This is a genomic window from Streptomyces sp. NPDC026246 (assembly GCF_055567995.1).
Genome location: NZ_JBVHPJ010000011.1, coordinates 57,672 through 113,682 on the forward strand (window position 1 = coordinate 57,672; position 56,011 = coordinate 113,682).

Here is a 56,011-nt window from a genome sequence, read left to right on the forward strand (position 1 = left end):
TGATCGCCGTGAGGAAGGCGGTGAGGCCCAGCACCAGGGTCACGGCGAGGAGGGCGTCCTGGAGGGGGTGGGGCTTTCCGTCCGTGGCGAGAAGGCCGCCGCCGGTGTTGGGTCGCAATGCCTGTGCCATAGGGCACCTCCTGCGAAAGTCGGCGCATCGTAGCGCCATACACACCCGATGTGTACAGATTGGCTGCCCCGGCGGCCGGATTTCAACCGGAAGCCACCGGGCGGGTAGTGTGTACCGTCTGCACCGGTGTCTGCCCATGCCATGGCGAGGGGTTCTCCACAGGACCCCTGATTGTCAGTGGTGGCCGATACCGTTGCCTACGCATCACAACCCTCCTGCCACGGAACGACCGTGGCCGCTGAGTCCAAAGGAGGTGGGTTCCACATGCGTCACTACGAGGTGATGGTCATCCTCGACCCCGACGTCGAGGAGCGCGCTGTCTCCCCGCTGATCGAGAACTTCCTCTCTGTCGTCCGTGACGGCGGCGGAAAGGTCGAGAAGGTCGACACCTGGGGTCGTCGTCGTCTCGCGTACGAGATCAAGAAGAAGCCCGAGGGCATCTACTCGGTCATCGACCTGCAGGCCGAGCCTGCGGTCGTCAAGGAGCTCGACCGCCAGATGAACCTGAACGAGTCGGTCCTCCGGACCAAGGTCCTCCGTCCCGAGACCCACTGAGCTTCCCCGCTCAGCTGATCCCGGGATTCGAGTAGCAAGCAGCCAGAGCAAACCCGCCGAGAGGTTCCCCCATGGCAGGCGAGACCGTCATCACGGTGGTCGGCAATCTTGTCGACGACCCCGAGCTGCGCTTCACCCCCTCCGGTGCGGCCGTCGCGAAGTTCCGTGTCGCGTCCACTCCCCGCACCTTCGACCGCCAGACGAACGAGTGGAAGGACGGCGAGAGCCTGTTCCTGACCTGCTCGGTCTGGCGTCAGGCGGCGGAGAACGTCGCCGAGTCGCTCCAGCGAGGCATGCGCGTCATCGTGCAGGGCCGGCTGAAGCAGCGGTCCTACGAGGACCGTGAGGGCGTCAAGCGCACGGTCTACGAGCTGGATGTCGAGGAAGTCGGCGCCAGCCTGCGCAACGCCACGGCCAAGGTCACCAAGACCACCGGCCGGGGCGGCCAGGGCGGCTACGGCGGTGGCAGTGGCAGTGGCGGCGGCCAGGGTGGCGGCGGCTGGGGCGGCGGCCCCGGCGGCGGTCAGCAGGGCGGCGGCGCTCCCGCCGACGACCCGTGGGCGACCGGCGCTCCCGCCGGTGGCAACCAGGGCGGTGGCGGCGGCTGGGGTGGAAACTCCGGCGGCGGTGGCGGCGGCTACTCGGACGAGCCCCCCTTCTAGGGGTCGGCTCGCACCCACACTTCTTGATCACACAGGAGATACACCATGGCGAAGCCGCCTGTGCGCAAGCCGAAGAAGAAGGTCTGCGCTTTCTGCAAGGACAAGGTCACGTACGTGGACTACAAGGACACGAACATGCTGCGGAAGTTCATTTCCGACCGCGGCAAGATCCGTGCCCGCCGCGTGACCGGCAACTGCACGCAGCACCAGCGTGACGTCGCCACGGCCGTGAAGAACAGCCGTGAGATGGCGCTGCTGCCCTACACGTCCACCGCGCGATAAGGGAAGGGTGACCGACACATGAAGATCATCCTCACCCACGAGGTCTCTGGCCTCGGTGCCGCCGGCGACGTCGTCGACGTCAAGGACGGTTACGCTCGCAACTACCTGATCCCGCGGAAGTTCGCTATCCGCTGGACCAAGGGTGGCGAGAAGGACGTCGAGCAGATCCGTCGTGCTCGCAAGATCCACGAGATCCAGACCATCGAGCAGGCCAACGCTGTGAAGGCCCAGCTCGAGGGTGTCAAGGTCCGTCTGGCCGTCCGCTCCGGCGACGCCGGTCGTCTCTTCGGTTCCGTCACCCCGGCCGACATCGCCTCGGCGATCAAGGCTTCCGGTGGCCCCGAGGTCGACAAGCGCCGCATCGAGCTCGGCTCGCCGATCAAGACGCTGGGCGCCCACCAGACGTCCGTGCGTCTGCACCCCGAGGTTGACGCCAAGGTCAGCATCGAGGTCGTCGCGGCCTGAGTGCCGCCCTCACTGACGAAGTGAGCGAGGGGGCCGCATCCTTCGGGATGCGGCCCCCTCGTCGTGTCGGCTGCGGGCTGGTTTCACGTGAAACAGGGCCATCAGCGGGTCGATGCTTGTTTCACGTGAAACGCGTCCTCGGCTTTCCCTGCACCGTCAGCGCGTCGCGCCAGTCACGATCCAGCGCCCCGACCGGCTCCGCAGCCACAAGGTGAGCATCCTGACGATCATCATCAACGTCATCGTGGCCCACAGGGCGGTGAGTCCACCGCCGAGCACGGGGACCAGCAGGGCGGCAGGTGTGAAGACCGCCAGCGTGATCAGCATGGCCCACGCCAGATAGGGGCCGTCACCGGCGCCCATGAGGACCCCGTCCAGGACGAAGACGATCCCGGAGATCGGCTGGGAGAGGGCGACGATGATGAGGGCGGGCAGTGCCACGTCCTTGACCGCCGGATCACTGGTGAACAGAGGCAGGAAGGCCGGCCGTGCGACGACCACCAGGACACCGAGAACGACCCCGACGGCGATCCCCCACTCCACCATGCGGCGGCACACGGCACGGGCACCCTGGGCGTCACCGGCTCCGAGGTAGCGCCCGATGATGGCCTGTCCGGCGATGGCGATGGCATCCAGGGCGAAGGCCAGCAGACTCCAAAGGGAGAGGATGATCTGGTGGGCGGCAATGTCGGCGTCTCCGAGCCGTGCGGCAACCGCCGTTGCGATCATCAGGATCGCGCGCAAGGAGAGGGTGCGCACCAGCAGGGGCGCACCGGCCTGGGCCGAGGCCCGAATCCCGGCCGCGTCCGGTCGCAGGGAGGCACCGTGCTTGCGTGCTCCCCGCAGTACGACCACGAGGTAGACGCCGGCCATGCCGCACTGGGCGATGACCGTGCCCCACGCGGAACCGGCGATGCCCAGGCCGGCGCCGTAGACCAGCCCCACGTTGAGAGCTCCGTTGGCGACGAAACCGGCGACGGCGACGTAGAGCGGCGTCTTGGTGTCCTGCAGACCGCGCAGGACACCGGTCGCGGCCAGGACGACGAGCATGGCGGGGACGCCGAGGAGGGAGATGCGCAGGTAGGTCGTCGCGTACGGGGCGGCCGCGTCGGACGCGCCGAAGAGGTCCACGAGGTGCGGTGCCGTCGGCAGAGCAACGGCGACCACGGCAGCCCCGAGCAGCAGGGCCAGCCAGATACCGTCCATGCCCTGTCGGATGGCGGCTGGGAGGTCATCGGCGCCCACGCGTCGGGCGACCGCCGCGGTGGTGGCATAGGCGAGGAAGACGAAGACACTGACCGCGGTCACGAGCAAGGCCGAGGCGACGCCGAGTCCGGCGAGTTGTGCGGTGCCCAGATGGCCCACGATGGCGGTGTCGGCCATCAGGAACAGGGGCTCGGCGACCAGCGCGCCGAAGGCCGGCACGGCCAGCGCGACGATCTCTCGGTCGTGCTGTCTACGGTCGGTGGGGCGGCGCTCGGGGGCCTGTGTCATGTGCACCAATCTAATCGTCCACAGGTAAGAGATGCAAAGCTTCAATGACCCTTACTTTTGATCCTGGAGCGCGTGCCGCTGTGCACCATTCGAAGCGATCTTGCTCCGCTGGGAAAAGTTTTTCTCCTGCACAACCGGTGGACGGCAAAGATGCAGGTCAGATGGCTGAGGTGAGAACGGGTCGGAGCTTGTTCACAGGACTGTCCACCGGGTCGTGCACAGGTTTCGTCGAGTTCTCCACAGCATCTGGGCCGTCGTCCACATGGCCTGTGGATAACCAGATTGGCTGACGGTGCCGACGGGCCTACGGTGGTCCGGCGCCCGCTCCGTCCGCCGGTTTTCAAAACGCCACAAAACCGGCCTCCGTCAACCGGAGTTGGGCCTCTCATTTGTCAGTGCCGTGCCGTAGAAAGAAGGGGCATGGCGAGGTCTGCTGCGGCGGACGGGAGGAGGTGGCTCGGTGAGCATTTCCGAGCCCTTGGACGACCCGTGGGCCGACAGCGGTCCCAGTGATCGTCTGCCCGCCTCCCGCCGACGCGGCGACGGAGCGCGGGGCCGCGACGAACAGCACGAGCGCGGCAGGGACAACGGATGGGACGGCGGTTCGGCCCCGTCGTTCGAGCGGGTGCCGCCCCAGGACATCGAGGCGGAGCAGTCCGTCCTCGGCGGCATGCTCCTCTCCAAGGACGCCATCGCCGACGTCGTCGAGATCCTCAAGGGACACGACTTCTACAAGCCGGCCCACGAAACGATCTACCAGGCCGTCCTGGACGTCTACGCCAAGGGCGAGCCGGCCGACCCCATCACCATCGCCGCCGAGCTGACCAAGCGCGGCGAGATCAACAAGGTCGGCGGGGCCTCGTACCTGCACACCCTCGTCCAGACGGTGCCCACAGCGGCGAACGCGGCGTACTACGCGGAGATCGTCCACGAGCGGGCGGTGCTGCGCCGTCTCGTCGAGGCGGGCACGCGCATCACGCAGATGGGATACGCGGCGGACGACGACGTCGACGAGATCGTCAACCGCGCCCAGGCGGAGGTCTACGCGGTCACCGAGCAGCGCACCAGCGAGGACTACCTCCCGCTGGGCGACATCATGGAGGGCGCGCTCGACGAGATCGAGGCGATCGGCTCACGCAGCGGCGAGATGACGGGCGTACCGACGGGCTTCACCGACTTCGACTCGCTGACCAACGGTCTGCACCCCGGTCAGATGATCGTCATCGCCGCGCGTCCCGCCATGGGCAAGTCGACGCTCGCACTCGACTTCGCCCGGGCGGCGTCGATCAAGAACAACCTGCCGAGCGTGATCTTCTCCCTCGAGATGGGACGCAACGAGATCGCGATGCGCCTGCTGTCCGCCGAGGCCCGGGTCGCCCTGCACCACATGCGGTCCGGCACGATGACGGACGAGGACTGGACGCGTCTGGCCCGGCGGATGCCGGACGTCTCGGCCGCGCCCCTCTACATCGACGACTCCCCGAACCTGTCGATGATGGAGATCCGCGCCAAGTGCCGGCGCCTCAAGCAGCGCAACGACCTGAGACTGGTCGTCATCGACTACCTGCAGCTGATGCAGTCCGGCGGTTCCAAGCGGGCCGAGAGCCGCCAGCAGGAGGTCTCGGACATGTCCCGTAACCTCAAGCTGCTCGCCAAGGAGCTGGAGATCCCGGTCATCGCGCTCTCTCAGCTGAACCGTGGCCCCGAGCAGCGTACGGACAAGAAGCCGATGGTCTCCGACCTGCGTGAGTCCGGCTCCATCGAGCAGGACGCCGACATGGTCATCCTGCTGCACCGCGAGGACGCGTACGAGAAGGAGTCCCCACGCGCGGGTGAGGCCGACCTGATCGTGGCCAAGCACCGTAACGGCCCGACGGCAACGATCACGGTGGCCTTCCAGGGTCACTACTCCCGCTTCGTGGACATGGCGCAGACCTGATCGCCCGGATCACCGGGCGTCGCGGCGATCCGCGTGCTGGACGAGGTGCCACCCCGGTGGAGCACACCAGGTGCATGAATCGAGAGAACCCGCTCCGCCGGCGGTGAAATGTGTCGACTCCGGGGTCATCGGCGGGTGGACTGAGGGCATGACGACACCTCAGGAAGAGCTGCTCCCCGCCACGCGACGGGCGTTGCTGCACCGGGTCGCGGTGGCCCAGGCCGAGGGACGGGCACCCTCGCTCGTCGCGGCCGTCGTGCGTGACGGGCGGGCGGTGTGGCACGGGAGCCGGTCCTCGGTGGAGGGGCACGTGCCCGACGAGAACACGCAGTACCGCGTCGGCTCGATCACCAAGACCTTCACCGCCGTTCTCGTGATGCGCCTGCGTGACGAAGGGCTGGTCGGGCTCGACGATCCCCTGGAGAAGCACCTGCTGGGCACCGGCGCCGGGGAGGTCACGATCGCCCAACTGCTGGCGCACACCGGCGGGCTGGCGGCCGAGACCCCCGGGCCGTGGTGGGAGCGCACTCCGGGTTCCCTCCGGCCGGAACTGTCCGACGTCCTCGGCGAGCAGCCCCTGGTCCACCCCGTCGGTCGGCGGCACCACTACTCGAACCCTGGTTACACGCTCCTGGGCGCGCTCGTCGAAGAGGTGCGGGGGACGTCCTGGGAAGAGGCACTACGGCGGGAAGTGCTCGAACCGCTGGGATTGGACCGAACCGGCGTCCGACCGGAAGCCCCCCACGCGGGTGGCTGGGCCGTGCACCCCTGGGCGGACGTCCTGTTGCCCGAACCGGTCGAGGATCTCGGGCGGATGGCCCCGGCCGGCCAGCTCTGGTCCACGACGGGGGATCTGGCCCGGTTCGCCTCCTTCCTGGTGCGGGGCGACGAACGGGTTCTGAGCGCCGACTCCTTGCGGGAGATGCGGACCCCGGCGGCACCCGCAGAAGCGGCGGACGTGATGTCCGGTGACGCCTACGGTCTCGGCATGCAGGTCCAGCGACGGCACGGCCGGCTCCTCGTCGGGCACACCGGCTCCCTGCCGGGGTTCCTGGCCACTGTGGCCATCAGCGTGGAGGACGATGTGGCGGCGGTCGTTCTGGCCAACTGCACCTCCGGCCCCGCGGTGGCCACGGTCGCCGCCGATCTGGTCCGGATCGTGGCCGAAGCCGAGCCGCGCATCCCCGCCCCGTGGACGCCGCTGCGCCAGGCCGATCCGGCGGTGCTGGAGCTGGCGGGTCAGTGGTACTGGGGGACGTACGCCTTTGCCCTGCGCTTCCTGTCCGACGGGCTGGCCTCACTGGAGCCGCTGTCCGGCAACGGACGCCGTTCACGGTTCCGGCCGAACGGTGACGGCTCCTGGACCGGTCTGGAGGGTTACTACGCCGGCGAGCTGCTGAAGGTCATGCGAGGGGGTGACGGGCGCGTCGATCATCTCGATGTGGGGTCGTTCGTGTTCACACGTCAGCCCTATGAGCAGGGAGCTGACGTGCCGGGCGGAGTCGACGCCGACGGGTGGCGCGGGATCGACCGGAAGGCGTGAGGGCGGGGGCCGCTGTTTCACGTGAAACAGCGGCCCCTCGCGAGTTCGGTCAGAGCTGGAGCTTGAAGCCGGTGTGCGAGGCCTCGAAGCCGAGTCGCTCGTAGAAACGGTGAGCGTCGACACGGGTCTTGTCGGAGGTCAGCTGCACCAACTGACAGCCCTGCTCGCGGGATGCGTCGATGGCCCATTCGATGAGCTGAGTGCCGAGGCCGCTGCCCCGTTCGTCGGCGTGGATGCGCACACCTTCGATGATCGACCTGGTGGACCCCCGCCGGGACAGCCCGGGGATGATCGTCAGCTGGAGCGTGCCGACGACCCTGTTCTCCCGGACCGCCACCACCACATGCTGGTTCGGATCGGCGCTGAGCCGCTCGAGCGCCGCCAAGTACGGCGTCAGGTCGTCCGGTGATTCCCGACGGGCACCCAAGGGGTCGTCCGCGAGCATGACGACGATCGCCGGGACGTCGTCGGCGACGACAGGACGTATTTCAAGATCTCCCATAGCGGCACCCTACGCAGGTGGCCCGCCGTCCGGCCCCCTTTTCAGGCCGGTACCGGGGCTTTCAGCGTCTCGACGACCCGGACCAGGGGAGCCAGCTCGGGGTTCTTCGCCGCCTCGTCGAGGGCCTCGCGCAGAGCGGCGTCGTTGGTGGGCCGTGCTGCCTCGAGCAATGCCAGGCCCGCCTCGGTGACGTTCGTGTAGATGCCCCGGCGGTCGGTGGGGCAGAGGTAGCGCTCCAGGAGTCCGCGGTCCTCAAGCCGGGTGACCAGGCGCGTGGTGGCGCTCTGGCTGAGGACGACCGCGTCCGCCACCTGCTTCATCTGCAGATGACCCCCCTCGCCGTCGTGTTGTCGGCTGAGTACGTCCAGCAGGGAGTATTCGCGCGCACTCAGGTCGTGCTGGGCCTGTAGGGCGCGCTCGATGTGGGCCTCGATCCTCCCGTGAAGCAGGGAGAGGGCGCACCACCCCTGGGCGAGGGCGGTGAGCGCGGGGTCCGTCGCTGTCATTGGCGTTTCCTCCGTCCCGAGCGGCTGTCTTCCAGGATAGGGTAACGCCGCAATAGACGGCGGTTGCGTATAGCCCGCGTGTGCAACTATTGTGGACGCACGCAAAGCGCTCCTGCAATCGTCTGGGAAGGTAACCCCTCCATGCCTCTCGCGCTTCTGGCCCTCGCGATCGGGGCCTTCGGGATCGGAACGACAGAGTTCGTGATCATGGGCTTGCTGCCCGAGGTCGCCGCCGACTACGGGGTCTCCATCCCCACCGCCGGCTACCTGGTGACCGGATACGCGCTCGGTGTGATGTTCGGCGCCCCGCTGATGACCGTGCTCGGCACCAAGGTCTCCCGCAAGCGGATGCTGATGCTCCTGATGGGCCTGTTCATCGCCGGCAATCTGCTCTCGGCCATCGCCCCGACCTTCTCCGTCATGCTGATCGGGCGAATCGTCGCCTCGCTCGCCCACGGCGCCTTCTTCGGTATCGGCTCGGTGGTCGCGGCCGACCTCGTCGCCCCGCACAAGCGGGCCGGAGCCATCGCGATGATGTTCACCGGCCTGACCGTCGCCAACGTCGTCGGAGTCCCGCTGGGCACGCTCGTCGGCCAGTCCATCGGCTGGCGGGTCACCTTCGCCATCGTGGCCGCCCTCGGCGTGATCGGCCTGGCAGGCATCGCCCGGCTCGTCCCCGACATGCCCAAGGCGCAAGGCGTGCACCTGCGGCACGAACTGGCCGCCCTCAAGAACGTGCAGGTGCTGCTCGCGATGGCGATGACCGTCCTCGGCTTCGGCGGAGTCTTCGCGGCCATCACCTACATCGCGCCGATGATGACCCACGTCGCCGGCTTCGCCGACGGCTCGGTCACCTGGCTGCTCGTCCTCTTCGGCCTCGGCATGGTCGGTGGCAACCTGGTCGGCGGCAAGTTCGCGGACCGCGCCCTGATGCCCATGCTGTACGTCTCCCTGGGCGCTCTGGCCGTCGTGCTGGCGCTGTTCACACTCACCGCCCATGACAAGGCGCTCTCCGCCGTCACCATCGCCCTGATCGGTGCCCTCGGATTCGCCACCGTGCCGCCGCTGCAGAAGCGGGTCCTGGACCAGGCACACGGAGCCCCCACCCTGGCCTCGGCGCTGAACATCGGCGCATTCAACCTCGGCAACGCCCTGTCCGCCTGGCTCGGCGGCATCGTGATCGCCGCGGGCCTCGGCTACACCGCCCCCAACTGGGTGGGCGCCGCTCTCGCCGCGGCCGCCCTGGTCCTGGCCGTCCTCTCGGCCGCCCTGGAACGCCGTGGCAGCGCTACCACCTCTGTCGTCGAGGGTCCCACTGCCGCCGAGCAGCGGGTCAGCGTCCACCAGTGAGCATCCGGCCCGCCCAGACCCACCTCGTCCCCCGCCTCACTCGCTCGACCACTCTTCAGGAGAAGCACCTCATGAGCACCACCACCGCCGTCGCCCCGCTGACCACGCAGGACGCCGACGCCCTCGTCACCGCCGCCGGCCGTGCCGCCGAGGCCGCAGGCGTCACCGTCAGCATCACCGTCCTCGACGCGGGAGGGCACCTGCTCGCCTTCCGACGCGACGACCGTGCCGTGCTGATCTCCGGTGAGACCAGCACCCGCAAGGCCTACACCGCCCTCCAGCTGAACGCGCCCACCTCCGACCTCGTGGACGCCGTGCAGCCCGGCGGCCTCTTCCACACGCTGCCGACCGCGCTCGACCGGCCGCTGCTGTTCATCGCCGGCGGAGTACCCGTGCGCCGCGACGGCCGCCTGATCGGCGCGATCGGCGTGGGCGGCGGCGCTCCGGAGCAGGACCACGCCTTCGCCACGGCGGCCGTGGAATCCCTCGCCTAACCGGCTCCCGCAGCGTGAACGCCGGCTCCCCCAACCCGGGGGAGCCGGCGTTCGTCGTCTCGGAACGTCAGCCCGCCGCGACCGTGACCGGAGCGAACCGCCGACTCCAGTCCCCGGGGAGCTCGGTGATGCCGTACGTCATCACCGCGTTGAAGGCGATGGACTCCAGGCCGCGTTCCTTCACCCAGGCCAGTAGGTCTTGGTGCCGCACGTCGATGTCGGTGCGCAGGGGGCGATCGGTGTGGGCGGCGAGAGAGGCGATGAGGGCCTGGGCCACCGCCGTGTCCCGGGCGATGAGAGGGCCGACCACATGGGTGGCCATGTTCGGCCATGCGGCCGCGTAGCCGATGATCCGCCCATTCTCCTCGGCGACGCGCAACTGGTCGGCGAAGGCGGGCAGTCGCGTGACGATATGTGTGCGGTCCGCCCCGAAGACCTGCTCGTCGAGCCGGAGGATCGCCGACAGATCCTCGGCGGTGGCCGCACGGGTGGCGACCCCGGATTCGGATCCGCCGGGAACGAAGTGCCCGCTCACCATCTCGGCTCGTCCGGTGACCTTGAAGCCGAGCTCCTCGTAGAGAGGCCGGCCGTACGGCGTGGCATGCAGAGTGAGAGGCGTGGTGCCCATCTCCGCCACGACGTACTGCATCAGACGGCGGCCCACACCTTGCCGAGCGTGCCGTCCCGCCACGAGCACCATGCCGATGGCGGCCAGGGCGGGACGGTCCTGGGGGCCGTACTCGGTGACGACACAGGCGCTCACGAGTCCGCCCTCGGGATCATTGATGCCGTAGGCCTTGCCTGCTGTGAGGAGGAACTGCCACTTGTGCTCCTCCCGTGGCCACCCCCGGTCTTCGGACAGATCGGCGCAGGCGGTGAGGTCGCGAAGCGTCAGACGGCGAACGGGCAGAGAGGCAAGGGAAGGAGTCGGCACGCAGGTCAGGCTGTCCGACGATGACCCCCTGCGTCCACCTGTTTCGGTGGAGAGGTGCGAGCTTTTGGCCAGTTGTAGCCGCTCGCACAGCCAGCGGTCAGGTGCTGGTCGTTTCACGTGAAACACGGCGGAAGAGCACCATGACGTCTTCCTGCCGATGAGCCGGCCATGGCCGGGTACTGGCCACCGGTTCAGCCCAGGTCGGGCGCGTGCATGGCACGGACACCCTCGATGTTGCCGTCCAGGTAGTGCCGCAGTGACAGGGGAACGAGATGCACCGAGGCGATGCCGACACGGGTGAACGGCACGCGCACGATCTCGTACTCCCCGATGGGCTCGTCCACCTCGGGACCGTGGCGGAGCGAGGCGTCCATGGACTCCAGGTGGCAGACGAAGAAGTGCTGCACCTTCACACCCGTGGCGCCACCGTCGTCGCCGATGTGCTCCACGGTGTCGACGAAGCACGGCACCACGTCGCTGATCTTCGCGCCGAGCTCCTCGTACACCTCGCGGTGCAGGGCGTCGACGACGGTCGGGTCGTCGGGTTCCACCCCGCCGCCGGGCGTGACCCAGTACGGGTCCACACCCGGTTTCGTGCGCTTGATCAGGATCAGATCGTCACCGTCCAGCAGAACGGCGCGGGCGGTGCGCTTGACCACGGGTCGGACGGTCATGGGGAAAATGTGGCCCGGCTGGTTCCACGTGAAACATCGCCTCACAGGTCCGCAAGGGTTCCCAGGCTGAGGCGCTGCCCGTGCGGCCTCAGCACCGCCCGCACCTGCCTGCCTTCCGGCCGCCCCGCAGTCAACAGGGAACTGTCGCTGCCCCCGGGGGCATCAGGGCGTCGACGCGTCCAGAGCGTGCAGCAGGTCCGCCACCAGGTCCTCCGGGTCCTCGGCGCCGACCGAGAGGCGGATGAAGCCTTCCGGCACCGCGTCCCCGCCCCAGCGCCCGCGCCGCTCCGCTGTGGAGCGCACTCCGCCGAAGCTCGTAGCGTCGTCCACGATCCGCAGTGCCTCGAGGAAGCGATCGGCCTGCTCACGCGAGGGCAGGGTGAAGGACACCACGCAGCCGTAGCGCCGCATCTGCTGCGCGGCGATCTTGTGCGAGGGGTCCTCGGGCAGCCCCGGGTAGCGCAGTCCCGTCACCTCAGGGCGGTCGCGGAGCGTCTCCGCGACCGTCAGCGCCGTCGCGCACTGCCGGTCGACCCGCATCTGCAGGGTCGCGATCGACCGATGGGCGAGCCAGGCCTCCATCGGGCCGGGGATCGCGCCGACGATCTTGCGCCAGCGGCGCACCGCGGCCATGGCCTCGGAGTCGCGGCCGGCGACGTAGCCCAGCAGGACGTCGCCGTGCCCGGTGAGCTGCTTGGTACCGCTGGCCACCGCGAAATCGGCACCCAGCTCCAGCGGACGCTGGCCCAGCGGGGTCGCCAGGGTGTTGTCCACGGCGACGAGGGCGCCCCGCGCGTGTGCCGCCTCGGCGAGCCGCCTGACGTCGCACACATCGAGCCCGGGGTTCGACGGGGTCTCGATCCACAGCAGCTTCGCGCCGTCGAGGACGCCGAGCTGAGCGTCACCGCCGGTCGGGGCGGTGCGCACCTCGACGCCGTACGCCTCCAGCTGGGCGCGCACGAGGGGGAGCGCCTGGTAGCCGTCGTCGGGCAGGACGCACACGTCGCCGGTGCGCAACTGGGAGAAGAGCACCGCGGAGATCGCGGCCATGCCCGAAGCGAAGACGAGCGTCTCGGCGTCATCGTGCCCGGGGGCCTCCAGCTCACCGATGGCGCGTTCCAGCAGCGTCCAGGTGGGGTTCTCGTCACGGCCGTAGGTGTAGGGGCCGGCGGGGTCGCCCGGCAGGTGGAAGTGGGCGGCGAAGACGGGGCCGGGCAGGGTGGGCTCGTGCTTCACCGGTTCGGGCAGCCCGGCCCGCACCGCACGTGTGCCGTCCCCGGCAAGCGTGTGACCCGCAGCGGATTCGCTCATGCCGCTCTTCCTTCCATGTCCTCGCGCACTGCGGCGAGCAGACCGTCGCTCGCCGCCTCCACCATCTCAAGACACGCGTCGAAGCCTTCGGCGCCCCCGTAGTAGGGGTCCGGAACGTCGAGGTCGTCGCCGGCGGCGGGGTCGTACGAGCGCAGGAGCCGTACCTTTCGTGCGTCCTGTTCCGTCGGGGCCAGGCGGCGCAGGTCCGCGAGGTGGCCGGAGTCGAGCGCGATCACCAGGTCGAGGCCCTGGAACCACGACGGCTGGAACTGCCGGGCCGTGTGACCGGTGGCGTAGCCGTTCTCCGCCAGGACGGCCGCGGTGCGCGGGTCGGCGGCGTCGCCCTCGTGCCAGCCGCCCGTTCCGGCACTGTCGACCACCACCTCGCCCTCCAGCCCGGCCTCCGCGACTCGCGTGCGGAACACGATCTCGGCCATGGGGGAGCGGCAGATGTTGCCCGTGCAGACGAAGCAGACGCGGTACGTCATGCCGCTCAGTCCCCGTCCGGCAGGACGACGTTCAGCGCCCAGGAGACGACCGAGATGATCAGGCCGCCCAGGACGGCGGTCCAGAAGCCCTCCACGTGGAAGCTGAGGTCGAACAGGCCGGCCAGCCATGAGGTCAGCAGCAGCATCAGCGCGTTGACGATCAGCGTGAACAGGCCCAGCGTCAGGATGAGCAGCGGTAGGCTCAGCAGCTTGACGACCGGCTTGACCAGGAAGTTCACCAGGCCGAAGAGCAGCGCCACGACGATCAGCGTGCCGATCTCCTTGGCCGTGCTGTCACCGGTCAGGGTGATCTTGTCGAGCAGCCACACCGCGACGGCCAGGGCGCCCGCGTTGGCGATCGTCTTGACTAGGAAATTCTTCATGTGTCTGATCGTGGCAGACGTGATCGGACGCGGGCACAAGAGGCAGGGGCGGACAAGGCATGAAGGCATTCCGGCTGGACGAACTGGAGGCGGAGCGCGCCGCCAACGAGGGCGCCTACCTGCAGTTTCTTCGCGAGCAGAACATGTCGGTCGGCCTGTACGCACTCGACGCCGGCGAGCAGGATCCACAGAAGCCGCACCACCAGGACGAGGTCTACCTCGTGGTGAGCGGCCGCGCCTCGATCACCGTCGGCCTGGAGACGACCCAGGTGGCGCGCGGCAGCGTGGTCTACGTACCGGCGGGCGTGGCCCACAAGTTCCACCACATCACCGAGGACCTGAGGGTCGTGGTGGTCTTCTCTCCGCCCGAGAGCTGACGCGGCGCCTCGGGGTTCCCTAGGGGTTCGGTCAGGGGGAGACGGGGGGTGCGAGGCCCCCGCCGGGCCCCTTCGCGGACCTAGCATCGAGTGCAGGACACCAGAGATCCGCACAACCGACAGGACCCGGCGCGAACGGGCGGAGAGGCAAGGACGAGGGCGATGCGAGAGATCTTCGCGGGACTGCCGTGGTGGGTGAAGTGGGTCGCGGTGCCGGTCATCGCCCTGGTCGTGTTCGGCGGACTCATCGCCAGCGTGGTGGGGTTCGTCATCGGGCTGCTCTTCAAGCTACTGGTCTTCGTGGCCCTGGTCGGCGGACTGATCTACGTCGTACGGAAGTTCACCTCGAGTTCTTCGTCCCGCAGCGACTGGTGAGACCCGTGGGACACCGGTGGGGGTAAAGGGAAACGGGTGGGATCACCGGTTCCCTCGGGCGGGGGAAGTTTCCCGCTCGGGCCGTCTGGGCGCGGCGGCGGGCGAATAGAGTCCAGAACCGACGCGGGGACAACCCCGCGAGCGGCCCCCACCCGTGTATCCCGCACGGTCTCCCCCTCGCGCTCCGGGAGTGACCCTTGGTCCCCGCCGACACCGCCACCGTCCACCTGCACGCGGTCCCCGCGCAGCCCCGCTCGGCGGCGTGCGTCCCACCCCTGCCGCCCGCCGCAGCGCCGGCGACGCTCATCGGGTCCGTGCAGCGCGCGATGCGCCTGCTGGAGACCGTCGCCCGGCACGAGTACGGTGCCCCGGCCAAGCAACTGGCCCGCGAGACGGGGCTGGCCCTGCCCACGACCTACCACCTGCTGCGCACGCTGGTGCACGAGGGATATCTGCGCCGGGACAAGGGGCTGTTCTTCCTCGGCGAGGCCGCCGAGCGGCTGAGCAGCAGCGGAGCACGGCAGAAACGTCGCAGCACGGTGGTGGACGCCCTCGCGCACTGGCGTGACACCCTCGGCGTGCCCGTGTACTACGCGGTGTACCGCGAGGGCGAGATCGAGATCATGTGCGTCTCCGACAGCCCCGGTACCCCGGCGGTGGAGGAGTGGGCCGACTTCCGCGAGACGGGGCACGCGCATGCGATCGGGCAGTGTCTGCTGTCCCAGCTCGACGAGGAGGCCCGCCGGGACCACCTCGACCGCTATCCCGTGCAGGCGCTCACGCCGTACACGGTGCGGGACAGCCACAACTTGCTGAGGCGGCTGGAGCGGATCCGGCGGATGGAGCCGGTGACCGAACGTCAGGAGTACGCCTTGGGCGCGGTCTGCGCGGCGATCCCTCTCACACTGGGCGCCACGGCCGCGACCATCGCCATCTCACTGCCGGCCCACCAGGAGCACCGTCTGCTGCCTGCGGCCCGGCAGTTGCAGTCCGAGATCGGCCGGATGCTCGGCTCGCTGGCACTCTCTATCAGTATGTGAAAACTCACTCCTTGTGATCTGCTGTGTACGTTCAGCAAGATTCCTCCCAGTGTCAGAGGTTCGTACCCGGCCAGTCGACGGCGAATGACGGGGTTATCGATGCGCGAGTCCGTACAGGCAGAAGTCATGATGAGCTTTCTCGTGTCCGAGGAGCTCTCGTTCCGCATTCCGGTGGAATTGCGCTATGAGACCAGTGACCCCTATGCCGTCCGGCTGACGTTCCACTTGCCGGGCGACGCCCCGGTCACCTGGGCTTTCGGGCGGGAGTTGCTGATCGACGGGGTCGGCCGGCCGTGCGGGGAGGGCGACGTGCGGGTCACGCCCGTCGAACCCGACGCCCTGGGCGAGGTGCTGATCCGCCTTCAGGTGGGTAGCGACCAGGCGCTGTTCCGCTCGTCGACGGCCCCGCTGGTGGCCTTCCTCGACCGCACCGACAAGCTGGTGCCACTGGGACAGGAAGGTTCCCTCGCCGACTTCGACGCCCATCTCGACGAGGCGCTGGACCGCATTCTCGCCGAACAGGGCGCGGGCTGACCGGCCGTCCGCGCGGCACGGTGGAGGAACGCTTCACCGAAAGCCGCCGGACGGTTGCGGGAACGTTCTTGCGAGGTGCCGTCGTGACAGAGGGCGGGGTGCTGCCGCCGGGGAGGAGGGTGTCACCCGGGGCGCGTCAGCGCTTGCGGCGCCGGCCTCTGCCTCCACGCGCGGGCGCGGCGGCCTCCGCGGCCGGCTGCGATCCCGGGCGGTCGGCGGAGACCACGAGCGCCGCCAGGGCCGTGGTGACCGGCACCGAGGCGACCAGGCCGATCGAGCCGACCAGCGTGCGCACGATCTCCTCGGCGACCAGCTCGCTGTTGGCGACCGTCCCCACACTGCTCTGCGCGATCGAGAACAGCAGCAGCAGCGGCAACGCGGCACCCGCGTAGGCCAGGACGAGCGTGTTGACGACCGAGGCGATGTGGTCGCGGCCGATCCGGATGCCCGCGCGGTACAGCCCCCGCCAGCCCATCGCCGGATTCGCCTCGTGCAGTTCCCACACCGCCGAGGTCTGGGTGACCGTCACGTCGTCGAGCACGCCGAGCGACCCGATGATGACGCCGGCGAGCAGCAGACCGCTCATGTCGATCGTCGGGTAGAGGCCGTGGATGAGGCCGGTGTTGTCGTCGGTGTTGCCGGTGAGGGCGGCCCAGTCGATGAACACCGAGCCCAGGACGCCGATCAGCAGGAGCGAGATGAGGGTGCCCAGCACCGCCACGGAGGTCCGTGCGGACAGGCCGTGACACATGTACAGCGCGATGAGCATGATCGCGCTCGCGCCGACCACCGCCACCAGCAGCGGATTCGAGCCCTGCAGGATCGCGGGCAGGATGAAGAAGTTCAGCACCATGAAGCTGATGGCCAGCGAGATGAGCGCCATGAGGCCCCGCAGCCGCCCGACGACCACCACGGCGACCGCGAAGATGCCGGCGAGCAGGCTGAGGGGCAGCCGCCGGTCGACGTCCGTGACCGAGTACTGCAGGTCCTTCGGCGCGGAGGGCTCGTAGGCGACCACCACGCCCTGGCCCTCGCTCAACTGGCGGGACTGGTCGGGCTGGATGATCTCCGTGAACGTGCGGCCCTTGTCCGGGCCGGTGTCGACCCGGATCGTCGCCCGCTTGCAGGTGCCCTCCTCCTGCTGCACTGCGGACGAGCCCTCGGCGGTGGAGGTGTCGCCGGTGGGCGGGACGCCCTGCGCCCCGGCCTCCTTGCAGCTCACCTCCACGACCTTGGTGACCGTGGCCTGCTGCGTCTGCCGGTCGAATCCGACGCCCGTGCGCTCATGGGCCGGCGCACCTCCCGGCCACAGCACGGCCAGGCCGATCAGTACGGCCGCGGCGAACGGGATCAGGACAGCGGCGATGACCTTGCGCAGATGCTGGGAGACGGGTGCGGCGGGGCCGTGGCTGTGCGAGTGCCCGTGCCCGCCCCCGGGAAAGGGGCCGGAGCCGTGGCCGTTCCCCCGGCCCCCTCCGGGGCCGCTCCCGTGGCCGGGGCCCCTGCCGTGCCCGCCGCCGCCGACGCCGCTGTGCTCACCGCCATGGCCGTGACCGGTTTCGTGACCGTCTCCGTCGCCGGGGCGGAAACCCGCGTCCGGCTCGTATCCCGGCCCCGGGCCTGATCCCCGCTCAGCTCCCGGACCCTGCCCGAAGGCACCCGACGGACCGTGCCCCGGCCCTTCACCCTGGAGTGGCCCCAGCGGCCGTACCCCCGCAGGGCCGCGCCCGTGCCCGGCGACCGGCCCGTGGCCGGAACCGGCGGCCAAGTCGTGGTCGCCTCCCCGGCCGTTGCCGTTGCCGTTGCCGTTGCCGTTGCCGGCGCCGGGTCCGCGGGGCGGCTCGGGCGGTGGGTAGGGGGAGCGATGCGTGGTGGTCACCGACCGATCATCGCAAGAACGAGGGGGGCCCTCTGGTCACCGCGCCAAGATTGCCGCTAGCGTGGAGTCACCTTTTGTACACGCGGGAGCTCGGAGCACCGGGCTGAGAGGGCGCTGACCTTCGTCCCAGCGATGTTTCACATGAAACATCACCGAAGTCGAGTGATGTTTCCCACGGAACGTCGGAGGACGGAAGCCGCTGCGTCGACCGCCGAACCTGTTACCGGGTAATGCCGGCGTAGGGAGTAGGTCTCATGACCAACAAGGACGCACGCACGCCTGCCTCCGTTCAGGACGCACAGTCCGAGGAGGCCGGGAAGTCCATCGGCTGGCACAAGGCGTACCTCGAGGGCAGTCGCCCCGACCTGCGCGTGCCGGTCCGGCAGGTGCACCTCACCAACGGGCGGTCGGTGACGCTGTACGACACGTCCGGCCCGTACACCGATCCCCTCGTCGAGACCGACGTCCGCAGGGGCCTGGCTCCCCTGCGGGAGAACTGGATCGTCGCCCGCGGCGACACCGAGGAGTACGCGGGCCGCCCCGTCCGTCCCGAGGACGACGGCATCAAGCACACCTCACCCCGCGGTGGCCTCCGCAACCTCGACGCCGTCTTCCCGGGACGCCCGCGCCAGCCGCGCCGCAGCCGGGACGGCAAGGCGGTCACGCAGCTCGCATACGCGCAACGGGGTGAGATCACCCCGGAGATGGAGTACGTGGCTGTCCGGGAGAATGTGTCACCCGAGGTGGTGCGGGACGAGATCGCGGCGGGCCGGGCCGTGTTGCCGGCCAACGTCAACCACCCGGAGATCGAGCCGATGATCATCGGCAAGAGGTTCCTGGTGAAGGTCAACGCCAACATCGGCAACTCGGCCGTGACGTCCTCCATCGAGGAGGAGGTCGAGAAGATGACCTGGGCGACCCGCTGGGGTGCCGACACGGTCATGGACCTGTCCACCGGCCGCAACATCCACACCACGCGCGAGTGGGTGCTGCGCAACTCCCCCGTCCCCATCGGCACGGTGCCGCTCTACCAGGCCTTGGAGAAGGTCGACGGCCGGGCCGAGGAGCTGACCTGGGAGATCTACAAGGACACGGTCATCGAACAGGCCGAGCAGGGTGTGGACTACATGACCGTCCACGCCGGTGTGCGCCTCGCCTACGTGCCGCTCACCGCCAACCGGAAGACCGGCATCGTCTCCCGCGGCGGCTCGATCATGGCGGCGTGGTGCCTCGCGCATCACAAGGAGTCGTTCCTGTACGAGAACTTCGAGGAACTCTGCGAGATCCTCGCGGCGTACGACGTCACGTATTCGCTCGGCGACGGCCTCAGGCCCGGTTCGATCGCGGACGCCAACGACGAAGCACAGTTCGCGGAGTTGAGGACGCTCGGGGAACTCAACCGGATCGCGAAGCGTTTCCACGTACAGACCATGATCGAGGGCCCCGGGCACGTCCCGATGCACAAGATCAAGGAGAACATCGACCTTCAGCAGGAGATCTGCGATGAAGCCCCGTTCTATACGCTCGGCCCGCTGACCACCGACGTCGCGCCCGCGTATGACCACATCACCTCCGGCATCGGTGCCGCGATGATCGCCTGGTGGGGCACGGCGATGCTGTGTTACGTCACGCCCAAGGAGCACCTGGGCCTGCCGAACCGCGACGACGTGAAGACCGGCGTCATCACCTACAAGATCGCCGCGCATGCGGCCGACCTCGCCAAGGGGCACCCCGGTGCCCAGGAGTGGGACGACGCCCTGTCCGACGCCCGCTTCGAGTTCCGGTGGGAGGACCAGTTCAACCTGGCCCTCGACCCGGACACGGCCCGGGAGTTCCACGACGAGACACTCCCCGCGGAACCGGCCAAGACGGCCCACTTCTGCTCGATGTGCGGTCCGAAGTTCTGCAGCATGAAGATCTCGCAGGACATCCGCAGGGAGCACGGCGGCACCCGGAGCGAGATCGAGGAGGGCATGGCGCAGAAGTCGAAGGAGTTCGCGGCGAGCGGGAACAGGGTGTACCTGCCGATCGCGGAATGACCTGCCGCTCCACCTAGCGCCCGGGCGGCGGGTGTTCGCCCGGGCGGGTGCCCGGTCCACGCCTGCCCGCGGGCTCGTCCGCCGGGGAGCGTCGGGGCGCCGGGCGCTCGTCGGGGGGCGAGCGCCCGGCGCTAGTCCGGCTGGTGCTCCGGGCCTCCGAAGTCCGGGCTCGTGTAGTCCGGGCTGCTGAAGCTCGGCCGCGAGCCGCGCCCCCCGTCGTCCGGGCTGGAGAAACCCGGGCGGTCGTACCCGAGGTGCGGCATGCGGCTGACCGGTGCCGAGGGCGCGGGGTGGTGCAGCGCGGCGGCCGATCCGGGATCGGCGAGCGCCTCCCGCAGGAACGGCAGGATGCCCCGCTCCAGCAGGGCCTCGCGCCATTCCTCCCGGGCCCGGTCGACCTCTCTGCGCAACTCGCCGTACGGGCCCGTCTCGGCCGTCGGCTTGTTGCGCAGGGCGGTGAGCAGCAACCCGACCGCGGCGACCAGGATGGCGGCCGCGGTCACCGCGCCGAACACCCAGCCGGTGGTGAGCATGGTCCGGGCGAACCCCTGCTCGGGGTCGATCATCCGCAGGATGTAGCCGACGAGCAGGAAGATCGCCGCGGCGGTGCCGGCCAGGACGGGTGCGAGTACAGCGACGACGGCGACGGCGCCCGCGCCGGCGGTCTCGGCGGCGACCTCGCCCACGGTGGCGGCCAGCCCTGCCGCGCCCGTGCCGCCTTCGGCCGAACCCGTGTCGCGCACGGACGTGGAGGTGGACGGCGCGGGCTGACGGAGTTCGTCGCGCACCTTGACGTAGTGCTGGTACTCGGCCGACGCGGCGGCCGTGATGAGCGCGGTGGCGTTCAGCGCCATGGTGCGCAGCTGCTCGGAGTTGAGCCGCTGTCCGACGGCGGACAGTTCCGGACGGTGTGGGGCGGAGCGCAGCGCCTCATCGAGGACCCGCTCGTACTCCTGGCGGTCCTCGCTCAGCAGGTGCTGCGGAACGCTGTTCATGTGCATCCCCCGATGCTCCGTAGGGCTTGGGGCTCGGCATGCTGACGAGCCGTCGGGCAGAAACGGAGGGGAGCCTGCTACGGATAAGCCGATGGTAGAGCGGTGACGGTGTGCGGTGACAGGGGGTTTACCGAAATTGGCCCCTCGGCGGAAGGGCCCCGGGACGGCCGCTGCCGTCCCCGTGAACGGTCAGGTGGCCAGGGGCAGTTGCTGGACCAGCAGTTTCCCGGCCATCGTCACGCCGCCGTCCATCGCGATGGCCAGCCCGTCGGCGTAGACGTGCGGCCCCTCGACGACGGGGTCGGTGGCCTCCTCGTCCTCCTCGGAGCCCGCCTCGCCCAGCAGGTAAGGAATCGGGCTGTGACCGTGGACGATGCGGGTGCCGCCGTAGGTGTCGAGCAGCGAGCGCACGGCGTCGGCGCCGCCCTCGTCGCGGAAGGAGAACCGCTTGGTGAACTTGCGGAACAGGTCCCAGACCTCGTCGGCGTCGTTGCGCGTGAGCGTCTCGCGGACGGTGTCGTTGACCTCCTCGATGGAGCGGCCGTAGTCGAGGTAGGCGGTGGTGTCGGAGTGCACGAGCAGGTGCCCGTCCACCTCCTCGACGGCGTCCAGGCGGGCCATCCACTGCAGGTGGTGGTCCTGGAGGCGGTCCATGTCGGTCTTCTGGCCGCCGTTGAGCAGCCAGGCCGCCTGGAAGGTGGCGGTCCCGGCCCCGGAGTTGACGGGGGTGTCGCCGAAGCGCTTCGCGCCGAGCAGCAGCAGCTCGTGGTTGCCCATCAGCGCCTTGCAGTAGCCGCCGGCGGCGGCGGCCTCGGCGGACAGCCGCATGACCAGGTCGATCACGCCGATGCCGTCCGGGCCGCGGTCGGTGAAGTCGCCCAGGAACCACAGCCGGGCGGTGCCCGCGCACCAGTTGCCGGCGGCGTCGAGCAGCCCCTTCTCCTGCAGGGCGGCCACCAGCTGGTCGAGGTAGCCGTGGACGTCGCCCACGACGTACAGGGGGCCCTGCCCGGTGGCGGCGGACTGCGGGGCGGCGGCGGCTTCGGGTTCGACGGTCACCTGGACAGTGTCACCCCGGTTCACGACGGGAAGGTCGCGCTGGGTCGGCGTGTAGCCCTCGGGATACGTCTCGGCGGGCGGCGGAGCGACCTCGTCGGGGTGGACGCCGTGGACGTACGGACCGGTCTCGTGGACGTACGCGGGCACCCGGAAGTCGCGCAACGTCGCCGTCCGCTCCACCGCGGGTCCCTGACCGGCCCCCTGAGTCATCGACCCCTCCACCATCGCGCCGCATCTGCACCGCATCGGACTGCCTGGTCGTAGCGGCCCGCCGGTGTCGTGGGCCCATCATAGGAATGCGGATCGCGCCATGTGATGACCCAGGGGTGGTGAATCAGAGCAAGACTCCGGTTCGCCGCGGCTTTCGCCCCGATTACGCCGGGCTTCTACCACCGTGGGACCGTCCTCGTGCTTGTTCTCTTCGCGAGAACGATCCCCTCTCTCCGGGGGACCGGCCCCGTTTCCCCCGGAAGTACGACCTTCCGTCACCCGGGGGTGACCACCTGGAAGCGGGACCTCATGTCTCCTCGGGTGACCGCGGCGGGCTGACCGTCGTGCGCGGCGGCCGGCGCTGGGACGACGTGCGCACGATCAGCTCCGTCGGTATCACCTGCTCCACCGGTTGCTCCGACTCGACGCCCTCGATGGCGTCGATGAGGAGCTGGACGACGGCCGTGCCGATGCGCCGCGGCTTCAGGGAGAGCGTGGTGATCGGCGGTTCGGTGTTCGCGTAGACGGTGGACTCGCTGCAGCAGACGAGCAGCAGGTCCTCGGGGACGCGCAGGCCGTAGCGCCGGGCGGCGGCGAGCAGGTCGGTGCCGTTCGGGTCGAACAGCCCGTAGACGGCGTCGGGCCGGTCGGGCCGGGCGAGCAGCCGGTCGGCCGCCACGGCACCGGCGCACGGGTCGTGCGCCGGATAGGCCTCGTAGACCGGGTCCTGGCCGACGCGCTCGCACCAGCGCAGGTACGCGGTGGTGGACAGGTGGGTGTACGTGTCCGTGCTCGTGCCGGTCAGCAGGCCGATGCGGCGGGCGCCGGCGTCGGCCAGGTGGTCGAGGATGCCGAGCACGGCGGCCTCGTGGTCGTTGTCGACCCAGGCCGTGACGGGCAGCGCGCCGGCCGGACGGCCGTCGGAGACGACGGGCAGACCCTGCCGGACGAGTTCGCCGACCACCGGGTCCTGATCGGAGGGGTCGATGACGACCGTGCCGTCCAGGGCGACGTTCGACCACACGTCGTGCCGGGAGGTCGCGGGCAGGATGACGAGGGCGTAGCCGCGGGCCAGGGCGGCGGAGGTGGCGGCCCGTGCCATCTCGGCGAAGTACGCGAACTCGGTGAAGGTGAAAGGTTCATCCCCGTACGTCGTCACGGTCAGGCCGATGAGGCCCGACTTGCCGGTGCGGAGGGTCCGGGCGGCGGCCGAGGGCCGGTAGCCCAGCCGGTCGGCGACCTCCCGGACATGCCGCCGGGTGGCGTCCGGGAGCCGGCCCTTGCCGTTGAGGGCGTCGGAGACGGTCGTGATGGAGACTCCGGCGGCGGCGGCCACGTCTCTGATACCCGCCCGACCCGGCCGGCTGCCTCGCCGTGAGGTTTCCGCGCGGCTCACCTGGTGCTTCCCTGCTGCTGTCATGGCGAGCCGATAGTAGGGCTCATGCGGTGGGGTAGGGCGGACGCATATGCACGCGTTGACAGACACGTTTCTGCATGATCATTTGGCATCAATTGCCTGCGAAGGCAAGGGTGTTGAGCGCTCTCATGGCAGTACGTGACGTGGTGGCGCGTGCGTACCTGCCCCGTGGCGGATGTTGCGAAGAGGTCTCAACTCACCTGCACGGGTGATGCGCGCCAGGGCGTGCACCACCGGCGCGTAGATATATGTGCGGCGCGCCCCCGGATTCGTACGCCTTCATACGCCGATGCCCTTGTTGCCGGTGGGCTGCCGGCCCCCTCCCGCGGTCGCTTCGCCGTGGCTATACGCAGCGGCGCCGAATCCTCATAAGGTGAGGAGTATTGGATGTCGGCGGCGGTCATGGGCCGCCGGTCTTCACGAGGAGGACTGCGGTGAGCGAGACGAGCCCCAAGCTGCGCGCCGAGCTGGAGGGGATCCCCACCTACAAGCCGGGCAAGCCCGCTGCGGCCGGGGGACCGGTGGCCTACAAGCTGTCCTCCAACGAGAACCCCTACCCGCCGCTGCCGGGCGTCATGGAGACCGTGACCGCGGCGGCCTGCAACTTCAACCGCTACCCGGACATGGCCTGCACGGCGCTGATGAACGAGCTGTCCGAGCGGTTCGGCGTGCCCCTGTCCCACCTGGCCACCGGCACCGGGTCGGTCGGCGTCGCCCAGCAGCTGATCCAGGCCACCTCCGGCCCGGGCGACGAGGTGATCTACGCCTGGCGCTCCTTCGAGGCGTACCCGATCATCACGCAGATCAGCGGTGCGACCTCGGTGCAGGTGCCGCTGACCTCGGGAGATGTGCACGACCTCGACGCGATGGCGGACGCCATCACGGACCGGACCCGGCTGATCTTCGTCTGCAACCCCAACAACCCGACCGGCACGGTCGTGCGGCGGGCGGAGCTGGAGCGCTTCCTCGACCGGGTCCCCGGCGACGTGCTGGTGGTGCTGGACGAGGCCTATCGCGAGTTCATCCGCGACCCGGAGGTGCCGGACGGCATCGAGCTGTACCGGAACCGGCCCAACGTCTGCGTCCTGCGGACCTTCTCCAAGGCGTACGGTCTGGCCGGCCTGCGGGTCGGGTTCGCCGTCGCTCACGAGCCGGTGGCAGCCGCGCTGCGCAAGACCGCGGTGCCGTTCGGGGTCAGTCAGCTCGCGCAGGAGGCGGCGATCGCCTCGCTGCGGGCCGAGGACGAACTGTTCGGGCGGGTCGGTTCGCTGGTGTGTGAGCGCACGCGCGTGGTCGACGGGCTGCGCGCCCAAGGCTGGACGGTGCCGGAGACGCAGGCCAACTTCGTGTGGCTGCGGCTGGGGGAGCGCACGGTCGGCTTCGCGGAGGCCTGTGAGCAGGCGGGCGTGGTGGTGCGACCGTTCCCGGGCGAGGGTGTGCGGGTGACGGTCGGCGAGGCCGAGGCGAACGACATCTTCCTGAAGGTGACGGAAGGGTTCCGCAGGGAGCTCTGAACGAGCGGGACAACCGTTGCGGAGCCGGTCGGCGTCAGTCGTCGACCGGCTCCACGCGTATCGGGTCACCGTCAGTGACCGTGGCCAGCACTCGGGGATCGCCGTCGGCGCGGCCCATGACATTGCACGGGCTGGCGAGACGGCACTCGTCGCCCTGGGAGATCGGCGTAGGCCCATAGGGGAGCGCCAGTGCGTCGCCGTCCATCCAGAAGACGACCGTGCCCGGCTCGACGATCTGCCGAGCGTCCGTTTCACGTGAAACCGACACTCCCGTGTCGAAATACACCTCTTCACCCCAGGTCCGGGCGGTGGATACCAGAGGCAGTGTCTTGATGAGGGCTTTCGCGGTCGGGGTGTCGTCGAGGGTCGCGGTGAGGTGCCCGGAGGGCCAGGAGATCCGGATCCGGGTAGGCGTCTGAGGCTGCATGCGACAGATTCAACATTATGTTGAAGTTCCCGCCAAGGGTTGACGAGCGTCACACAGGGCCCCCTCCTGACCTCGAAAGTGCGTGCTGCATAATGGCTTGTGAATGTGAACGCTTTCACAAGCGTAAGTAAGGAGCGGCGACGTGGACCTGGCTCTGGCGCCGGAGACCCTGGCGCGATGGCAGTTCGGCATCACCACCGTCTACCACTTCCTGTTCGTGCCCCTGACGATCTCGCTGGCCGCGCTGACGGCCGGTCTGCAGACCGCCTGGGTGCGGACGGAGAAGGAGAAGTACCTCCGGGCGACCAAGTTCTGGGGGAAGCTCTTCCTGATCAACATCGCGATGGGCGTGGTGACGGGCATCGTGCAGGAGTTCCAGTTCGGCATGAACTGGTCCGACTACTCGCGCTTCGTCGGTGACGTCTTCGGTGCTCCGCTGGCCTTCGAGGCCCTCATCGCGTTCTTCTTCGAGTCCACCTTCATCGGCCTGTGGATCTTCGGCTGGGACAAGTTGCCGAAGAAGATCCACCTGGCGTGCATATGGATGGTCTCGATCGGCACGCTGCTGTCGGCGTACTTCATCCTGGCCGCGAACTCCTGGATGCAGCACCCGGTGGGCTACCGGATCAACGAGTCCAAGGGCCGTGCCGAGCTCACCGACTTCTGGCTGGTCCTCACCCAGAACACCGCGCTCAACCAGGTCTTCCACAGCTTCTCCGCCGCCTTCCTGACCGGTGGCGCCTTCATGGTGGGCATCGCCGCCTTCCACCTGCTGCGCAAGAAGCACATCCCCGTCATGCGGACCTCCCTCCGCCTCGGCCTCGTCACCGTCGCCGTCGGCGGCCTGCTCACCGCGGTCAGCGGCGACACCCTGGGCAAGGTCATGTACGAGCAGCAGCCGATGAAGATGGCCGCCGCCGAGGCGCTGTGGGACGGCGAGAAGCCGGCGCCCTTCTCGGTCTTCGCGTACGGGGACGTCGACGAGGGCCACAACAAGGTCGCCCTGGAGATCCCCGGCCTGCTCTCCTTCCTGGCCCACAGCGACTTCGAGTCGTACGTGCCGGGCATCAACGACACCAACAAGGCGCTCCAGGAGAAGTTCGGCCCCGGCGACTACAAGCCCATCGTCCCCGTCGCCTACTGGGGCTTCCGCTGGATGATCGGGTTCGGCATGGCGTCGTTCTCGATCGGCCTGCTCGGACTGTGGCTCACCCGCAAGAAGTTCCTGCTGCCGGCCGCCTGGCGCACCGGCGACGACGAGGTGCCGCATCTGGTACTGCTGCGCAAGCCGCTGCAGCCGCGTCTCACCCGCCTGTACTGGCTGACGGCGGTCTGGACGATGGCCTTCCCGCTGATCGCGAACGCGTGGGGCTGGATCTTCACCGAGATGGGCCGTCAGCCCTGGGTCGTCTACGGCCTGTTCCAGACGCGTGACGCGGTCTCCCCCGGCGTCTCCCAGGCCGAGGTCCTCACTTCGATGATCGTCCTCACCACGCTGTACGCCATCCTCGCCGTGATCGAGGTCAAGCTGCTCGTGAAGTACGTGAAGGCCGGGCCGCCCGAGCTCACCGAGGCCGACCTCAACCCGCCCACGAAGATCGGCGGCGACTCCCGGGACGCCGACAAGCCGATGGCCTTCTCGTACTAGGCCGAGGGAGCTGCACAGTCATGGAACTGCACGACGTCTGGTTCGTCCTGATCGCCGTCCTGTGGACCGGCTACTTCTTCCTGGAGGGCTTCGACTTCGGGGTCGGGGTGCTCACGAAGCTGCTGGCCCGCAACCGGCCCGAGAAGCGGGTCCTGATCAACACCATCGGACCCGTCTGGGACGGGAACGAGGTGTGGCTGCTCTCGGCCGGCGGCGCGACCTTCGCGGCCTTCCCCGAGTGGTACGCCACGCTCTTCTCCGGCTTCTACCTGCCGCTGCTGCTGATCCTGGTCTGCCTGATCGTTAGGGGCGTGGCCTTCGAGTACCGCGTGAAGCGTCCCGAGGAGCAGTGGCAGCGCAACTGGGAGACGGCGATCTTCTGGACCTCGCTCCTTCCGGCCTTCCTGTGGGGTGTGGCCTTCGGCAACATCGTGCGGGGCGTGAAGCTCGACCGGGACTTCAACTACGCCGGTGGCGTCCTGGACCTGCTCAACCCGTACGCGCTGCTGGGCGGTCTGGTGACGCTGACGCTGTTCACGTTCCACGGGACGGTGTTCGTCGGCCTCAAGACCGTCGGGGAGATCCGCGAGCGGGCGCGGACGCTGGCGCTGCGGGTCGGTGCGGTCACCGCCGTGCTGGCGCTCGCCTTCCTGCTGTGGACGCAGGCCGACCGCGGTGACGGCACGTCACTGGTCGCGCTGGTCGTGGCCGTGGCGGCGCTGGTCGTGGCCCTGGGTGCCGCACGGGCCGGACGTGAGGGCTGGGCGTTCGCCCTGTCGGGCATCACGATCGTCGCCACCGTGGCGATGCTGTTCCTGACGCTGTTCCCGAACGTCATGCCGTCGACGCTGAACGCGGACTGGAGCCTGACGGTCACCAACGCCTCGTCCAGCCCGTACACGCTGAAGATCATGACCTGGTGTGCCGGGATCGCCACCCCGGTGGTCCTGCTCTACCAGGGCTGGACGTACTGGGTCTTCCGCAAGCGGATCGGCACGCAGCACATCGCCGATCCCGTGCACTGAGGTGTGTTTCACGTGAAACCGATCGATCCGCGTCTGCTCCGGTACGCCCGTGCCACCCGGGTGTTCCTGGTGGCCGTCATCGCCCTCGGCGCACTCGGGGCGGGGCTGGTCATCGCGCAGGCCATGCTCATCGCCGATGTGGTGGTCGGGGCGTTCCAGCAGCGCATGACGGTGTCGGGCCTCACCACTCCCCTGGTGCTGCTGGCCGCCGTGGCGGCCGGGCGGGCGCTGGTCGGCTGGCTGACGGAACTCGCCGCCCACCGGGCGAGTGCGGCGGTGAAGTCGGAGCTGCGGGGGCGGTTGCTGGAGCGGGCGGCCTCCCTGGGGCCGGGGTGGCTGGGCGGGCAGCGCACCGGTTCGCTGGTCGCCCTGGCCACCCGGGGGGTCGACGCACTGGACGACTACTTCTCGCGGTACCTGCCGCAGCTGGGTCTCGCGGTGGTCGTGCCGGTGGCGGTGCTGGCGCGGATCGTCACCGAGGACTGGGTCTCCGCGGCGATCATCGTCGGCACTCTTCCGCTCATCCCCGTTTTCATGGTGCTGATCGGCTGGGCCACCCAGTCCCGGATGGACCGTCAGTGGCGTCTGCTGTCGCGGCTGTCCGGGCACTTCCTGGACGTGGTCGCCGGGCTGCCGACGTTGAAGGTCTTCGGCCGGGCCAAGGCGCAGGCGGAGTCGATCCGGCGGATCACCGGCGCGTACCGGCGGGCGACCATGCGGACGCTGCGGATCGCCTTCCTGTCCTCCTTCGCGCTCGAACTGCTCGCGACGATCTCGGTGGCACTGGTCGCCGTGACCATCGGCATGCGGCTCGTGCACGGCGAGATGGACCTCTCCGTCGGCCTGGTCATCCTGATCCTGGCACCCGAGGCGTATCTGCCGCTGCGGCAGGTGGGCGCGCAGTACCACGCGGCGGCGGAGGGGCTGGCGGCGGCGGAGGAGATCTTCGAGGTCCTGGAGACTCCCCTGCCGGTGTCCGGCTCCGCGACCGTGCCGGAGGGCGCGCTGTCCTTCGAGGACGTCACCGTCCGGTACCCGGGCCGCTCCACGGACGCCGTCTCGGGGATCTCCTTCTCCGTCGAGCCCGGGGAGACGGTCGCGCTCGTCGGCCCCAGCGGCGCGGGCAAATCGACACTGCTGGACGTGCTCCTCGGGTTCGTCCGGCCTGCCGGGGGACGGGTCCGGGCCGGCGGAACCGACCTGGCGGACGCCGACCTGGAGCAGTGGCGGTCCCGCATCGCCTGGGTTCCGCAGCGACCGCACCTGTACGCCGGGACGATCGCCGAGAACGTACGGCTGGCACGGCCCGACGCGGACGACGGCGCCGTACGGCGGGCGTTGCGGGACGCCGGGGCACTGGAGTTCGTGGACACGCTGCCCGAGGGCGCCGCCACAGTGCTCGGCGAGGGCGGGACCGGGCTGTCGGCCGGGCAGAGGCAACGGCTGGCGCTGGCCCGGGCGTTCCTCGCCGACCGGCCCGTGCTGCTGCTCGACGAGCCGACCGCTGCTCTGGACGGGGCCACCGAGGCGGAGGTCGTGGCAGCGGTGCGGCGCTTGGCGGCCGGCCGGACGGTGCTGCTCGTCGTGCACCGGCCGGCGCTGCTGGAGGTGGCGGACCGGGTGGTGCGCCTGGGGGAGTCCGAGACGCCCGCCGTACCGGTGGTACGACCTGCCGTCCGGGAAGGCGGGGCGCGTCCGGCCGGTGTCGCGCAGCCGGCCGTTCCCCCGGACGTCCTGGACCGGCCCGCGCCGGGCGGGATCCTCGGCCGGGTACGGGCCATGTCCGGTGCCCGGCGCGGCCGGCTGGGGCTCGCGCTGCTGCTCGGTTCGCTCGCCCTGGGCAGCGCGGTCGGGCTCATGGCCACGTCGGGATGGCTCATCTCGCGGGCCTCGCAGCAACCGCCCGTGCTCTATCTGATGATGGCCGTGACGGCGACACGGGCGTTCGGCATCGGACGGGCCGTGTTCCGCTACGCCGAGCGACTGGTGTCGCACGACGCCGTGCTGCGGATGCTGGCCGACACCAGGGTCGCGGTGTTCCGCAGGCTGGAGCGGCTGGCCCCGGCCGGGCTGCACCGCACCCGTCGGGGCGACCTCCTCTCCCGCCTGGTCGCCGACGTGGACGCGCTGCAGGACTACTGGCTGCGCTGGCTGCTGCCGGCCGGGTCCGCGCTCGTCGTGTCGGCCGTCTCCGTCGGCTTCACGGCGTGGCTGCTGCCCGAGGCCGGGGCCGTGCTCGCGGCCGGGCTGCTCGCCGCGGGAGTGGGCGTACCCCTGGTGACCGGGGCGGTCGCCCGGCGGGCCGAGCACCGGCTCGCCCCCGCCCGCGGGACGCTCGCCACGCGGGTGACCGACCTGCTCACCGGCACCGCGGAGCTCGCCGTCGCGGGCGCACTCCCGGCGCGGATCGGTCAGACGCGCGAGGCCGACAGGACGCTCACCCGGATCGCCTCACGCGCCGCCACCGCCGCGGCCCTCGGAGACGGGCTCACCGCGCTGGTGTCGGGCCTGACCGTCACGGCGGCCGCCCTGGCCGGTGTGCAGGCGGTCGCGGCCGGACGGCTGGACGGCGTGGCCCTGGCCGTCGTCGTCCTCACCCCGCTGGCCGCGTTCGAGGCCGTGCTCGGGCTGCCGCTCGCCGTGCAGTACCGGCAGCGGGTCCACCGCAGCGCCGGACGGGTGTTGGAGGTCCTGGACGCCCCGGAACCGGTCCGGGAGCCGGAGCGGCCCCTGCGGGCACCCGCGTCGCCCTTCCCGGTCGTCGTCAAGGGCCTGACGGCCCGGCACGCGGGACAGGACCGGGACGCCCTCGGCGGACTGGACCTGACCCTGGAGGAGGGCCGCCGGATCGCCGTGGTCGGGCCCTCCGGGTCCGGCAAGACGACCCTGGCGCAGGTGCTGCTGAGGTTCCTCGACGCACGGGCCGGGGCGTACACCCTCGCGGGCGTCGACGCGTACGGGCTGGCCGGGGACGACGTGCGGGCGATGGTCGGGCTGTGCGCGCAGGACGCGCACCTCTTCGACAGCTCTCTGCGCGAGAACCTGCTGCTCGCCAGGAAGGACGCCGACGAGGACGATCTGCGGGCGGTGCTCGACCGGGTGAGGCTGCTGGACTGGGCCCGCACCCTGCCGGACGGGCTCGACACGCTGGTCGGTGAGCACGGCGCGCGGCTGTCGGGCGGGCAGCGGCAACGGCTGGCCCTGGCGCGGGCCCTGCTCGCCGACTTCCCCGTCCTGGTGCTGGACGAGCCCGCCGAGCACCTCGACCTGGCGACCGCCGACGCCCTCACCGCCGACCTGCTGGCCGCCACCGAGGGCCGCACCACGCTGCTCATCACGCACCGGCTGGCCGGACTGGACGCCGTGGACGAGGTGGTCGTGCTCGACGCGGGACACGTCGTGCAGCGCGGCCGGTACGCCGAACTGGCCGAGACGGAAGGGCCGTTGCGACGCATGGCGGAGCGGGAGGCGGCGGCGGAGTCGCTCGTGGGCGCCGTGTAGTCCGTTCCGTCGCCTGGGCCGCCCCGGCCGGTCCGCCTGGGCCGTTCGGGGCAGCCGGTCCCCCGGCCGTACGACGAGAACAGGACCGGGCGGCCGGGGCGGGTGACGATCGCTGACATGCGCTCATATCGCCGTCGTCGTCTGCTGGTTCCGGTGCTGCTGTGCGGGCTGGCCGTCCTCGCCGCCCGGCCGGGTTCGGCCGACGAGGAGTACGGCACCGGTTCCGGAACCGGCGGCACGGAAGCGGCCTCGGGCGGGCTCAGCGCCGAGGTGGTCCGGCTGTACGAGGAGGCCGCCGTCGCGACCCGGCAGTACGAGGCGGGCCGCGCGGAGGCCGAGGAGCAGCGGGCCAGAGCCCGGCGGGCGGAGGACCTGCTGGACGCGCAGCGGGAGCACATCGCGGCACTGCACGAGGACCTGGGCCGGATCGCCCGGGCACAGTACCGGGGCAGCGGGGGACTGCCCGTGGCCGCGCAGATGATCCTCGCCGACGGCCCCGACGCCCTGATGCGGGGTCAGCACGCCTTCGCGCAGGCGGATCTGGCACTGAACAACGCGATCAGCAGGAGCAGCCGCGCCGAGGCGCGGCTCGCCGCGGACGAGGCCAGGGCGGCGGCGCTGTGGGAGAGGCTGGAGAAGCGGAACGCCCAGCTCGCCGCGCTGAAGGCGGGAATCGAGGAGAAGCTCGCCTCGGCCCGTGAGCAGCTCCAGGGACAGGCGGACGCGGCCGTCGCCGCGGGCTCCTGTCCGGGAGCCGTCCGGCTCGACCAGCCGGCGACGGGCTTCACCAGCGCCTGGGTCGCACCCGTCGAGACGTACGAGCTGTCCGCGTCCTACGGCAGCGGTGGTGCACGGTGGTCGAACCGGCACACCGGGCAGGACTTCGCGGTGCCGATCGGCACGCCCGTGCGGGCCGTGGGCGCGGGCCGTGTGGTGAGCGTGTCCTGCGGCGGGGCGTTCGGCATCCAGATCGTGCTGAAGCACGCGGGCGGCTACTACACGCAGTACGCCCATCTCTCGTCCGTCGCGGTCGACCAGGGGGAACTCGTCGAACCGGGCCAGTGGATCGGCCAGTCCGGCACCACCGGGAACTCCACGGGACCGCACCTGCACTTCGAGGCCCGGGTCACGCCCGAGACGGGTTCGGCGGTGAACCCGGTCTCCTGGCTGGACGCCCGCGGCGTGGCACTGTGACCGGACGAGCCGCTCACCGGATCTCGCCCGGGGCCGGCGGGCCGCGCGCTACCGCCGTTCGGTCAGCAGCCGCTCGATCACGACCGCCACGCCGTCCTCGTTGTTCGCGACCGTCCGGCCGGAGGCGGCGGCGATCACGTCCGGGTGGGCGTTGCCCATCGCGTACGACCGGCCGGCCCAGGTCAGCATCTCCACGTCGTTCGGCATGTCGCCGAACGCGACGACCTCCTCGTGGGAGATGCCGCGCTCGGCGCAGCACAGGGCGAGCGTGCTCGCCTTGGACACCTCGGGGCCGCTGATCTCCAGCAGGGCGCTGGGGCTGGAGCGGGTGACGTTGGCGCGGTCGCCGATGGCGAGCCGGGCCAGGGTCAGGAAGGCGTCCGGGTCGATCTCGGGGTGGTAGGCGAGGATCTTCAGTACCGGCTCGCCGGCGGCCCGGTGGTGGGCCGACAGCAGCTCCTCGGCCGGGGCGAGACTGTCCGGTATCTCCATGTGCAGCTTCGGGTACGCCGGCTCCTGGTAGAAGCCGTAGGTCTGCTCGACCGCGTACACCGTGCCGGGCGCGGCTTCACGCAGCAACCGGACGGCGTCCAGGGCGTTCTCCCGGGCCAGCTCGCGGACCTTCACGAACCGGTGGGCACCGGGGCCGCCGTGCAGGTCGACGACGGCGGCGCCGTTCCCGCAGATTGCCAGGCCGTGGCCGTGGACGTGGGCGCTGACGACGTCCATCCAGCGGGCCGGGCGGCCGGTGACGAAGAAGACCTCGATGCCCGCCTCCTCCGCGGCGGCCAGGGCCGCGACCGTGCGCGGGGAGACCGACTTGTCGTCACGCAGCAGGGTGCCGTCGAGGTCGGTGGCGATCAGGCGCGGCGGGAGGGTTTCGGCCGCGGTCTCGGGCTGTCGGGTCGCTGAAGTCACCCGGCCATTGTCCCGCATATGCCTGCACGGACGGGCGGGTCCGCGCACAGGTGAGTGAATACCGCTTCCCACCAGGAGGCCCTCCGGCTCACCGCAGCTGTGCCGGCGCCTCCATCGCGATCTGCTCGAAGACCTTCTGCTCCGCAGCGAACTGCGAGTCGGGGATCGGCCAGTGGATCACGAGCTCGGTGAATCCCAGCTCCACGTGCCGGCCGGCGAAGTCGACGAAGGCGTCCAGGGACTGCAGCGGCCCCTGGCGGTCCGGGGTGAAGCCGGTGAGCAGGATCTTGTCGAGGCCGTTCATGTCCCGGCCGGTCTCGGCGCAGATGTCGGTCAGCTTCTCCACCTGGCGGCGAATGGCCTGAACCGACTGCTCCGGAGTGCCGTTCTCGAACAGCTTGGGGTCGCCCGTGGTGACCCAGGCCTGCCCGTGCCGGGCGGCGAGCCGCAGCCCGCGCGGCCCGGTGGCGGCCACAGCGAGGGGCAGCCGGGGCCGCTGCACACAGCCGGGGATGTTCCGTGCCTCGTGGGCCGAGTAGAAGTCGCCCTCGTACGACACGGCGTCCTCGCTGAGCAACCGGTCGAGCAGGGGGACGAACTCGGCGAAGCGGTCGGCGCGCTCGCGCGGGGTCCAGGGCTCCTGGCCGAGTGCGGTGGCGTCGAAGCCGGAGCCGCCCGCGCCGATGCCCAGGGTGATCCGCCCTCCGGAGATGTCGTCGAGGGAGATCAGCTCCTTGGCGAGGGTCACCGGGTGCCGGAAGTTCGGCGAGGTCACGAGGGTGCCCAGCCGCATCCGCTCGGTGACGGCCGCGGCGGCGGTGAGGGTCGGAACGGCGCCGAACCACGGTCCGTCCCGGAAGGTGCGCCAGGACAGGTGGTCGTAGGTGTACGCGGCGTGGAAGCCGAGCTGCTCCGCCCGCGTCCAGGCCGCACGGCCGCCTTCGTGCCAGCGGCGGTAGGGGAGGATCACGGTGCTCAGGTGCAGACTCATGCCATCGAGCCTAAAGGAGGCCGGCGGACCGGCCGTGTTTCACGTGAAACAGTCACGACGCGTGGCGGTCTCCGTGCAGCCCGTCAGTGGGGTCCGGGACATCGCAGATACCCCGGTGGCACCGCTGCGGTCAGCCACACGCCGTTCTCGCTCACCTGGAAGACATGGCCGTCGCGGTGCATGGCGGCCGCGTCCACGCCGAGCACGACCGGCCGTCCACGGCGGGCGCCCACGCGGGTGGCCGTCTCGCGGTCGGATGAGAGGTGTACGGCGTGCCGGTTCATCGGCCGGAGACCCTCGGCCCGGATCGCCTCCAGGTGACGGGCGACGGTGCCGTGGTAGAGATGGGCCGGCGGAGTCGCCGGTGACAACCCGAGGTCGACCTCGACGCTGTGACCCTGGCTGGCACGGATCCGGCTGCCCGCCACGGCGAACCGGCGCTTGTCGTTGGTGGCCACGACCTGGTCCAGCTCGTCCCGGGTGAACCGGAAGCCGTGTGCGGCGGCCGCGGCGATCAGGGTGTCGATCTCCACCCAGCCGGCCTCGTCCAGCGTCAGGCCGATCCGCTCAGGTTGGTGGCGCAGGTGCTTGGAGAGGTATTTCGACACCTTCACGGTGCGTCTTTGGTCCATCCCACCAGGGTGCTGGAGAGACGTGAATCACGCGATCGAGTTTTGTACGCCAGGTTTGATCCACAACCAAGTGATGTTATCCACAGGGAAAGTAGGCTCCACTGTGGACAACTGACGCTTTGGCGCCGGGTGTTGGCGTCCTCTCACACGGGGGGACTGATCCGGGCGATCCGGCGCAGCAGCCCCGGAGCGACCCGGGCCAGCAGTCGGGCGCCCCGCGCCTCCGGTGTCACCGGCACCACCGCGGCATCGTCTGCCACCGCCCGCAGGATCGCCCGGGCGACCTTCTCCGGCGGGTAGTTGCGCAACCCGTACAGACGGGCGGTGCGTTGCTGGAGCCGCTTCTCCTCCTGGGCGTCGACCCCGGCGAACCGTGCCGTGGACGTGATGGCCGTGTTGACGAAACCGGGGCACACCGCCGTCACCCCGATCCCCTGACCGGCGAGTTCCGCCCGCAGGCACTCGCTGAGCATCAGCACGGCCGCTTTCGAGGTGCTGTACGCCGGAAGGGCACGGGAGGGCTGGTAGGCAGCGGCGGAGGCCACGTTCACGATGTGGCCGCCCTGCCCGCGCTCGGCCATCCGCCGGCCGAAGACCCGGCAGCCGTGGATGACACCCCACAGGTTGACGTCGAGGACCTTCTTCCAGTCCTCCGGCGTGGTGTCGAAGAAGGAGCCCGACAGCCCGATACCGGCGTTGTTCACGAGCACGTCGACCACACCGTGGTCGGCGGCGACCTTCTCGGCGAGCTTTTCCATGCCCTGCTCGTCGGACACGTCGGCCGTCTCCGCCCACGCTCCGGCCGCGCCCGCCAGGCGGGCCGACTCGGCCGTGCGGACGGCCGCCTCCGCGTCCCGGTCGACCGCCACCACGCGTGCTCCCGCAGCGGCGAACGCCAGCGCCGTCGCCCGTCCGATGCCGCTGCCCGCCCCGGTGACCAGTACGAGCTGTCCTGCGAAGCGCTCGGCGTGCTCCCCGCTCGCCGGCACCGGTGAGCGCCCGGCCTCGACGGACGTCACGAACGCGCCGATCCACGAGGCGAGCTGGTCCGGACGGGTCCGCGGGATCCAGTGCCCCGCCTGTACGGTCCTGCGTGTCAGCTGTGGAACCCACTGCTCCAGGTCGTCGGTGAGCCGCTCCGAGAGGAACCGGTCCTCCAGCGGTGTCACGAGCTGCACGGGCGCGTGGGCACGGGCGTCGGTGCGGGGAACCCGCAGCCGGGACCGGACGTTGTCCCGGTACAGCCAGGCGCCGTGCGCCGCGTCCGAGGGCAGGGAGGGGAGCGGGTAGTCGCCCGCGGGCACCTTCTCGACGCGCTCCAGGACCCTGGGCCAGCGCTTGCCGAGCGGGCCGCGCCAGGCCAGCTCGGGCAGCAGGGGCGTCTGCAGGAGGTAGACGTACCAGGACCGGGCGCCCTGCCCGAGCAGCTGGCCGATGCGGCGCGGGGTGGGCCGTTTCAGCCGCCGGGTGATCCAGTGGCCGAAGTGATCGAGGGAGGGACCGGAGATCGACGTGAACGAGGCGATGCGCCCCTCCGTGCGCCGCACGGTGGTGAACTCCCAGGCCTGCACCGATCCCCAGTCGTGGCCGACCAGATGCACCGGCCGGCCGGGGCTCACCGCGTCCGCGACGGCGAGGAAGTCGTCCGTCAGCTTCTCCAGCGTGAACCCGCCGCGCAGCGGCCGCGGCGCCGTCGACCGGCCGTGGCCGCGGACGTCGTACGCCACCACGTGGAAGTCACCGGCGAGTCGCGCGGCGACCTCGGACCACACCTCCTTGGTGTCGGGGTAGCCGTGCACCAGGACGACCGTGGGCCGTCCCGGGTCCCCCAGCTCGGCCACGCACAACTCGACCCCGCCGGTCCGGACCCTGCGTTCGCGCGCGCCCCTGAGCAACGTCATCCGGCGAATCTGGCAGTTGTTAGAGAGTTCGTCAATAGGGTGCCCCGAGCCCCGATACCCCTGGAGAAGCAGGTCCCCTAAGGGCGCCTAATACTCCAGGCTGACCCCAAGACAGCTCTGCGGAGTGACGACCGCCACGCGTGCACCCCCTACGGTCGAACCGTGACTGTGATCGCGACCGAAAGCCTGAGCAAGCGGTTCCCCCGGGTGACCGCGCTTGACCGGCTCTCCGTGGACGTCGGGCCCGGTGTGACCGGACTCGTCGGAGCCAACGGGGCCGGCAAGTCCACACTGATCAAGATCCTGCTGGGTCTGTCCCCCGCCACGGAGGGCCGCGCCGCAGTGCTCGGCCTCGACGTCGCCACCCAGGGCGCCGCCATCCGCGAACGCGTCGGGTACATGCCGGAGCACGACTGCCTGCCGCCGGACGTCTCGGCCACCGAGTTCGTCGTCCACATGGCGCGGATGTCCGGCCTGCCCGCCACGGCCGCGCGTGAGCGCACCGCCGACACCCTGCGCCACGTCGGCCTGTACGAGGAGCGCTACCGCCCCATCGGCGGCTACTCCACCGGCATGAAACAGCGGGTGAAGCTGGCGCAGGCCCTGGTGCACGACCCGCAACTCGTCTTCCTGGACGAGCCGACCAACGGCCTGGACCCGGTCGGCCGGGACGAGATGCTCGGCCTGATCCGCCGCATCCACACCGACTTCGGCATCTCGGTCCTGGTCACCTCGCACCTGCTGGGCGAACTGGAGCGCACCTGCGACCACGTGGTCGTGGTGGACGGCGGCAAGCTCCTGCGGTCCAGCTCCACCACGGACTTCACCCAGACCACGACCACCCTGGCCATCGAGGTCACCGACTCCGACGAGCACCCGGACGGCACCCGTGCGGTCCGTGAGGCGCTGCACGCGCGGGGGGTGAGTGTCGAGGACGGCAGCGGCCTGCCGGGCGCCGGCCACATCCTCCTGCTCACCGCGCAGGGCGAGGAGACGTACGACCTGGTCAGAGACGTGATCGCCGACCTCGGGCTGGGTCTGGTGCGCATGGAGCAGCGCCGGCACCACATCTCCGAGGTCTTCACCACCGGCGACCGGAACGAGCAGCGGAAGGAGGCGGTCGGCCATGGCGGTTGAGCACTCCACGGGGGCACCCGCCCCGGCACCGGGTGACCAGACCCGCATCCACAACATCGGCTACCGCAGCTACGACGGACCGCGCCTCGGCCGCGCCTACGCCCGCCGCTCGCTGTACTCGCAGTCCCTGCGCGGCTCCTACGGCCTCGGCCGCTCGGTGAAGTCCAAGGTGCTGCCGATGCTGCTGTTCGTGGTGATGTGCGTGCCCGCGGCCATCATGGTCGCCGTCGCGGTCGCCACGAAGGCCAACGAACTGCCCCTGGACTACACGCGCTACGCGATCGTCATGCAGGCCGTCATCAGCCTGTACGTGGCCTCGCAGGCGCCCCAGTCGGTCTCGCGCGACCTGCGCTTCCGGACCGTACCGCTGTACTTCTCGCGGCCCATCGAGACCGCCGACTACGTCCGCGCCAAGTTCGCGGCCCTGGCCTCTGCGCTGTTCATCCTGACGGCCGCCCCGCTGCTCGTGCTCTACGTGGGCGCTCTCCTGGCCAAGCTCGACTTCGCCGACCAGACCAAGGGATTCGGACAGGGACTGGTGTCCGTGGCACTGCTCTCACTGCTCTTCGCCGGCATCGGCCTGGTCATCGCGTCCTTCACCCCGCGCCGCGGCTTCGGCATCGCGGCCGTGATCGCCGTGCTGACCATCACCTACGGTGCCGTCTCCACCCTCCAGGCCATCGCCGACGCCCAGGGCAGCGGCGACGCCGTGCCGTGGATCGGACTGTTCTCGCCGATCACGATCGTCGACGGGGTGCAGTCCGCGTTCCTGGGCGCGACCTCCGCCTCCCCCAGCGGGGTGGGCCCGAGCACCGCCGAGGGCGTCGTCTACGTCCTCGTCGCCCTGGGCCTGATCGCGGCGAGCTACGGCCTCCTGATGCGCCGCTACAAGAAGGTGGGACTGTGACCACGCTCAGCATCGACCACGTCTCCCGCTGGTTCGGCAACGTGGTCGCCGTCAACGACATCACCATGACCATCGGTCCCGGCGTCACGGGCCTGCTGGGGCCGAACGGCGCCGGGAAGTCCACCCTCATCAACATGATGGGCGGCTTCCTCGCCCCCTCCACGGGCACGGTCACCCTCGACGGCAGGCCCGTCTGGCGCAACGAGGAGATCTACCGGCACATCGGCGTCGTCCCCGAGCGGGAGGCGATGTACGACTTCCTCACCGGCAAGGAGTTCGTCCTCGCCAACGCCGAACTGCACGGGCTGGGCGCCAAGGCGGCGCAGAAGGCCCTGGCCACGGTCGAGATGGAGTACGCGCAGGACCGCAAGATCCAGACGTACTCCAAGGGCATGCGCCAGCGCGTGAAGATGGCGAGCGCCCTGGTGCACGACCCCTCGCTGCTGCTGCTCGACGAGCCCTTCAACGGCATGGACCCGCGTCAGCGCATGCAGCTGATGGACCTGCTGCGCCGCATGGGCGACGAGGGCCGCACGGTGCTGTTCTCGTCCCACATCCTCGAAGAGGTCGAGCAGCTCGCCTGGCACATCGAGGTCGTCGTCGCCGGGCGGCACGCCGCCAGCGGTGACTTCCGCAAGATCCGCCGCCTGATGACCGACCGGCCGCACCGCTACCTGGTGCGCTCCAGCGACGACCGCGCCCTCGCGGCCGCGCTGATCGCCGATCCGTCGACGTCCGGCATCGAGGTCGACCACGCCGAGGGCGCGCTGCGCATCCAGGCCGTCGACTTCGGCCGCTTCACCGCGCTGCTGCCCAAGGTCGCCAGGGACCACGGCATCCGGCTGCTCACGGTCTCGCCGTCCGACGAGTCCCTCGAGTCCGTCTTCTCGTATCTCGTCGCGGCGTAGGAGGCCCTGATGTACGACCCCACAGTCGCCCGGCTCACCTACCGGGCCCTGCTCGGCCGGCGCCGGGCCCTCATCCTGGGCGCCCTGCCGCTGCTGCTGATCGTGATCGCCGTGGCGGTGCGCGGCCTGGCCGGAGCGGACGACCAGACCGCGGCGGACCTGCTGGGCGGGCTCGCCCTGGCGACGATGGTGCCGATCATCGGCGTCATCGCCGGCACCGGCGCGATCGGCCCGGAGATCGACGACGGCTCGGTGGTGTACCTGCTGTCCAAGCCGATCAAGCGACCCACGATCATCTTCACCAAGCTGATCGTGGCCGTCGCCGTGACCATGGTGTTCTCGGCGGTGCCGACGCTCGTCGCCGGGTTCATCCTGAACGGCAACGGCCAGCAGGTCGCGGTCGCCTACACGGTGGCAGCCCTGGTCGCGTCCATCGCCTACGCGGCCCTGTTCCTGCTGCTCGGCACGGTCTCGCGGCACGCGGTGGTGTTCGGCCTGGTGTACGCCCTGGTCTGGGAGGCGCTGTTCGGCTCCCTGGTGCCCGGGGCGCGCACGCTGAGCGTCCAGCAGTGGGCGCTGGCCGTCGCCCAGAAGGTCTCCGGCGGGGACCTGGTCTCCTCCGACGTCGGCCTGACCACGGCGACGGTCCTGCTGGTGGCCGTCACCGTGCTCGCCACCTGGTACGCGGGCCAGAAGCTGCGCTCCCTCACCCTCGCCGGCGAGGAGTGACGTAGGGCCGTGCCCCGTCGGGGGCCTCACCCCCGTCGGGGCACACCGACGAGCGCGGCGCTAATTCGGTGGCGCCCGATGCGCCCGGCGGGCACAGTGGTCGTGTCCCCGCCGGGCGAGAGGCCCGGCGTCACGTTCTGGGAGAGGAGCGGGACGATGCCCCTGCACGGCAGTACGTCCAGCTCCCTTCAGGGCAGCCCGCGGCCGGTTCCGGAGTAGTCACCACTCCTCCGTGGAGCCCGCACCGCACGGGGAGCTGCCCGGGGCGGCCGCTTCGAGCACGCGAACCGCACATCGCGTGGGCCGCCCACCCGGAGGATTGGCCGAGTGGTAAGGCACTGGCTTGCTAAGCCATGGTCGGGCTGGAAGGCCCGCGCACGTTCGATCCGTGCATCCTCCGCCGAACACCCGAACACCCGAACACCCGAACACCCGAACACCCGGACCCGAACACCCGAGACCACCGAGATTCCAGGCGCCGACCTCGGCCGGCCGGCCGGAACGCCGGGCGCGCGGCCCGGCGTTCAGCCCAGCATCCGCTCCAGCACCACGGCGATGCCGTCCTCGTCGTTCGACGACGTCACCTCGTCGGCGACCGCCTTGAGGTCCTCGTGGGCGTCCGCCATCGCGACGCCGTAGGCGGCCCACCCGAACATCGGTATGTCGTTGGGCATGTCACCGAAGGCGATGGTGTCGGCCGCCTTCATCCCGAGCCGGCGGGCCGCCAGCGACAGCCCGGTCGCCTTGGACAGGCCGAGCGGGAGCAGTTCGACGATCCCCGCGCCCGCCATGACGACGGTGACGAAACCGCCCGCGATCCGCGAGGCGACCTCGCACAGCTCGTCGTCCGAGAGGGTCGGGTGCTGGATGTACAGCTTGTTCAGGGGCGCGCTCCACAGGTCGGAGGCGTCCGTGAAGGGCGTGGCGGGCAGGGTGCCCTGCACGGCGTAGCCCGGGCCGACCAGCACCTCGCCGTCCAGGCCGTCACGGCTCGCCGCCATGTACAGCGGACCGACCTCCGCCTCGATCTTGGCCAGCGCCACCCCCGCCAGCTGCCGGTCCAGCGTCACCGACGTCAGCAGGCGGTGCGCGCCTGCGTCGTAGACCTGGGCGCCCTGGCCGCAGACGGCCAGCCCCTGGTAGCCCAGGTCGTCCAGGATGTGCCGGGTCCAGGGGACCGCGCGGCCGGTGACGACGATGTGGGCCGCGCCCGCCGCGGTGGCGGCGGCGAGCGCGTCACGGGTGCGCCGGGAGACCGTGTCGTCGGAGCGCAGCAGCGTCCCGTCGAGGTCGGTCGCGACCAGCTTGTACGGAAGGGCGGCGGTCACTTCGCCACCGGCTCCAGGACCTCGCGGCCGCCGAGGTAGGGCCGCAGCACCTCGGGCACGCGCACCGAGCCGTCGGCCAGCTGGTGGTTCTCCAGGATCGCCACGATCGTGCGCGGGACGGCGCAGAGCGTGCCGTTGAGCGTGGCCAGCGGCTTGACCTGCTTGCCGTCACGGACGCGGATGGACAGCCGGCGGGACTGGAACTCGGTGCAGTCCGAGGTCGAGGTCAGCTCGCGGTACTTGCCCTGGGTCGGGATCCACGCCTCGCAGTCGTACTTGCGGGCGGCCGAGGCGCCGAGGTCGGCGCTCGCCACGTCGATCACCCGGAACGGCAGCTCCAGCGAGGTCAGCCACTGCTTCTCCCACTCCAGCAGGCGCTGGTGCTCGGCCTGGGAGTCCTCGGGGGAGACGTAGGAGAACATCTCGACCTTGTCGAACTGGTGCACGCGGAAGATGCCCCGGGTGTCCTTGCCGTGCGAGCCGGCCTCGCGGCGGAAGCAGGGCGAGAAGCCCGCGTAGCGCAGCGGCAGGCGGTCGGCGTCGAGGATCTCGTCCATGTGGTACGCCGCCAGCGGCACCTCGGACGTGCCGACCAGGTAGAGGTCGTCGTCGGCGAGGTGGTAGACGTCCTGGGCGGCCTGGCCGAGGAAGCCCGTGCCCGCCATGGACTGGGGCCGGACCAGGGCCGGGGTCAGCATCGGTGTGAAGCCGGCCGCGGCGGCCTGGGCCATCGCCGCGTTGACCAGGGCGAGCTCGAGCAGGGCGCCCACGCCGGTCAGGAAGTAGAAGCGCGAGCCGGAGACCTTCGCGCCGCGCTCGACGTCGATCGCGCCGAGGATCTGCCCGAGCTGCAGGTGGTCCTTGGGCTCGAAGCCCTCGCCGGCGAAGTCGCGGATCGTGCCGTGCGTCTCCAGGGTGACGAAGTCCTCCTCGCCACCCACCGGCACGTCCGGGTGGACGAGGTTGCCGAGGCGGAGGAGGAGTTCCTGGGTCTCGGCTGCCGCAGCGTCGCGGTCGGCGTCGGCGGCCTTGACGTCGGCGGCCAGCTGACCTGCCTTCTTCAGCAGCTCGGCCTTCTCGTCCCCGCTCGCCTTGGGGATGAGCTTGCCGAGCGCCTTCTGCTCGGCGCGCAGCTCGTCGAAGCGGACGCCGGACGACCTGCGCCGCTCGTCGGCAGACAGGAGGGAGTCGACGAGCGCGACGTCCTCTCCACGGGCGCGCTGCGACGCGCGCACACGGTCGGGGTCCTCACGGAGCAGGCGAAGGTCAATCACGCGCCCAAGGCTACCGGTGTGGGGTGACCACCTACGACTCACTATTCCGCGCGTCCTTTACGGGGTGTTATGGACGAAATGCGCAGCGTGTCAATATGGGTCGCCCAACTCCCCGGAACGGGGCATCCGGCGAGCGTCGCCTTGACTCGAATTCCTTGCGGCGGGCGGGACTTGGGCCGCGGTTGTCCACAGCGGTCCCCCTGGTCGGAAAAGTTATCCACAGGCTGTGTGGAAGATCTGTGGACTTCGGAATGGATCACTCCGGAAACGCCGAACACGCTCGGGAATTCGCAGGACAAACCCTCCCTACCCTCACCTTCGAGTGGAAAGGGGTCACCTCGAAGGGTGACGCAAGGGGAAACAGTGGACGAAGGGTGACCTGGCCGCCGATGGCCGCATCGAGCCCCAGAAGGGCGATTTGTCGACTGACGTACGGTTCGTTGTCGACTTGTCCCCAGGTCGAGAAGCGGACCTGTGGATAACTTCTGTGGACAACGACTGTCCGCAGGTATGACCGGGTCCCGACCGGGTCTAGAAGCGGCCGTCCTGGCAGCGCGCGACCCAGTCGGCCGCCGCCACGAACTCGTCGTCCGAGGTGCCCGGCCGCGGAGGCTGCAGTTCTCCCGGCCGCACGTCCGCACGCGGATAGCTGCCGAGGTAGCGCACCTGGAGGCAGATGCGCTTCAGGCCCATCAGCGCCTCGGCGACCCGTCGGTCGGAGATGTGGCCCTCGGCGTCGATGCAGAAGCAGTAGTTGCCGATGCCCGCGCCGGTGGGCCGGGACTGCAGGAGCATCAGGTTGATGCCGCGGGTGGCGAACTCACCCAGCAGGTCGCGCAGGCCGCCGGGGTGGTCGTCGCGCTGCCACAGCACGACGGACGTCTTGTCCGCGCCGGTCGGCGCCGCAGGCCGGGCGGGGCGGCCGACCAGCACGAACCGGGTCTGGGCGTTCTCGGCGTCGTGGATGCCGGTCTCCAGGGCCTCCAGACCGTAGCGGGCGGCCGCGAACTCCCCCGCGAAGGCGGCGTCGTAGCGACCCTCCTGGACCAGCCGGGCGGCGTCGGCGTTCGAGGCGGCCGACTCCCAGTGGGTCTCCGGCAGGTGCCTCCTCATCCAGTTGCGCACCTGGGGCTGGGCGGCCGGGTGCGCGGAGACGGTCTTGATGTCGGACAGCTTCGTGCCCGGGCGCACCAGCAGTGCGAAGGTGATGGACAGCAGCACCTCGCGGTAGATCATCAGCGGGGCGCCGGCGACCAGTTCGTCGAGGGTGGTGGTGATGCCGCCCTCGACCGAGTTCTCGATCGGCACGAACGCGGCCTCGGCCTCGCCTGCGCGGACCGCGTCGAGCGCGGACTGGACGGACACGTACGGGATGAGCTCCCGGGTGGCGGCCTCGGGAAGCGTGCGCAGGGCGACTTCGGTGAAGGTGCCCTCGGGGCCGAGATACGCATAGCTCGCTGGCATGACCTCACCCTAATGGGCCCGCGGAAGCCCTGTTTCCCGCGCGCGCACTCCGTCCCGCGCTCAGCCCTCCAGCAGCCGCTGCCCCACGTATTCGCCCTCCGCGGCCCCGCCCGGCACCGCGAACAGCCCGCTCGACTCGTGCCGGATGAACGGCGACAGGGCGTCGCCCCGGTCGAGCTTGCGCTGCACCGGCACGAAGCCGCGCAACGGATCGGCCTGCCAGCAGATGAAGAGCAGACCCGCGTCGGGCGTCCCGTCGGGGTCGATGCCGTCGTGGAAGGAGAACGGGCGGCGCAGCATCGCGGCACCGCCGTTCTGGTCGGGGCGGGTGATGCGGGCGTGGGCGTTGATCGGCACGACGAGATTGCCCTGGGCGTCCGTCTTCTCCAGGTCCATCGCGGTCGTCTCGGTCCCCCCGGACAGGGCTGCCCCGTCCGACTTGCGGCGTCCGATGACGTTCTCCTGGGCCTTGCCCGAGAGCTTCTCCCAGTCGTCGAGGAGCATCCGGATGCGGCGGACGACGGCGTAGGAGCCGTTCGCCATCCAGGCGGGTTCACCCGTTTCGGGGACGAAGATCCGCCGCTCGAAGTCCTCCTCGTCCGGCTTCGGGTTCCGCGTGCCGTCGATCTGGCCCATCAGATTGCGGGCCGTCATGGGGTGGGCCGTGGCGCCGGGCGAGCGGTTGAAGCCGTTCATCTGCCAGCGCACCCGGGCGGCCCGGCGCGCGTCCTTCTGGATCGCGCGCAGGGCGTGGAAGGCGACCAGCGCGTCGTTCGCGCCGATCTGCACCCACAGGTCACCGTTGCTGCGGTTCTTGTCGAGGCGATCGGAGGAGAACTCGGGCAGCGGGTCCAGGGCGACCGGCCGCTGCTTCTCCAGGCCGGTGCGGGCGAAGAAGCTGTGACCGAAACCGAAGGTGATCGTCAGCGACGAGGGCCCCGCGTCACGGGCCACGCCGGTGTCGTCCTGCGCGCTCGGCTCACCCTCCATCAGCCGTCGGGCCGTCTGCGACCAGCGGCGCAGCAGGGCGGCGGCCTCCTTGCGGCCCGCGCCCGCGGTGAGGTCGAAGGCGACGAGATGGCCGCGGGCCTGGAGCCCGTCGGTGATGCCGGGCTGATGTTTCCCGTGAAACATCGAGCGGCCGGTGCCGAGCGAGGTGAGGGGGGCGGCCGCCTCGGACGGGGCGGCCGCGTAGCCCACGGCGGCGCCCGCGGTGCCGAGCACGAGCCCGGTGGCGCCGGCGGTGCCGAGCAGACGCCGCCGGGAGATGCCCTCCCCGGCCGGGGCCGCCGCGGTCTCCCCCGGCACGGCGCCGGGGGTGCGGGTCTGCGGAATGGACTGGTCAGCCATGGTGGTTCAGCCGATCTGCGCGTTCTTGGTGACGGTCACCTCGTCGATGTCGGAGGTCCGCACGGTCACGTCGACCTGCCAGTCGCCGGCCATGGGGATCTGCACTCCGTTCGCCGACCAGTGTCCGGTAGCGATGTGGTCCGGGACGACGGGCAGCGGCCCGATGTCCTTGGCCTTGAGGGTGAAGTCGACCTTCACCTCGGGGATGTCGAACGCCCGGCCGTTGGGGCGCTCCACGTAGACGTGCATCTCGTTGTCGCCCACGCGGGCGGGGTCGATGTCGATCGTGACGACGCCCTTGCCGTCCTCGCCGCCGGTGTCGAAGGGCATGTTCAGGGTGAGCGCCCCGGACGTCCCCGCCTCGGCGGAGGCGGCGGCGGAGGACTGCGTGGCCGCCTTGGCCTCCTCCTCCGTGCGTCCCGGCTCGGTCTGCGTCAGCACGGTGGTCACGGCGAGCAGGACGACGGCGACCCCGGCCTCGGCCAGCACGGAGCGGCGCAGGCCGAAGCGGTTCGGATCGGCGTCCCGGATCTTCTTCTGCCGGGCGGCGTCCCGGGCGGCCCGCTGCCGGGCGAGCTGGGCGGCCCGCCGGGCGTCGGCGGGCTCGGACGCGCCGGCGTCCGCCGAGGCCTCCGGCCCCGTGCCGACCCGTGCCGTCTCCCGCTCCTCGGCGGCGGGCGGTACCGTCTGCGCCAGCCGGCCCGTCCACCGCCGCGAGATCCACGCGACTCCGACGAGCACGACGACCAGCGCGATCTTGGCCAGGAGCAGCTGGCCGTAGCGGGTGCCGGTGAAGGCCGTCCAGGAGCCGAGCTGGCGCCACGACTGGTACGCGCCCGTCACGATCAGGGCGACGACGCTGCCGAACGCCAGCCGGGAGAACCGGTGGACGGCCGGAGCGTCGACGGGTGAGCCGGCGGGCGCCCGGTACAGGGCGATCAGCAGCGCGCCCAGTCCACCGAGCCAGGCGGCGGCGGCCAGCAGGTGCAGCACGTCGACCGGCATGGCGATCCCCGCCTGGAGCCCGACCGAGGCGTGCTCGGACATCGCCCAGCTCGCCGCGAGCCCGGCCGCCACGACGGCACCGCCGATCGAGAGCCCGAAGGTGAGGTCCCGCCGCTCCTGAGGGTCCTCGCGCTTGTCGTACGCCCCGAACAGCACGGCGATGAACAGCGCCGCCGCGGCGAGCAGCAGCAGCCGGGAGACCAGGGCCGCTCCGGTCTTGGTCTGGAGCACCTCCCCGAGCAGGGACAGGTCGAAGACGTCGGAGACCTTTCCGGAGCCGGTGAAGGACCCGCGCAGGAGCAGCAGGGCCAGGGTCGCCGCGGTGAGGGCGACCCACCCGGAGACGACGTACCGCTGCACCGGCCGCACCCCCGAGCCGCGCGGCCAGCAGGCCAGCACGAAGGCGGCGCCGCCGGCCATCACCAGGAATCCGGCGTAGGACACGTACCGGCCGAAGCCGTAGAGCCAGCCCACCACCCCGTCGTCGGTGGTCTGTCCGGAGACGGACACGGACGTCTTGGAGGGGGCGCCGATGGAGAAGGTGTACGCGCCCGCGACGGGATGGCTGTCGGCCGACACGACCTGGTACGCCACGGTGTAGGTCCCGTCGGGCAGCCCCGAGTGCAGCCGCACGGCGTACGTCGTGCCGCTGACGTTGGACGGCTCGCCGGTGTCGACGCGCTTGCCCTCGGGGTCGAGGACGCGCAGCGAGTCGTCGGACACCGCGACCTGCTCGGAGAAGGTGAGCGAGATCCGGGCGGGGGCCTGGTCGACCACCGCCCCCTGCCCGGGGTCGCTGCCGGTGACCGCGGCGTGCGCGGAGACCGGTCCGGCGCCGGCGAACAGGGCGCAGACGGCGGCCAGGAGCAGCAGCACCAGGATCCGGACACGGCGGGGGGCGATGGTCTGCGTCACAGGGGTCCCTCCCTCAGTGTCCGGTCTTCGGGGTGTAGGTCGCCGGCTTCACCGGCATCCGCACCGTGACGGGCGCGGAGTGGGCGAAGTGCAGTTCGACGGAGACCGTCTGGCCCTCCTTCGGCCTGCGCTTCAGCTCCTCGAACATCAGGTGGTCGCCTCCGCTGCGCAGCTCCAGCCGGCCGCCCGCGGGGATCTCCAGGCTCTCGACCTCCTGCATCGCCCCGTCGACGGTCTCGTGCACGGTGACCCGGCCGATGTCGCTGGTGACCCCGGTCAGTTCGTCGTCGGCGCCGCCCTCGTTGGTGACGGTGAGGAAGCCGGCCGCCATGTCACCGGACATCGGCTGCGGCATGTAGGCCGAGCCGACGGTGAGTTCCGCCTTGCCGGAGCCGGAGTCGCTGCCGGACGCGTCGCCGCCGCAGCCGGCCAGCGCGAGCGCCCCGGCTATGGCGAGGGCGGCCGGGCCGGTGCGCCTCACGGGTTCTCCCCCTTGAGCAGTGCGGGGAGGTCCCTGGTGTAGTCGTCGACGGTCGCGTCCTCGCCGTAGAGCACGTAACCGCCGTCGGTCTTCGGTGAGAACGCGATGACCTGGGTGCCGTGCTCCGAGACGAGTTTGCCGTTCTTGTCCTTCCGCGTCGGCTCGATGCTGATGCCGAGGGTGCGGGCGCCGGCCTGGATGGTGGGGAAGTCACCGGTGAGGCCCACGAAGGCGGGATCGATGCCCTTCAGCCATGTGCCGAGTTCGGCCGCGGTGTCGCGCTGCGGGTCGGTGGTGACGAACACGACGCGCAGCTCGTCCTGTTCGGCCTTGGGCAGCTGCTTCTTGGCGACGGCGATGTTGTTCATCGTCAGCGGGCACACGTCGGGGCAGTGGGTGTAGCCGAAGTAGATCAGCGTGGGCTTGCCCGCCGTCTCCTTGCGGAGGTCGTACTTCTTGCCCTGGGTGTCGGTCAGGACCAGGTCCGGCTTCTCGAAGGGCTGGTCGAGGACGGTGGCGGCCTTCTTGCTGCCGGCCTGCTCCGAGACCACGGACACGGGCTTGCCGTTGTCGTCGCCGCTGCCGCACGCGGTCAGGGTCAGGGAAGCGGCGGCGAGCAGGGCGGCCGCGGCGAAGGTTGTGGTGCGCATAGAAAAATGTCCCAGATGTCGGTGTCCCGGCGCGCACCGGGGAGCCCCCGCGGTGGGAGGGCGGTGCCCCGGTGCGTGCCGTACGGAAGCAGCCTCAGGCGGTGCGCCGGCGTCCGGCGAGCACGCCGTAGGCGACGCCGGCCGCGCCGACCACGATGCCCACGATGCCGAGGACGCGGGCGGTGGTGTCGGTGCCGTCCGAGGAACCGGAGTCGGCGGCGGTGTGCGCGGACGTCTTCTCGGCCTTCCCCTCGTCGGAGTCCGACCCGGCCGACGAGCCGTGGTGCCCGTCCTCGGAGGCGGCGGACAGCTCCAGCACCGGGGCCGGGTTGTCGGGCTCCTCCTTGCCCTCCTGCGGCACTTCGATCCAGCGGACGACCTCCTTGTCGGAGTACGTCTGCAGCGCCTTGAAGGCGAGGGTGTCGGTGTCCTCGGGCAGCTGGCCCAGGGAGACGGGGAACTTCTGGAAGTACCCGGGCTGGATGCCCTTGCCGTCGGCGGTCCAGGTGACCTTGGAGACGGCCTCGGAGATCTTCTCGCCGTGCATCTCCAGCGGCTTGTCGAGCTTGGACTTGGTGACCTCGACCTTCCAGCCCGGCACCGGCTCCGGCATGACGGAGGCCAGCGGGTGGTCGGTCGGGAAGTTCACCTCGAGCTTGGTGGTCGAGGCGTCGTCGCGCTCGTTGGGGACCTTGAAGTTCACGACCGCGTAACCGCCCTTGGCGGCCGTGCCCTCGGGCTGCACGGTGACGTGCGCGAAGGCGGGGGCGGACAGGGCGAGGACGGCGACACCGGCGGCGGCACCGGCCGCGGCAATACGGGAAACCTTCATGGAAGGAAGCACTCCGCTGTGAGAGTCGGCTACGACTGTGGAAGAGGGATACGCGCACGCGCGCACGCCGCACGACGGCGGCAGCCTCTCCGAGCCGTCCGGTACACAGGGCGGATCAGCGGAGGGATGGTCGCGTCGTCAGGCGGCCAGGGCGAGTGCGGACACGGAAGCCGCACCGGCCGGTGGACCGCGCCGGATCACCGAGTGCTGAAGGGCGACGGCGCACGGCAGCGGCGCGGCGGGCCGATCGGCCCGCACCGGGCGCGGACCCGCCTCGAGGGCGCCCGGGAGTCCGGCGCGCAGGGCGCGCACGAACGCGAGCGCACCACGCAGGGAGCGCATCAGCGCCCCTTCGGCGACGCCCTGCGCGGACAACTCGGTCAGCCGCAGCAGCGCCAGGTCGCCGCGACGCAGCAGCCACCCGGCCGCGAGGGCCGCGAGGACGTGGCCCAGCAGCATCGGCAGGGACGGCCACAGCGAGGCGGACGACCCCGGGGCGACCGTCCCGGCCAGGTGGGTGTGCGCTCCCGCGGCCGGATCGATCCGGGCGTCGGTGAGGATCCTCTGCGCCTGTGCGGGACTGATGGCCGCGGCCGTCGTGCCGCAGACGAGGCGTGCCGCCTGCTGGACCAGGGCGGCATCGCTCCCACCCGCCGGGGCGGAGGCCCCGACGGCGGCCGTGCCGTGCTGGCCGAGGCCGAACAGGACGTGCAGCACCGTCTGGCCGGCCGCGAGCAGGGCCGCTACCCCGGCCAGCGAGCGCACCCGCCCGGCGAGCGGGGCCGCCACGAGGACCACCCCGAGGAATCCGGCGCCCAGCGTCCACAGCGGGACGCCGTCGCAAGAGGCGAGCGCGTGACCTGCCCCGGCCAGCACGACACAGACCGCGGCGAACACCGCGGCCCGCAAAATCCGGAGCGGATCTCCGGAGCGCGTCGCGCGCGCGTGGGGGGCAGTCATGGCGGGCTCATCATCGCACTGGCCCCGCGGGCCCCGTACGGCAGGTCCACAAGATGCCGTACGACCGGAACGTCACCCTCTGGCCCCGCCCGCCCCTACATACACCGATCAGGACCAGCCCGCATCCGCCATATGGGCGGCCTGACGACGACTTCACGCTTACACCCGGGGACTGAGGGCAATACGTAACGGTATGTCGAGGCACAGCCAGGAGGCTGGAGCATGAGCATCTGGTGGTCACTCCATCTGCGGCGGGACGCCGCGAGCGTGCCCCTCGCCCGGCGCCTGCTGATCGGCACGATGGAAACCGCGGGCGTGGACCCCGACATCTCCTACGACCTCTCCGTGGCCCTCACCGAAGCCTGCGCCAACGCCGTCGAGCACGGTGGGGAGCAGGGCTGCGGCCCGGGCTCGGAGGCCTACCGGGTCACCGCGTACCTCGACGGCGAGACCTGCCGGATCGAGGTCGCGGACGCGGGCCCGGGCTTCCCCGGGGCGTCCGCCGAGCGGCCCCGGCCGCAGATCAGGCCGGCTCACACGGACGCGGAGCACGGCCGGGGCCTGTGCCTGATCGAGGAGCTCGCCGACCACGTGCACATCGGGAACAAGCCGGGCCGGGGCGGAGCCGTGGTGAGCTTCGACAAGGTCCTGAAGTGGCGCGAGAACGCACCGCTGATGGCGGTCTGACAGCGCCGGTCATGTCGGTCTGACAGCGGCCCCCGTCCAGCAGCGGGACGGTGTTTCACGTGAAACGTCCGCCCCGCCCCCGGTCCTCTACAGCGCTCCCCAGTCCAGGGTCGTCCGCGCCAGCCCCGCCACCTCCGTCAGCAGCGCCAGCCGCGCCGCCCGGACCGCCGGGTCGGGGTCCATCACCAGCACCTCGTCGAAGAAGGCGGCGATCGCCTCGACCAGCGGGGCGGAGACCTCGATGAGCGCGCCGAGATCGTCCTCACGGCCTTGCAGGGCCTCCCGAACGGCCCGGGCGCTCTCGGCGAGGCGCAGTTCGGCGGGAGCGGTCAGCACGGAGAGGTCGGCCTCTGCGACGCCGCCCTCGGGCAGGATCCGCACGACCCGCTGGAAGGCGGCCGCCAGCGCCTCGAACGCCTCGCTGCCGACGTGCCGCTCCAGCGTGGCCAGCGTGCGGTCCCCGTGGGCGGGCCGGTCGGCCCACACCAGGACGGCCTGGACCAGCCGGTGCTCGTGCCCGGCGTCCGTGAGCTGCTGCTCATAGCGCCGGGTGATCAGCTCGGCGGCCTCGGCGACCCGCTCGGCGGGCACCTCGACGCCCTGCGCGGCGTAGCGCACGGCCGCCGCGCGCAGTCCCTCGCGCACCCGGACGCCGGCCACGGCGGGCAGGCTGCGCAGGACGTTGAGCAGCCCGATCGCGGCCCGGCGCACCCCGTACGGATCGGAACTGCCGGTCGGTGCGGCCCCGATGATGAACATGCCCGTGACCAGGTCGAACCGGTCGGCCAGGGACAGGACGGCCCCCGCGTCCGAGGCGGGCAGCTCCCCACCCGCCGCGCGCGGCAGCTCCATCTCGGCCAGGGCACGGGCGACCTCGGCGGACTCCCCGGCGTGACGGGCGTACTCCTCCGCCATCACACCGGCCAGCCCCGAGAACTCGATCACCATCTGGGAGGCCAGGTCGAACTTGGCCAGCGCACCGGCCCGCCGGACGACCGCCACCGTCTCCTCCTGGAGCCCGGCGCGTCCGGCCAGGTCCAGGGCGAGCTTGGCCAGCCGGTCGGCACGGTCGGCGACCGTGCCGAGCCGGTCCTCGAAGGTCAGCTTGTCCAGGCGCCGCCGGAACTCCTCGGGTGCCACCTTCAGGTCCGCCCGCCAGAAGAACGCGGCGTCCTCGTAGCGGGCGCGCAGCACCGCCTCGTTGCCCGCCCGCACCACGTCGTCGTCGCACAGGGCGTTGGCGAAGGTCACGAAGTGCGGCATCAGCCGGTCGCCGTCCAGCACGGGCAGGTAGCGCTGGTGCTTGCGCATCACGGTGGTCAGGACGCTCGCGGGCAGTTCGAGGTAGCGCTCGTCGAACGACCCGCGCACGGCGTAGGGGAACTCGAGGATGTCCGTGATCTCGTCGATCAGCCCGGACTGGGCCTCCAGATCGATCCGCCCGCCCACCTCGGCGGCCGCCTCCACGGCACCCCGCACGACCGCACCGCGCCGGGCGTCCCGGTCCAGGAGGATGCCGTGCATGTGCAGGAAGTGCGGATAGCCCTCGGCGGAGGTGACCCGGACCTCCGGGTAGGGGGCCTGGCGCTGCACCCGGGTGGTGTCGCCCGAGGACAGCGAGGAGACCACCACGGGCAGAGGCGTGCGGCCCAGCAGCGCCAGCAGCCAGCGCACCGGGCGGGAGAACGACAGGCCCGGATCGCTCCAGCGCATGTTGCGCCCGGCCCGCAGACCGGACACGACCTCGGCCAGCAGATCGCTGAGCACCTCGACGGCCGGGCGGCCCTCCTCGTGCCGGGTGACCGCCACGTACGCGGTGCCGTTGACCTCGACCGTGCGCACATCGGCGGGTTCGGCGCCCTGGCTGCGGGCGAAACCGAGCAGCGCGGGGGTGGGGGCGCCGTCCTTGTAGGCGGCGGCGACCTTGGGGCCCCGTACGGTCCGCATGGTGTCGTGCTCGCGGGGCTGCACGCCGTCGATCGTGATCACGATGCGCCGGGGCGTCGCCATCACGGTGATCGTCCCGTGGCCCAGCCGGGTCTCGGCGAGCTTCGCGGTGATCGACGCGCGCACGGCCTCGGTGGTGGCGGGGACGTCCGCGTACGGCAGCTCCTCCACGCCGATCTCGAACAGCAGGGTCTCGACGCCGGACACCTTGGGCAGCGGCGCCCGTTCGGCCGGGGCCGGTACGGCCGCCACGCCCAGCGGGTGCTCCAGTGCCGCCCGGCGCTGCTCCCACAGCTTCGCGGTCTCGTGCGTCAGCCCGCGCATCAGCGAGAACGCCTTGGCCCGCTCGGTGGTGCTGATGGCACCGCGCGCGTCGAGCACGTTGAAGGTGTGGCTGCACTTGAGCACGTACAGATAGGCGGGGACGGGCAGTTCCAGGTCGAGCAGGCGCCGGGCCTCGGCGGCGTACGACTCGAACAACCGGTGATTGGTGTCGATGTCCGCGTCGTCGAGGTAGTAGCGGCTCATCTCGTACTCGTTCTGCCCGAACACCTCGCCGTAGGTGATGCCCGGGGCGTACGCGATGTCCTTGAAGTGGGACACGCCCTGAAGGTTCATCAGGATGCGTTCGAGGCCGTAGGTGATCTCCACCGACACCGGGTCCAGCGCGACTCCGCCGACCTGCTGGAAGTAGGTGAACTGGGTGATCTCCATGCCGTCGAGCCAGACCTCCCAGCCCAGGCCCCAGGCGCCGAGCGCGGGTGAGGCCCAGTTGTCCTCGACGAACCGCACGTCGTGGGCGTTGAGGTCGACACCGAGGGCGCGCAGGCTGCCGAGGTACAGCTCCTGCGGGTTGCCCGGATCGGGCTTCAGGATCACCTGGAACTGGGTGTGCGTCTGCAGCCGGTTGGGGTTCTCGCCGTAGCGCGAGTCGTCCGGCCGCACGCTGGGCTCGACGTAGGCCACGCTCCACGGCTCCGGGCCGAGCACGCGCAGGGCGGTGGAGGGGTTGGCCGTACCGGCACCGACCTCGGTGTTCAGCGGCTGCGTGATCATGCAGCCGTTGTCGCTCCAGTACTTCTGCAGGGTGAGGATGGCGTCCTGCATGGTCAGTGCGGTCTGAACGTTGTTCATGGTGATCGCGCCCGTTCCCCGAGTCGGCCCGGCAAGGTCGGCCATGATCTCATACGTCAACCAGCGCTGACCTGCTCTTTCTTGACCAGGCACAACAGGCGGCACGGCACAGCGGGGCGCGGGGGAGCCTGCCATACGGTTCCCCCGCGCCCCAGGGCGTCGTCAGCCCTGGACGGCGGCCATCCACGCCTCGACCTCGTCGGAGCGCCGGGGCAGCGCGGCGCTGAGGTTCCGGTTGCCGTCCTCGGTCACGAGGATGTCGTCCTCGATCCGGACGCCGATGCCGCGGTACTCCTCCGGCACGGTCAGGTCGTCGGCCTGGAAGTACAGGCCGGGCTCGACGGTGAGGCACATCCCCGGCTCCAGCGTGCCGTCGACGTAACTCTCGATCCGGGCCGCCGCGCAGTCGTGCACGTCCATGCCGAGCATGTGGCCGGTGCCGTGCAGCGTCCAGCGCCGCTGGAGGCCGAGCTCCAGCACCCGCTCCACCGGCCCCTCGACAAGGCCCCACTCGACGAGCTTCTCGGCCAGCACCCGCTGGGCCGCGTCGTGGAAGTCCCGGTACTTGGCGCCCGGCTGCACGGCCGCGATGCCGGCCTCCTGGGCCTCGTACACGGCGTCGTAGATCTTGCGCTGGATCTCGGTGAACCGGCCGTCGATCGGCAGCGTGCGCGTCACGTCGGCGGTGTAGTAGGTGTGCGTCTCCACACCCGCGTCGAGCAGCAGCAGGTCGCCGGCGCGCACGGGGCCGTCGTTGCGCACCCAGTGCAGTGTGCAGGCGTGCGGCCCGGCGGCGGCGATGGTGCCGTAGCCGACGTCGTTGCCCTCCACGCGCGCGCGGAGGAAGAAGGTGCCCTCGATGTAGCGCTCGGAGGTCGCCTGTGCCTTGTCGAGGACCTTCACGACGTCCTCGAA

General features: G+C 70.7%; 52 protein-coding genes and 1 tRNA gene (2 of these 53 only partly in view). 24 read left to right on the forward strand and 29 right to left on the reverse strand.

Translation table 11 applies throughout. The features are described from left to right. A protein-coding gene (locus tag ACZ4M5_RS25690; protein WP_398109189.1) for a hypothetical protein crosses the window boundary here: on the reverse strand, positions 1–130 show its start. Its footprint begins 176 nt before the window's first position; only the first 130 of its 306 coding nucleotides appear in the window; the start codon lies at positions 128–130; its stop codon lies beyond the left edge, outside the window. A 264-nt stretch (positions 131–394) separates the two neighbouring features. Between ACZ4M5_RS25690 and rpsF the strand changes: the two genes are divergently transcribed. The 4 genes from rpsF (at position 395) to rplI (ending at position 2,094) form a co-directional block, all read left to right on the forward strand. After that, complete coding sequence (rpsF, locus tag ACZ4M5_RS25695; protein ID WP_003991486.1) at positions 395–685, forward strand: 30S ribosomal protein S6; 291 nt, start codon at positions 395–397, stop codon at positions 683–685. A gap of 71 nt (positions 686–756) precedes the next feature. Then, positions 757–1,347 (forward strand): single-stranded DNA-binding protein, encoded by a 591-nt coding sequence (locus tag ACZ4M5_RS25700; RefSeq protein ID WP_467740174.1) that lies wholly within the window; start codon positions 757–759, stop codon positions 1,345–1,347. A gap of 45 nt (positions 1,348–1,392) precedes the next feature. Then, positions 1,393–1,629, forward strand: a complete 237-nt coding sequence (gene rpsR / locus ACZ4M5_RS25705) for a 30S ribosomal protein S18 (protein ID WP_003949403.1) — start codon at positions 1,393–1,395, stop codon at positions 1,627–1,629. Between the two features lie 18 nt (positions 1,630–1,647). Further along, positions 1,648–2,094: a 50S ribosomal protein L9 gene (gene rplI, locus ACZ4M5_RS25710; protein WP_369196864.1), complete on the forward strand. Its 447-nt coding sequence runs from the start codon at positions 1,648–1,650 to the stop codon at positions 2,092–2,094. Between the two features lie 156 nt (positions 2,095–2,250). On the opposite strand, the gene ACZ4M5_RS25715 is transcribed toward rplI, so the two are convergent. Then, positions 2,251–3,588, reverse strand: coding sequence for an MATE family efflux transporter (locus ACZ4M5_RS25715; protein ID WP_467740175.1), 1,338 nt, complete (start codon positions 3,586–3,588; stop codon positions 2,251–2,253). Positions 3,589–4,048: 460 nt separating this feature from the next. Here ACZ4M5_RS25715 and dnaB point away from each other — a divergent pair, with 460 nt between their 5' ends. Continuing rightward, a complete protein-coding gene (gene dnaB / locus ACZ4M5_RS25720; protein ID WP_467740176.1) occupies positions 4,049–5,527 on the forward strand; it encodes a replicative DNA helicase in 1,479 nt (492 codons plus the stop codon). A gap of 148 nt (positions 5,528–5,675) precedes the next feature. Further along, entirely contained in the window at positions 5,676–7,070 is a 1,395-nt protein-coding gene (locus ACZ4M5_RS25725) for a serine hydrolase domain-containing protein (protein WP_467740177.1), read from the forward strand. A 49-nt stretch (positions 7,071–7,119) separates the two neighbouring features. On the opposite strand, the gene ACZ4M5_RS25730 is transcribed toward ACZ4M5_RS25725, so the two are convergent. Together ACZ4M5_RS25730 and ACZ4M5_RS25735 are read right to left on the reverse strand one after the other, a co-directional pair. After that, positions 7,120–7,572 (reverse strand): GNAT family N-acetyltransferase, encoded by a 453-nt coding sequence (locus tag ACZ4M5_RS25730; protein ID WP_467740178.1) that lies wholly within the window; start codon positions 7,570–7,572, stop codon positions 7,120–7,122. Between the two features lie 41 nt (positions 7,573–7,613). Next, positions 7,614–8,078 (reverse strand): MarR family winged helix-turn-helix transcriptional regulator, encoded by a 465-nt coding sequence (locus tag ACZ4M5_RS25735; protein WP_398109196.1) that lies wholly within the window; start codon positions 8,076–8,078, stop codon positions 7,614–7,616. A gap of 141 nt (positions 8,079–8,219) precedes the next feature. Here ACZ4M5_RS25735 and ACZ4M5_RS25740 point away from each other — a divergent pair, with 141 nt between their 5' ends. Both ACZ4M5_RS25740 and ACZ4M5_RS25745 read left to right on the forward strand, forming a co-directional pair. Beyond that, complete coding sequence (locus ACZ4M5_RS25740; protein ID WP_467740179.1) at positions 8,220–9,428, forward strand: MFS transporter; 1,209 nt, start codon at positions 8,220–8,222, stop codon at positions 9,426–9,428. 71 nt (positions 9,429–9,499) lie between these two features. Then, positions 9,500–9,922 carry a GlcG/HbpS family heme-binding protein gene (locus ACZ4M5_RS25745; protein ID WP_467740180.1) on the forward strand — a complete coding sequence of 141 codons (423 nt, stop codon included), beginning with the start codon at positions 9,500–9,502 and terminating at the stop codon, positions 9,920–9,922. A 67-nt stretch (positions 9,923–9,989) separates the two neighbouring features. Here the strand turns inward: ACZ4M5_RS25745 and ACZ4M5_RS25750 are convergent, their stop codons facing one another. From ACZ4M5_RS25750 to ACZ4M5_RS25770, 5 genes are all read right to left on the reverse strand, one after another. Further along, on the reverse strand, positions 9,990–10,856 hold the full coding sequence (locus tag ACZ4M5_RS25750) for a GNAT family N-acetyltransferase (protein WP_467740181.1): 867 nt from the start codon (positions 10,854–10,856) through the stop codon (positions 9,990–9,992). Between the two features lie 191 nt (positions 10,857–11,047). Next, positions 11,048–11,530, reverse strand: coding sequence for an NUDIX domain-containing protein (locus ACZ4M5_RS25755; RefSeq protein WP_369196855.1), 483 nt, complete (start codon positions 11,528–11,530; stop codon positions 11,048–11,050). A gap of 162 nt (positions 11,531–11,692) precedes the next feature. Beyond that, a complete protein-coding gene (locus ACZ4M5_RS25760; protein ID WP_467740182.1) occupies positions 11,693–12,841 on the reverse strand; it encodes a cystathionine gamma-lyase in 1,149 nt (382 codons plus the stop codon). Continuing rightward, positions 12,838–13,329, reverse strand: coding sequence for a low molecular weight protein-tyrosine-phosphatase (locus ACZ4M5_RS25765; protein ID WP_467740183.1), 492 nt, complete (start codon positions 13,327–13,329; stop codon positions 12,838–12,840). Before ACZ4M5_RS25765 ends, ACZ4M5_RS25760 begins: the two co-directional genes overlap by 4 nt. A 5-nt stretch (positions 13,330–13,334) precedes the next feature. Beyond that, entirely contained in the window at positions 13,335–13,712 is a 378-nt protein-coding gene (locus ACZ4M5_RS25770) for a phage holin family protein (RefSeq protein WP_398109202.1), read from the reverse strand. A gap of 59 nt (positions 13,713–13,771) precedes the next feature. On the opposite strand from ACZ4M5_RS25770, the gene ACZ4M5_RS25775 reads away from it, so the two are divergent. The 4 genes from ACZ4M5_RS25775 (at position 13,772) to ACZ4M5_RS25790 (ending at position 16,038) form a co-directional block, all read left to right on the forward strand. After that, a complete protein-coding gene (locus tag ACZ4M5_RS25775) occupies positions 13,772–14,089 on the forward strand; it encodes a cupin domain-containing protein (RefSeq protein ID WP_369196851.1) in 318 nt (105 codons plus the stop codon). A gap of 162 nt (positions 14,090–14,251) precedes the next feature. After that, a complete protein-coding gene (locus ACZ4M5_RS25780; RefSeq protein ID WP_333931721.1) occupies positions 14,252–14,464 on the forward strand; it encodes a DUF5326 family protein in 213 nt (70 codons plus the stop codon). A gap of 326 nt (positions 14,465–14,790) precedes the next feature. Next, a complete protein-coding gene (locus ACZ4M5_RS25785) occupies positions 14,791–15,504 on the forward strand; it encodes an IclR family transcriptional regulator (protein ID WP_467740320.1) in 714 nt (237 codons plus the stop codon). A gap of 99 nt (positions 15,505–15,603) precedes the next feature. After that, a complete protein-coding gene (locus ACZ4M5_RS25790) occupies positions 15,604–16,038 on the forward strand; it encodes an SsgA family sporulation/cell division regulator (protein WP_031115219.1) in 435 nt (144 codons plus the stop codon). Between the two features lie 136 nt (positions 16,039–16,174). Here ACZ4M5_RS25790 and ACZ4M5_RS25795 read toward each other — a convergent pair whose 3' ends face one another. Continuing rightward, positions 16,175–17,740, reverse strand: a complete 1,566-nt coding sequence (locus tag ACZ4M5_RS25795; RefSeq protein WP_467740321.1) for a YibE/F family protein — start codon at positions 17,738–17,740, stop codon at positions 16,175–16,177. Positions 17,741–18,171: 431 nt separating this feature from the next. Between ACZ4M5_RS25795 and thiC the strand changes: the two genes are divergently transcribed. Then, complete coding sequence (gene thiC / locus ACZ4M5_RS25800) at positions 18,172–19,956, forward strand: phosphomethylpyrimidine synthase ThiC (protein WP_467740184.1); 1,785 nt, start codon at positions 18,172–18,174, stop codon at positions 19,954–19,956. A gap of 131 nt (positions 19,957–20,087) precedes the next feature. On the opposite strand, the gene ACZ4M5_RS25805 is transcribed toward thiC, so the two are convergent. The 3 genes from ACZ4M5_RS25805 to ACZ4M5_RS25815 all read right to left on the reverse strand — a co-directional run bounded on the left by ACZ4M5_RS25805 (position 20,088) and on the right by ACZ4M5_RS25815 (position 23,640). Further along, entirely contained in the window at positions 20,088–20,957 is an 870-nt protein-coding gene (locus tag ACZ4M5_RS25805; RefSeq protein WP_467740185.1) for a hypothetical protein, read from the reverse strand. 183 nt (positions 20,958–21,140) lie between these two features. After that, the gene (locus ACZ4M5_RS25810; protein WP_467740186.1) at positions 21,141–22,235 is read right to left on the reverse strand and encodes a metallophosphoesterase; all 1,095 of its coding nucleotides are present in this window, start codon (positions 22,233–22,235) and stop codon (positions 21,141–21,143) included. Positions 22,236–22,527: 292 nt separating this feature from the next. Continuing rightward, a complete protein-coding gene (locus ACZ4M5_RS25815; RefSeq protein ID WP_398109207.1) occupies positions 22,528–23,640 on the reverse strand; it encodes a LacI family DNA-binding transcriptional regulator in 1,113 nt (370 codons plus the stop codon). Between the two features lie 431 nt (positions 23,641–24,071). Here ACZ4M5_RS25815 and hisC point away from each other — a divergent pair, with 431 nt between their 5' ends. Then, positions 24,072–25,151 (forward strand): histidinol-phosphate transaminase, encoded by a 1,080-nt coding sequence (hisC, locus tag ACZ4M5_RS25820; protein WP_467740187.1) that lies wholly within the window; start codon positions 24,072–24,074, stop codon positions 25,149–25,151. Between the two features lie 34 nt (positions 25,152–25,185). Here hisC and ACZ4M5_RS25825 read toward each other — a convergent pair whose 3' ends face one another. Further along, positions 25,186–25,578, reverse strand: a complete 393-nt coding sequence (locus tag ACZ4M5_RS25825; protein ID WP_467740188.1) for a cyclophilin-like fold protein — start codon at positions 25,576–25,578, stop codon at positions 25,186–25,188. Positions 25,579–25,720: 142 nt separating this feature from the next. Between ACZ4M5_RS25825 and ACZ4M5_RS25830 the strand changes: the two genes are divergently transcribed. From ACZ4M5_RS25830 to ACZ4M5_RS25845, 4 genes are all read left to right on the forward strand, one after another. After that, complete coding sequence (locus ACZ4M5_RS25830; RefSeq protein WP_467740189.1) at positions 25,721–27,226, forward strand: cytochrome ubiquinol oxidase subunit I; 1,506 nt, start codon at positions 25,721–25,723, stop codon at positions 27,224–27,226. Positions 27,227–27,246: 20 nt separating this feature from the next. Next, positions 27,247–28,251 carry a cytochrome d ubiquinol oxidase subunit II gene (cydB, locus tag ACZ4M5_RS25835; protein WP_467740190.1) on the forward strand — a complete coding sequence of 335 codons (1,005 nt, stop codon included), beginning with the start codon at positions 27,247–27,249 and terminating at the stop codon, positions 28,249–28,251. Positions 28,252–28,263: 12 nt separating this feature from the next. Next, the gene (gene cydD / locus ACZ4M5_RS25840) at positions 28,264–31,752 is read left to right on the forward strand and encodes a thiol reductant ABC exporter subunit CydD (RefSeq protein WP_467740191.1); all 3,489 of its coding nucleotides are present in this window, start codon (positions 28,264–28,266) and stop codon (positions 31,750–31,752) included. Between the two features lie 117 nt (positions 31,753–31,869). Then, positions 31,870–32,946: a M23 family metallopeptidase gene (locus tag ACZ4M5_RS25845; protein WP_467740192.1), complete on the forward strand. Its 1,077-nt coding sequence runs from the start codon at positions 31,870–31,872 to the stop codon at positions 32,944–32,946. Between the two features lie 48 nt (positions 32,947–32,994). Here the strand turns inward: ACZ4M5_RS25845 and ACZ4M5_RS25850 are convergent, their stop codons facing one another. The 4 genes from ACZ4M5_RS25850 to ACZ4M5_RS25865 all read right to left on the reverse strand — a co-directional run bounded on the left by ACZ4M5_RS25850 (position 32,995) and on the right by ACZ4M5_RS25865 (position 37,388). Next, positions 32,995–33,882, reverse strand: coding sequence for a Cof-type HAD-IIB family hydrolase (locus ACZ4M5_RS25850; RefSeq protein ID WP_467740193.1), 888 nt, complete (start codon positions 33,880–33,882; stop codon positions 32,995–32,997). 70 nt (positions 33,883–33,952) lie between these two features. After that, positions 33,953–34,855 carry an LLM class flavin-dependent oxidoreductase gene (locus ACZ4M5_RS25855; protein WP_467740194.1) on the reverse strand — a complete coding sequence of 301 codons (903 nt, stop codon included), beginning with the start codon at positions 34,853–34,855 and terminating at the stop codon, positions 33,953–33,955. 83 nt (positions 34,856–34,938) lie between these two features. After that, positions 34,939–35,487: an RNA 2'-phosphotransferase gene (locus ACZ4M5_RS25860; RefSeq protein ID WP_467740195.1), complete on the reverse strand. Its 549-nt coding sequence runs from the start codon at positions 35,485–35,487 to the stop codon at positions 34,939–34,941. A 143-nt stretch (positions 35,488–35,630) separates the two neighbouring features. Then, positions 35,631–37,388, reverse strand: coding sequence for an SDR family oxidoreductase (locus ACZ4M5_RS25865; RefSeq protein ID WP_467740196.1), 1,758 nt, complete (start codon positions 37,386–37,388; stop codon positions 35,631–35,633). Between the two features lie 168 nt (positions 37,389–37,556). Between ACZ4M5_RS25865 and ACZ4M5_RS25870 the strand changes: the two genes are divergently transcribed. The 5 genes from ACZ4M5_RS25870 (at position 37,557) to ACZ4M5_RS25890 (ending at position 41,469) form a co-directional block, all read left to right on the forward strand. After that, positions 37,557–38,525, forward strand: a complete 969-nt coding sequence (locus ACZ4M5_RS25870) for an ABC transporter ATP-binding protein (RefSeq protein ID WP_398109362.1) — start codon at positions 37,557–37,559, stop codon at positions 38,523–38,525. Beyond that, entirely contained in the window at positions 38,515–39,432 is a 918-nt protein-coding gene (locus tag ACZ4M5_RS25875; protein WP_467740197.1) for an ABC transporter permease, read from the forward strand. Before ACZ4M5_RS25870 ends, ACZ4M5_RS25875 begins: the two co-directional genes overlap by 11 nt. Beyond that, the gene (locus ACZ4M5_RS25880) at positions 39,429–40,340 is read left to right on the forward strand and encodes an ABC transporter ATP-binding protein (RefSeq protein ID WP_467740198.1); all 912 of its coding nucleotides are present in this window, start codon (positions 39,429–39,431) and stop codon (positions 40,338–40,340) included. The genes ACZ4M5_RS25875 and ACZ4M5_RS25880 overlap by 4 nt, the downstream gene beginning before the upstream one ends. A 9-nt stretch (positions 40,341–40,349) precedes the next feature. Continuing rightward, on the forward strand, positions 40,350–41,069 hold the full coding sequence (locus ACZ4M5_RS25885) for an ABC transporter permease subunit (protein WP_467740199.1): 720 nt from the start codon (positions 40,350–40,352) through the stop codon (positions 41,067–41,069). A 313-nt stretch (positions 41,070–41,382) separates the two neighbouring features. Then, a tRNA-Ser gene (locus tag ACZ4M5_RS25890) sits at positions 41,383–41,469 on the forward strand. A 124-nt stretch (positions 41,470–41,593) separates the two neighbouring features. On the opposite strand, the gene ACZ4M5_RS25895 is transcribed toward ACZ4M5_RS25890, so the two are convergent. The 9 genes from ACZ4M5_RS25895 to ACZ4M5_RS25935 all read right to left on the reverse strand — a co-directional run bounded on the left by ACZ4M5_RS25895 (position 41,594) and on the right by ACZ4M5_RS25935 (position 51,328). Then, positions 41,594–42,397, reverse strand: a complete 804-nt coding sequence (locus tag ACZ4M5_RS25895) for an HAD family hydrolase (RefSeq protein WP_467740200.1) — start codon at positions 42,395–42,397, stop codon at positions 41,594–41,596. Continuing rightward, positions 42,394–43,671, reverse strand: a complete 1,278-nt coding sequence (gene serS, locus ACZ4M5_RS25900; protein WP_467740201.1) for a serine--tRNA ligase — start codon at positions 43,669–43,671, stop codon at positions 42,394–42,396. Before serS ends, ACZ4M5_RS25895 begins: the two co-directional genes overlap by 4 nt. A gap of 531 nt (positions 43,672–44,202) precedes the next feature. Further along, positions 44,203–45,135: a prephenate dehydratase gene (gene pheA, locus ACZ4M5_RS25905; RefSeq protein ID WP_467740202.1), complete on the reverse strand. Its 933-nt coding sequence runs from the start codon at positions 45,133–45,135 to the stop codon at positions 44,203–44,205. Between the two features lie 60 nt (positions 45,136–45,195). After that, on the reverse strand, positions 45,196–46,485 hold the full coding sequence (gene efeB / locus ACZ4M5_RS25910) for an iron uptake transporter deferrochelatase/peroxidase subunit (RefSeq protein WP_467740203.1): 1,290 nt from the start codon (positions 46,483–46,485) through the stop codon (positions 45,196–45,198). 6 nt (positions 46,486–46,491) lie between these two features. Then, a complete protein-coding gene (locus ACZ4M5_RS25915; RefSeq protein ID WP_467740204.1) occupies positions 46,492–48,405 on the reverse strand; it encodes a copper resistance CopC/CopD family protein in 1,914 nt (637 codons plus the stop codon). Between the two features lie 13 nt (positions 48,406–48,418). Continuing rightward, on the reverse strand, positions 48,419–48,886 hold the full coding sequence (locus ACZ4M5_RS25920) for a copper chaperone PCu(A)C (RefSeq protein ID WP_467740205.1): 468 nt from the start codon (positions 48,884–48,886) through the stop codon (positions 48,419–48,421). Beyond that, a complete protein-coding gene (locus ACZ4M5_RS25925) occupies positions 48,883–49,536 on the reverse strand; it encodes an SCO family protein (RefSeq protein WP_467740206.1) in 654 nt (217 codons plus the stop codon). Before ACZ4M5_RS25925 ends, ACZ4M5_RS25920 begins: the two co-directional genes overlap by 4 nt. Positions 49,537–49,630: 94 nt before the next feature. Then, on the reverse strand, positions 49,631–50,368 hold the full coding sequence (locus ACZ4M5_RS25930) for a YcnI family copper-binding membrane protein (RefSeq protein ID WP_467740207.1): 738 nt from the start codon (positions 50,366–50,368) through the stop codon (positions 49,631–49,633). Positions 50,369–50,506: 138 nt separating this feature from the next. Continuing rightward, positions 50,507–51,328: a hypothetical protein gene (locus ACZ4M5_RS25935; protein ID WP_467740208.1), complete on the reverse strand. Its 822-nt coding sequence runs from the start codon at positions 51,326–51,328 to the stop codon at positions 50,507–50,509. Between the two features lie 222 nt (positions 51,329–51,550). On the opposite strand from ACZ4M5_RS25935, the gene ACZ4M5_RS25940 reads away from it, so the two are divergent. Beyond that, the gene (locus tag ACZ4M5_RS25940) at positions 51,551–52,015 is read left to right on the forward strand and encodes an ATP-binding protein (protein WP_467740209.1); all 465 of its coding nucleotides are present in this window, start codon (positions 51,551–51,553) and stop codon (positions 52,013–52,015) included. 87 nt (positions 52,016–52,102) lie between these two features. Here ACZ4M5_RS25940 and ACZ4M5_RS25945 read toward each other — a convergent pair whose 3' ends face one another. Next, on the reverse strand, positions 52,103–55,096 hold the full coding sequence (locus ACZ4M5_RS25945; protein WP_467740210.1) for a glycine--tRNA ligase: 2,994 nt from the start codon (positions 55,094–55,096) through the stop codon (positions 52,103–52,105). Positions 55,097–55,258: 162 nt separating this feature from the next. After that, positions 55,259–56,011: the 3' portion of an aminopeptidase P family protein gene (locus tag ACZ4M5_RS25950; protein WP_467740211.1), read on the reverse strand. It continues 705 nt past the right edge of the window; the window shows 753 of its 1,458 coding nt (coding positions 706–1,458); its start codon lies beyond the right edge, outside the window; the stop codon is at positions 55,259–55,261.

What these genes read in the sequence shown, in the direction of transcription:
- rpsF (WP_003991486.1), top strand. Translation starts at nt 395, where the DNA reads ATGCGTCACTACGAGGTGATGGTCATCCTCGACCCCGACGTCGAGGAG.
- ACZ4M5_RS25700 (WP_467740174.1), top strand. Translation starts at nt 757, where the DNA reads ATGGCAGGCGAGACCGTCATCACGGTGGTCGGCAATCTTGTCGACGAC.
- rpsR (WP_003949403.1), top strand. Translation starts at nt 1,393, where the DNA reads ATGGCGAAGCCGCCTGTGCGCAAGCCGAAGAAGAAGGTCTGCGCTTTC.
- rplI (WP_369196864.1), top strand. Translation starts at nt 1,648, where the DNA reads ATGAAGATCATCCTCACCCACGAGGTCTCTGGCCTCGGTGCCGCCGGC.
- ACZ4M5_RS25715 (WP_467740175.1), bottom strand. Translation starts at nt 3,588, where the DNA reads ATGACACAGGCCCCCGAGCGCCGCCCCACCGACCGTAGACAGCACGAC.
- ACZ4M5_RS25725 (WP_467740177.1), top strand. Translation starts at nt 5,676, where the DNA reads ATGACGACACCTCAGGAAGAGCTGCTCCCCGCCACGCGACGGGCGTTG.
- ACZ4M5_RS25730 (WP_467740178.1), bottom strand. Translation starts at nt 7,572, where the DNA reads ATGGGAGATCTTGAAATACGTCCTGTCGTCGCCGACGACGTCCCGGCG.
- ACZ4M5_RS25735 (WP_398109196.1), bottom strand. Translation starts at nt 8,078, where the DNA reads ATGACAGCGACGGACCCCGCGCTCACCGCCCTCGCCCAGGGGTGGTGC.
- ACZ4M5_RS25740 (WP_467740179.1), top strand. Translation starts at nt 8,220, where the DNA reads ATGCCTCTCGCGCTTCTGGCCCTCGCGATCGGGGCCTTCGGGATCGGA.
- ACZ4M5_RS25745 (WP_467740180.1), top strand. Translation starts at nt 9,500, where the DNA reads ATGAGCACCACCACCGCCGTCGCCCCGCTGACCACGCAGGACGCCGAC.
- ACZ4M5_RS25755 (WP_369196855.1), bottom strand. Translation starts at nt 11,530, where the DNA reads ATGACCGTCCGACCCGTGGTCAAGCGCACCGCCCGCGCCGTTCTGCTG.
- ACZ4M5_RS25760 (WP_467740182.1), bottom strand. Translation starts at nt 12,841, where the DNA reads ATGAGCGAATCCGCTGCGGGTCACACGCTTGCCGGGGACGGCACACGT.
- ACZ4M5_RS25765 (WP_467740183.1), bottom strand. Translation starts at nt 13,329, where the DNA reads ATGACGTACCGCGTCTGCTTCGTCTGCACGGGCAACATCTGCCGCTCC.
- ACZ4M5_RS25770 (WP_398109202.1), bottom strand. Translation starts at nt 13,712, where the DNA reads ATGAAGAATTTCCTAGTCAAGACGATCGCCAACGCGGGCGCCCTGGCC.
- ACZ4M5_RS25775 (WP_369196851.1), top strand. Translation starts at nt 13,772, where the DNA reads ATGAAGGCATTCCGGCTGGACGAACTGGAGGCGGAGCGCGCCGCCAAC.
- ACZ4M5_RS25780 (WP_333931721.1), top strand. Translation starts at nt 14,252, where the DNA reads ATGCGAGAGATCTTCGCGGGACTGCCGTGGTGGGTGAAGTGGGTCGCG.
- ACZ4M5_RS25785 (WP_467740320.1), top strand. Translation starts at nt 14,791, where the DNA reads ATGCGCCTGCTGGAGACCGTCGCCCGGCACGAGTACGGTGCCCCGGCC.
- ACZ4M5_RS25790 (WP_031115219.1), top strand. Translation starts at nt 15,604, where the DNA reads ATGCGCGAGTCCGTACAGGCAGAAGTCATGATGAGCTTTCTCGTGTCC.
- thiC (WP_467740184.1), top strand. Translation starts at nt 18,172, where the DNA reads ATGACCAACAAGGACGCACGCACGCCTGCCTCCGTTCAGGACGCACAG.
- ACZ4M5_RS25805 (WP_467740185.1), bottom strand. Translation starts at nt 20,957, where the DNA reads ATGCACATGAACAGCGTTCCGCAGCACCTGCTGAGCGAGGACCGCCAG.
- ACZ4M5_RS25810 (WP_467740186.1), bottom strand. Translation starts at nt 22,235, where the DNA reads ATGGTGGAGGGGTCGATGACTCAGGGGGCCGGTCAGGGACCCGCGGTG.
- ACZ4M5_RS25815 (WP_398109207.1), bottom strand. Translation starts at nt 23,640, where the DNA reads ATGACAGCAGCAGGGAAGCACCAGGTGAGCCGCGCGGAAACCTCACGG.
- ACZ4M5_RS25825 (WP_467740188.1), bottom strand. Translation starts at nt 25,578, where the DNA reads ATGCAGCCTCAGACGCCTACCCGGATCCGGATCTCCTGGCCCTCCGGG.
- cydB (WP_467740190.1), top strand. Translation starts at nt 27,247, where the DNA reads ATGGAACTGCACGACGTCTGGTTCGTCCTGATCGCCGTCCTGTGGACC.
- ACZ4M5_RS25845 (WP_467740192.1), top strand. Translation starts at nt 31,870, where the DNA reads ATGCGCTCATATCGCCGTCGTCGTCTGCTGGTTCCGGTGCTGCTGTGC.
- ACZ4M5_RS25850 (WP_467740193.1), bottom strand. Translation starts at nt 33,882, where the DNA reads ATGCGGGACAATGGCCGGGTGACTTCAGCGACCCGACAGCCCGAGACC.
- ACZ4M5_RS25855 (WP_467740194.1), bottom strand. Translation starts at nt 34,855, where the DNA reads ATGAGTCTGCACCTGAGCACCGTGATCCTCCCCTACCGCCGCTGGCAC.
- ACZ4M5_RS25860 (WP_467740195.1), bottom strand. Translation starts at nt 35,487, where the DNA reads ATGGACCAAAGACGCACCGTGAAGGTGTCGAAATACCTCTCCAAGCAC.
- ACZ4M5_RS25865 (WP_467740196.1), bottom strand. Translation starts at nt 37,388, where the DNA reads ATGACGTTGCTCAGGGGCGCGCGCGAACGCAGGGTCCGGACCGGCGGG.
- ACZ4M5_RS25875 (WP_467740197.1), top strand. Translation starts at nt 38,515, where the DNA reads ATGGCGGTTGAGCACTCCACGGGGGCACCCGCCCCGGCACCGGGTGAC.
- ACZ4M5_RS25885 (WP_467740199.1), top strand. Translation starts at nt 40,350, where the DNA reads ATGTACGACCCCACAGTCGCCCGGCTCACCTACCGGGCCCTGCTCGGC.
- pheA (WP_467740202.1), bottom strand. Translation starts at nt 45,135, where the DNA reads ATGCCAGCGAGCTATGCGTATCTCGGCCCCGAGGGCACCTTCACCGAA.
- efeB (WP_467740203.1), bottom strand. Translation starts at nt 46,485, where the DNA reads ATGGCTGACCAGTCCATTCCGCAGACCCGCACCCCCGGCGCCGTGCCG.
- ACZ4M5_RS25925 (WP_467740206.1), bottom strand. Translation starts at nt 49,536, where the DNA reads ATGCGCACCACAACCTTCGCCGCGGCCGCCCTGCTCGCCGCCGCTTCC.
- ACZ4M5_RS25930 (WP_467740207.1), bottom strand. Translation starts at nt 50,368, where the DNA reads ATGAAGGTTTCCCGTATTGCCGCGGCCGGTGCCGCCGCCGGTGTCGCC.
- ACZ4M5_RS25935 (WP_467740208.1), bottom strand. Translation starts at nt 51,328, where the DNA reads ATGACTGCCCCCCACGCGCGCGCGACGCGCTCCGGAGATCCGCTCCGG.
- ACZ4M5_RS25940 (WP_467740209.1), top strand. Translation starts at nt 51,551, where the DNA reads ATGAGCATCTGGTGGTCACTCCATCTGCGGCGGGACGCCGCGAGCGTG.
- ACZ4M5_RS25945 (WP_467740210.1), bottom strand. Translation starts at nt 55,096, where the DNA reads ATGAACAACGTTCAGACCGCACTGACCATGCAGGACGCCATCCTCACC.